The following is a 57,386-nucleotide window of genomic DNA, read 5'->3' on the forward strand; positions in this document are numbered from 1 at the left end:
GGGATCGCGAACTACGTGTTCACGGCGACGCTGTCGAACGTCTCGCACGGCGATACGGTCATCACGACCGACCAGGGCGCCATCACGATCCACGATGGCCAGACCACGGGCACGCTGACGATTGCGTCGGGCAATGGCGAGGACGTCTACCTTGACGCCAGCCAGCTGACGGCGACCATCAGCAATGCGACCGGGGGCAACTTCGAGAAGCTGGTGGTCGGCACCGCGGCGGCGACGGCGCATGTCAACGACACGCTCGATTCCGTTACAGCCACCTTGACGACCTCCACCGCCGGCATCTCCGAGTTCGGCGGCTCGGTCACCTACACGGTGACGCTGACGAGCGGGCTGACACCGTTCACTCCTAAGACCGATTTGGTGTTGACCCTGGCCAACGGTGAGCACGTCACGATCGTCGCCGGGCAGGCGAGCGGTTCGGTGACGACCAACTACACCGACGCGCAGATCACTAATCAGACGTCGATCGCCGATTCCATCACCGGAGTCTTCAGCGGTGGCAGCGAATACGAGCAGCTGCTGACGACCGGAACGACCTCGGTGCCAGTCGTGTACGCGCCGACCGTTGCGGTCGGCAGCAACGTCGCCGTGCCGGAAGACACCCAGGAGGTGTTCCAGTTCACGGCTACGCCCGTCAGCGCCGGCTCGCATGTCACCCAGGTCGTCGTGTCGGGCCTCACGGGCTGGAGCGTCGATACATCCACGGCCTCGGTCAACGGTGCGACTGTGACCGCAACCTTCGACTCCGGTGGCGGCGTGCTGACCTTCAGCATCAGCGGCGCCGCGGCCGGCACAGCCGAGACGGTCTCGGTGGCGATGACGCCGCCGCTGAACACCGATGTGGACGCGAGCATCTCGATGACGGCCACCGCCGCACAGGGGGCAACGACCGCCACCAGCGCGGCAACGCCGGGCACGATCTATGTCGACGCCGTCGCGGACATGCCGACCGTGGTCGCCGGCCAGACACACATGATCTTCGTGACCGACTCGCCGAGCGATTCCAATTCGGCCTTCAGCAACGGCGAAACCGGAGCGCTGCAAGTCAAGGCCATGTTCGGCGACGTTCACGACGGCTCGGAGAGCCACACGCTGGATATCCATCTCCAGAGCGGGTTCACGGCCGGCCTCTTGGCAAGCGGCACGATCGCTGGCACCTACAACGGTGCCCCCACGACGTTCAGCTACACCTACGCTTCGGCGACGGGTGACATCCATGTCATCGTCCCCCAGGATACAGGTCTCAATCCGAACGCCAACCAGACCGCCACGATCGACCTGACCTTTGCGGTGACCGCGCCGGCGACGGGCACGCTGCCAAGCACGCTGAACTTCACGGCCACGGCGACTGCAACCGAGACCACGCTGCATGGCGGTGGGGTCGGCGCGAGCAACGCCGATCTCACCACCGACAACGTGGCGGCCTTCACCGATACGACCGGTATCCCGGCTGCGCGGCTGCTGTCGGGCACAATCGTCACCAACTCGAACCAGTCCGCCCAGGACATGATCCTGACGTTCGTCGACCAGGAGCACCCGCTCGACGCCTACTCACAGCTGGTGATCACCAACGCGCAGGGCCAGCAGGGCAACGTCACCTCGGACGCCGGTTTCAACATCTCGGGAGCGGACCACTTCCTGGTCTCGCTCGATGCCCCGTTCGACACTTCAAAGATCGGTGTGACCAACTTCACACTCAACGGCACGCATATCGACGAGGCGTCTGGGCACCCTCAGATCGGGATCAGCGGCGGCAGCGTCAGTGCCGGTTTCACTGCGGTCATGACGACGAACAATGCCGCTGGCGTGACCGGCACGGATTCACATGACTCTCACACCAACGGCGACAGCATCTCGGATCCGTCAGCCAACACCAACACCTACAACATGACGTATGTGGATGGTAAGAACGCGACCGCGTCGGGCAGCAATGATGCCGACCTTCTGAATGCGGCGGGTTCTCCGGGTAACGTGGAGAGCGGCGGAGCTGGCAACGACATTCTCGTGTACCACCCGTCGACCACGATCGATGGCGGCAGCGGCTTCGACATTCTGCGCATCGATGACGGAGCGATCTATAACTCGTCGCTGGAGATCAGCAGTGCGTCGGCCAACGGCCTGTCATCTGGCAATGCCCACACGGTGGGAGGTGTCCATCTCTATGGAGTTGACCTGTCGGGTGCGAGCCTCACCAATCTGGAATCGATCCTGATCACCGACGATCCGCTCGCAAGTTCGCTCTACGGAACCGAGCTCAATGGACTATCGATCGCCAAGGTCACCGCCATCACTGAGGCGACCAACAGCGCTTCGACGACGGCGCATTCGCTCTTCATTGTCGGTTCTGCCGGTGACGATGTGCAGCTTGCGACGGGAGCCGGGGGGTGGACCGAGTCGGCCAACACCTTCACCTCCTCTGGCGGGCAGGTCTTCCATCAGTGGATTCCGACGGGCTCGACCGTGGCAACGGCGACGGCAAGCCTGTTCATCGACAACGATCTGCAGGTGAATCACGCCGCGCAGGCCTAGCAGTTGGGCTGACGCTGACGGTACCGGAAAGCGGCTCGATGAGAGCCGCTTTCTCTTTGTCTCACATTAGCAGCGGGAGTGGGCCGGGCCAGGCCGCGCCGGCAGCGACGTCCGCGTTGCCCCATTCCGTCGCTTCGTCGCTGGCAGCCGGCGTTGCTTCCGCGGGTCCGGATAGCTGGCGCTGAGCGTAGGGTGCGGCGAACAAGTGGACGCCGGCGTGGTCGATGGCGAACAGCGGGGCCAGGTTCGTCGCCCCCGAATCCTCGATCAGCTCGGAGCGCCGGTTGTCCAGCACGAGCCACTGCCCGTCGAGGCGCGCGGCGAGCACGGCGTGGTCCTGCCGCACGGCGCGGTCACGGACCAGCACGAGCCGGAGATCCTCGCGCGGAAATCCGGCTTCGCGCAGTGCGACGTATTTTGCGATCGCATAGTCTTCGCAATCACCCTTTGCGGTCGCGAAGGTCTCCAGCGGCGAGCTCCAGCGATCGGCCTCGCCATGCTGCGCATAGTCGCTCACGTAGCGGACGGCCATGTTGACCGCGCGGTTGGCCTCATCGAGCCTTGCGCGTCCCGATTTCGATCTGACGGCGCCGATTAATCGCAGGAACTGGGCGGCGTTGGAGGGGCAGTTGCCGGCGTCGGTCTGGCAGTCTCTCAGTGTCTCTGCATCCCTCGCCAGCCTGGTTTCGAGGCCCCGCCATTTCTGCCACAACAGGCCTTCGGGCGCGCGGAAGGTGAAGAGGCCAAACGGCTCGTCGCCTTTCGCCGGCGCGGGCCTCGGCTCAGGAGCCGCGTCGGTCGCGATGTTGGAAGGCGTCAGCGCCGCGAGGCGGACTGCATTCGGCCCGCGGCCGCGCATGGCATCGAGCTTCGCCAGCACGTCGTTGATGCGGAAGAACGTCGCCGGTGCTCGCGCTGCTGCGTCAATGCCGGGTGCGAGAGTTTCCTGAGCGTCCTGAGCCAAGACGTCCTGAGCCGAGGCGTCATCGGCCCGGACAGGCGATGTCACGCTGGCAACGATCAATGCAGCCAGCGCTGCGCCAAGCGCGCACAGGCCTTTCCGCTGCAGTTCCCAATGCAGTGTCATAGACGACGTCCCCTGCGCCGGGAGCGTCGTCAACGTCTATCGCGTCGATCCACGCCCCGATCCTGTTGTCGGATCGAGACTGAGGTCTGCGACGCTTAGACGAGGTTAAATCAGGGGGAGGGCGGCGGTCTTGTCGCAAAGGCGGTCAATCCCGCGCTTCGAGGGACCGGCAAATTGTCGCCGCGACCTTTGCGCTCCGTTAACCTTGGCGAAGCCTCAACGCTCGCGCAGGGCTTCGTCGCGAAGTGTGCGGGCCGGCCTCACCAGATAATCGAGAACCGACTTCTCGCCGGTCAGCACCTCGACCGTCGCGACCATGCCGGGAATGATCGGAAGCGGCTTCTGCTCCGTGCCCAGGTGGTTCTTCTCTGTCCGCACCATGACGCGGTAGAAGCTCTCCTGGCGCTCCGGCGTCTTCTCGGCCTTGTCGTCGACGATCGTGTCGGCGCTGATCCGCTCGACCTTGCCCTTCAGCGAGCCATAGACCGAGGAATCGTAGGCCGAGATCTTCACCACCGCGTCCTGGCCGGGCCGGATGAAGGCGATGTCCTGCGGCTTGATGCGACCTTCGACCAGCAGCGTGTCGTCGAGGGGAACGATGTCCATCACGTTGGCGCCGGGCTGCACGACCGCCCCCACCGTGGTCACGTTCAGCTTGTTGACGATGCCATGCACCGGCGCTTTCAGGTCGGTTCGCCGGACCCGGTCCTGCGCTGATTTGATATTTTCATCGAGCACGGCCAGATCGCCCTTGGACTTCGCAAGATCCTCGTCCGCCTGGGAGCGGAAGGAGGAGATCGTGCTCGCGATCTTGGATTGGGCCTCCGCGAGTTGTCCTCGCATCTCGGTCGCCTGGCGGTCGAGCCGCAACATCTCGATTTCCGGCACCACCTTTTGCTCGTACAGCTTGCGCGTCAACGCCAGCTCCCGATCCAGCAGTTTGAGTGTGCCGCCGAGCCGGGCCACCTGCTGGTTCAGGACGTCGACATCCTGCGCCAGTTTCTGCGCGCGCATCTTGAACACACTGCTTTCCGTGGCCACGGCCGACGGCACCACCTGGTCAAGCTGATCGGGAAAGATCAGTTCGCCCTTTCCTCTGGCTTCGGCCTCAAGTCTGGTGACACGGGCCGCCATCGCAGCCCGCCGTTCCCTGATCTCGCCGAATTCGGATGCAAACTTCGTATCGTCGATGCGCATCAGGGATTGGCCCTGCTGGACGATCGATCCCTCCTGGACGAGGATATCGCCGACGATCCCGCCTTCGAGCGACTGCACCACCTGCATCTGGCGCGCGGGTACAACGCGGCCATTTCCTCGCTTGACCTCGTCCAGCACGGCGAAATGAGCCCAGGTCAGGAACGTGGCGAGCATGGCAAGGGATGCGACAAGCAGCATGCGGGAGGTCCGCGGCGCGCGAAGCGCGGCGGCGGCCCGAACATCGTTGGCAAATGCGAAATCAGACGACATTGGTTCTGGCCATGGGTGAGGCGGGTTGCTCGGCAGCCGTCGGGTTCTGGCTCGGCGTCGATGGCGCCGGCTTGCCCTGCAGGAGCGCGAGAACCTTGTCGCGGGGGCCGTCGGCAATCAGCCGGCCGTTGTCGAACAGCAACAGGCGGTCGACCATATTCAGCAGTGAGAGGCGATGCGTCGAGATCAGAATGGTGATCTGCTCTTCGCGCAGCGCCCTCAGGCGCTCGAGAAATTCGGCTTCGCTGCGAATGTCGAAATGAGCGGTCGGTTCGTCCAGAAACAATATCCGCGGCTTCCTGATGAGCACCCGCGCAAGGCCGATCGCCTGCTTCTGGCCGCCTGAGAGGCTCCGGCCGCCTTCCGAAATGGGCATGTCGTAGCCCATGGGATGGCCCGCGATGAACGTCTCGACGCCCGCCAACCGTGCCGCGGCCAGGACTTCCTCGTCGGTGGCCTCGGGTTTGCCCAGCGCGATGTTGTCGCGCAGCTTTCCGAAGAACAGCTCGGTGTCCTGCATCGCAAAGCCAACCCCGGACCGCAGGTCGGACGGATCGTATTGCCGCGAATCGACACCATCGACGAGGATACGGCCCTCCTGCGCCTCATAGAAGCCGAGCAGAAGGCGCCCCACAGTCGTCTTGCCGGATCCGATGCGTCCGATGATGCCGACCTTCTCGCCGCCTTCGATCTTGAAGGATACCTTGTCGAGGGCCTTGCCGGGCGCATTGGGGTAAGTGAAGCTGACGCCGTCGAAAGCGATCGCGCCTTCACGGATTTGTCGCGAGACATAGGCACGCGTAGGGGATCGCTCGCGCTCCAGCGACATAATGCGATCGATGGCCTTCAACGAGCTCAGCGTCTGCGTTCCGCGCGTGATCACCGACGCGATCCCGGCGATCGGTGCCAGAACGCGCCCCGCCAGCATGTTTGCCGCCACCAGCGCTCCGACCGTGAGCTTGCCGTCGAGTATGAGGAATACGCCGACGACGATCAGGGCGAGGCTGGTGAGCTGTTGGGCCGTATTGGCGCTCGTCAGCGCGAGCGAGGCCCAGAAATGGACGTCTTCGCCCGAGCGGGCCGTTGCTGCGACGGATCGCTCCCAGGCCGTTTGCATGCGGGCTTCGGCGCCGGTCGCGCGTATCGTCTCGAGGCCGGAGAGCGATTCGACCAGCACGCCGTGACGTGCCGCAGCTTCAGCCTGCTGGCGTTTCATGGCCCGGTCCAGCGGGCGCTGCAGTGCCAAGCCGATCAGGAGCATCACCGGCAGCATCACCAGGGGTATCCAGGCCAGCGGCCCGGCGATCACAAAGAGGATCCCGACAAACAGCATGGCAAACAGCAGATCCGTCGCGGACACGACGCTGCCGGACGTGAAGAACTCGCGCACTGAATCGAAGTCGCGCAACTGATTGGCGAGGATGCCCACCGAAGAGGGGCGCTGCGCCATCTTCACGCCCATCACGTGCTCGAAAATGTTGGCAGCGAGGATGACGTCGATCGTCTTGCCGGTGACATCGATCATGCGGCTGCGAACCGTCCGGAAGATGAAGTCGAACGCAATCGCGAGCCCCATTCCGATCGACAGGGCAATCAACGAAGGAAGCGCGCCATTGGGAACGACGCGGTCGTAGACGCTCATGGTGAAGAGGGGCGTCGCCAACGCGAGCATATTTATCAGGAAGGCTGCAAGCGCGATGTGACCGTAGCTGCGCCAATGCAACTTGACCACCGACCAAAACCAATGGCTTTGCGGCAGATCGCCAGCAGCGACGGCGCGCGCGTTGCTCTCGACCGCCGCCCTGACGAAGAATGCGTATCCGGTGTAGTCGGCCGAGATGGCCTGGATCGCGTGAAGCTCAGGGAGACCGGCCGTCAGGGACGGATTGAGGACTTTGACATTGCTTCCGGATTTGTCGAACTCCAGCAGGATCAGCGTCGTCCCATTCTTCATGATAAGGACGGCCGGCAGCACCAGCGCGGGAATATCGGCAATGTCGCGCTTGACGGCTTCGGTCTGGAGGCCCGCGCGCTGAGCCGCACGGTCATAGAGGGGAACTGATAGCCGACCATCGAGGATCGGCAGGCCGCCTAGCAGTGCCTCGCGGCTAACGGCGCGGCCGTGATACGACGCCAGGTAAATGAGCGATGATGCAAGTGGGTCGTCGCTTTCGAGGCGACCTGTCGCTTGCTTCGGTTCAGACGCAACGGCTCGCTCCGCAATGGGGTGGCCATGCATGCGCGTTGACTCGGATGCTCGAAACAACAAATGCGAATGTCCAAAATGAAATGGTGCGGAGCGAAAAGCGAACCGTCATTCCAGCATAGCGGAAAACGCACGGAATCATTTGGTAAATCGGCAAAAGCACAACTAAAGGTTAATCTTCGAACCGCCTTTCGCCGATCACGGACCCGACTGTACTCGCGGAACTGGCACTATCTTTGAGCTGGCTCGAATGCCGTCGCCAGCCAGTGCGGCTTTCTATCGGCCGCGTACGCGGAAACGGGAGAGGTGTGCAGTATGACCGGATCGCCGGTGCTTCGCTGCTGCGTGATCCATTCGGATGCTCCCAGCAGGGTCGGCTGATTGGAACGCGACGGCCATCGATTCTTGAACGCCTCAGGCTCGGGCGCTTCGCTCGCGTAGCCCAGACGGGCGGTAACCCGTTCCGGTGCGGGCACCGGGACGTTCAGCGGCTCGGAACCGGTCTGGGGCAGCTTCACGCGGAGCGTCGGCGCCCTGTAGTCGGGCGTTGCGAAGATCCCAAGATCCATCGGCGCTGCATCAACGGGCGGCGGCGATTTCAAATATTCGAGCAACGTGCCCATCGCCGCCAAAAGTTGATAGTCGGCGAACACCACGACGCCGCGAGCCGAAGTCAACGAAACCAGCGTGTTAAAATACTGGTTCTGGGCATTCAAAAGGTCGATCAGCGAACGCTGGCCAAGCTCATATTCCTTCTGGAATGCCGCAATCGTCTTGCGATCAGCCTCGAGTTGCCGCGTCAGCGCGGCGATGCGTGTCGCGGTGACCGTCCGCGCTGCCCAGGCCTTGTCGATGGATTCGATTGCATCGCGCTGAAGGCGTGCATGCCGCGCAGTACTTTCGACGTAGCGCTCGGACATCTCCGACCGTCGCCAGACATCCTGACCGCCGCGGAAGACATCCCAGGACATGACAACCTTGCCGCTGTAGTCGTCGTGCGTAACGCCAAGATAGGGGTACGTATTGTCGTTGTGTGTTGCCCGGCCCTCGAGCGAGAAGGTCGGAACAAAAGCGCCGTCCGTCACGCGAAATGCATGCTTTGCCGCGTCGGCGTCGGCCTGCGCGGCCTGAATGGTCGGGTTGAACCGTACCGTGGTTGCAAGGGCCTCGTCGCGGGTCGTCGGCAAGCCGCCCAGCGGTCCCGGGAAGCGAAGATTGATGGGCTCAAGTCCGACGACCTTGCGGAACTTTGCGCGGGACTCTTCCAGGCTCCGGCGGAATTCGGCGAGCGTCGCGCGGGCATTTTCGACCCGTTCGCGGGCCTGTTCGAGATCGCCTTCACCGGCGCGTCCGCCGGAAAAGCGCGTGTTGACGTTGGCGAATATCTTCTCGTGGGTGACGACGTTCTGCTCGCTGAGCGTGACCAGTCGCAAATAGCGCACGACGTCGACATAGGCTTCCGCTGCGTCCAGAGCGATCAATTCGGTACGCTCGCGAACGCGGAAAGCCGCGGCGTTGACGCGCGCCGTCTGCCGCCAGATGTCGTGAATCGAGGCAAAGCCGTCGAACAAGACCTGCCGGACGACGACGGATTCCTGCGATCCGTTTCGCCATGAGCCGCTTCCGGCGACCGGGACGGGCAGGGCGGTGCTGGTTGACACGGCAGCGCTCTGGTCGAACTTTTCGGGACCCCAGCGCGCTTCTACGCGCACCTGCGGAAGCAGCGTGCTCTGGGTCTGGCGAAGCTCGCTCTCGGTTGCGCGGCGGTTGGCCGACGCTTCACCGACTCCGGGATTGGTGCGGACGGCCTGTTTCAACGCGTCATTGATCGAGAACGGTTCGGCGGACGCGCCGCCGCACGGAACCAGTGCAAATGCTGTGAAAACGAGAATGTGCTTGAGCAATTTTACCTCCGCCCGTTTCCGGAATTCGGTCGCGGGGTCCCCCATGAAATTGCTCGAAGTCTCGCAAGGACTGCACCGACAAGCTAGGCACAATGCGGGAAAATTGAGCAAATGTACGGGGTTGTCGCATTTATGCCACGTCGGAGGCATATACAGGTGCAATAATACCTCTCTTTTCGGATGGGGAGCGGCGCCGACCTCGGGCGCGGTCTGGTTTTCCCCCGTGCCGTTTTACCTCCCAGGTTGTTGTCGATCCACGATGCCGCATGAGGTGCTGTTCCGCCGACCGACGATTCTCTGTTGGGGAACGGAGTTGGGGAACAGAAGCCGGGCTTCGGGCTCAACCCATCGTCCGAATGAGCCCGCGGGCCGGCTTCCGCACTTGTCATCATAGCCATCGTTGCAAGCAGGTGGAGCCGAGCGTTAGCGCTGCTTCGTCCGTCGGTTCCGCGGGGCCCGTGGTGTGGCGGCAAGCGCCCATATGAGTGCCGACCACCGTCCGGCATCAGCCGTCCGGTTGAAACAGCGCTGTGCCCGCCGAGCTGCACGCTCCTGAGGGGAGGAATGCGCGCTTTTTGCTTGCGTCCGGCAAGGCACCTAGATGATTGTGACGGAAGCGTGAACGAATGTACGCAGGCGTGACGTGGCTATTTCATTCCATTTATATTCTTCGGATTTCCGATGCGTACTCTGCTTATTATTCTCGGCATTTGGCTGCTCATCAATGTTCTCTTCGTCGTGATCATGATCCCTCCGCGGAAGTCGCGGAGGCCGACTGGCGAGAGAGGACAGAGCGGGCTGTCACCCGCATTGATCAATCCGAATAGCCAGCTGGAAGAGGACGAGGGTTTTTCGCTTCGTCATGCAATCATTGCAATCGCGATCGGCACCTTCTTTTCTCTGAGCCCGCCGTTGCTGCAAGCTTACGATGCGATCGCGGCATTCATCAGAAAGCTCCGCCGAGGGAAGGGATCCAACGTGAAGACGTCGGACGACGAATAATTCCCGAATTCAATTCCATTCGAGGATCCGTGCCGAGCATGCGGAAATTCGGCAGATCCCTCCTCTGGCTAAATCTCAGAGTGCAGTCCGTCTCTCTCCCCCGACCGGCGTATGAGCGGGATGGTCCAGGACCTCCCGCCACGCCGCATGATCCCAACGGTCGCCCGATCGCCGTCGCTCGGGAGCAGCAAATGCCGTTTCCTTGGCGTCTCTTTGGCGTCGATCAAACGCCGGCAGAATCGCCGCACAATGACGAAACTTCAGAGCGGCGTGTTTGAATGGGGGAAGCGCTCGACGAAAACGGGAACGTCGCAACTTGTTGGAATTACGTATAAAAACAGGTACGGAGAATTGAACCGGAGCGCTTCACCCGCTCCAATCTCCATTGCGTCCCGTACGAGTTGACCGGGGCGGCCGTTCTGTCAAAGAAGGGCGTCACATCGACGGCCACGAACGCGCGGACCGCCCCGCCAATGGGTACCAGGAGATCGGGATAGCAATGACTGAGCGGATCGCTCTCATCACCGGCGTGACCGGCCAGGACGGCGCTTATCTCGCCGAATATCTGCTGTCGCTCGGCTATGTCGTGCACGGCATCAAGCGGCGCTCGTCTTCGTTCAACACCGCGCGGGTCGATCACCTCTATCAGGATCCGCATGTCGGCAACGTGCCGTTCCTGATGCATTACGGCGACATGACGGACTCGACCAATCTGATTCGCCTGGTGCAGCAGATCCGGCCGACCGAGATCTACAATCTCGCCGCCCAGAGCCACGTCGCCGTGAGCTTCGAGAGCCCGGAATACACCGCCAACGCCGACGCGATCGGCGTGCTGCGGCTGCTGGAAGCGATCCGCATCCTCGGCATGGAGAAGGAGACGCGGTTCTACCAGGCCTCGACCTCCGAGCTCTACGGCCTCGTGCAGGAGATCCCGCAAAAGGAGACGACGCCGTTCTATCCGCGCTCGCCTTACGGCGTCGCCAAGCTCTACGGCTACTGGATCACGGTGAACTACCGCGAGGCCTACGGCATGTTCGCCTCCAACGGCATCCTGTTCAACCACGAGAGCCCGATCCGCGGCGAGACTTTTGTCACCCGCAAGATCACGCGCGGCGTCGCCCGCATCGAGGTGGGATTGGAGGAGACGCTCTATCTCGGCAATCTCGAGGCCAAGCGCGACTGGGGGCATGCCAAGGACTATGTCGAGGGCATGCACAAGATCCTCCAGGCCGACAAGCCCGACGACTTCGTACTCGCCACCGGTGAGACGCGCTCGGTGCGGGAGATGGTCGAATTGTCGTTCGCGCAGGTCGGCCGGCGCATCGCATGGCGTGGCGCAGGCGTCGAGGAGACCGGTGTCGATGCCAAGAGCGGCAAGACGGTGGTGAAGATCGATCCGACCTATTTCCGTCCCACCGAGGTCGATCTCCTCATCGGCGATGCCAGCAAGGCGCGAGAGGTGCTCGGCTGGAAGCCGAAGCGGAGCTTTGCCCAGCTCGTCGAGGAGATGATGGCAAACGATCTGGCCGAGGCGAAGCGGGACGCAGCTCATGGCAAACGCTCTGTTTGAGCTGAAGGGCAAGAGCGTCTACGTCGCCGGCCATCGCGGCATGGTCGGCAGCGCGCTGGTGCGCCGGCTCGCAAGCGAGGATGTCAAGCTCGTCACGGTGGACCGTCGCGAGGTCGATCTCTGCAACCAGGCCGCCGTGTTCGACTGGTTCGCAAAGGTGCGGCCGCAGGTCGTGTTCCTCGCCGCGGCCAAGGTCGGCGGCATCGTCGCCAACGACACGCTGCGCGCAGAGTTCATCTACGACAACATCGCGATCGCGGCCAACGTGATCCACGCCGCGCATCAAAACGGCGCCGAGAAGCTGATGTTCCTCGGCTCCTCCTGCATCTATCCGAAGCTGGCGCCGCAGCCGCTGCGCGAGGATTCCGTACTCACCGGTCCGCTGGAGCCGACCAACGAGCCCTATGCGATCGCCAAGATCGCCGGCATCAAGATGGCGGAGGCCTATCGCAGCCAATATGGATGCGACTTCATCAACGTGATGCCGACCAATCTCTACGGCCCCGGCGACAATTATCACCCCGAAATGAGCCACGTCGTCGCCGCGCTGATCCGCCGCTTCCACGAGGCCAAGGTTGCGGGCGCCGGAAGCGTCGTCGTGTGGGGCACCGGCACGCCGCGGCGCGAGTTCCTCTATGTCGACGACATGGCGGATGCCTGCGTGCACCTGATGAAGACCTATTCGGCTGCCGAGCTGATCAACATCGGCAGCGGCGAGGACATCACCATCGCCGAATTCGCGCGCGTCGTTGCCGAGGTCGTCGGCTACCGCGGCGAGATCTCCTTCGACACCTCGCGGCCCGACGGCACGCCGCGCAAGCTGCTCGATGTCAGCCGCCTCACGAAACTCGGCTGGCGCGCGACGACCTCGCTTCACGATGGCTTGAAGCGCGCCTATGCGGCGTATCAGGCCGGCGCGCCGGTGACAGCGCAAGAGTAGGAACCTTCGCCGCAAGCACGAGTTGCCCGGTCGGGCAGGGCGAAAAGCCGGACGAGGCCGACCGTGCAGCAAGACCTGCGCGTGCGCACCACCGCGCAAATGGCGGGCCACCCGATTCATCCGATGCTGGTGCCGATCCCGATCGCGTGCTTCATCGGCGCGCTGCAGGACGTCGTCACCGGCTTCCTCGACAACCAGGTACGCGGCGCATCCGCAGCTCACGCAGCGATAGGTTTGCCGGCTGGAGATGATTTTTCAATGCCAGGGAGATTGACGATGGGTCTTGCTCAATATGCGATCGTACCGGTCAAGGACGAATGGGGCGTTCTGCACGACGGCAACATCAACGGCAAATATGCCACCAAGGAATCGGCATTCGAATCGGCGGTGGCGGCCGCCTCGCTGGCGCTGCGCCAGGGCCATGAGGTCCATGTCAGCGTCCCCGGCCGCGAAGCCGGCGAGAACGCGCTCGGCAGCTAAAGCATGATCCGGAAAAGTGCGAAGCGGTTTTCCGGGAAGATGATGGGTCAACGACAATCCAAAGCGCGATGACGACTCATCCAGATCTCATCGCGCCTTAGCTTCGTCACACGATCAGCCGGCCGCGCCGCGCGGCGATCCCGATCGTGACCTCGGCGCCCGCGTTGAAATCGAGGCGGGCGGCTTCCTCCGCGAACATGACTGAGGCAGACGCTCCGGCCTAGATAACATCATGTTAGGTTTATCGCTTAACTGGGTAATTGTGTTAGCCCGGTGAAGCTCTATTCTCGCATGCAATCAGACGTATCGGCAGTGACAAGCGCTCGCGAAACTCCGCAGAGCGCCCGGTAATTGCTGTCCGATTGTTCAACGAAGCCCGCCAACGGGACGTCATCAAACCAGGGAGGAATTTTGAAATGGTCACGACCCGCGCGATCCACGGCATGAGTCAGTCCAGGAAGGCTGCTGCGAGCGGCTGGATCGGGTCGGCTCTCGAATATTATGACTTCTTCATCTACGCGACCGCCGCGTCGCTGATCTTCCCGCAGATCTTCTTCCCGTCGGAGAATCCCACCGTCGCCATCGTCGCATCGCTGGCGACCTATGGTGTTGGATATGTGGCCCGGCCGATCGGCGCCTTTGTCCTCGGACATTGGGGCGACACCCATGGCCGCAAGACTGTTCTCATCGTCTGCATGTTCCTGATGGGCATCTCGACCATGGCCGTTGGCTTTCTGCCGACCTATCACCAGGTCGGCATCCTGGCGCCGATCCTGCTCGTCATCCTGCGCCTTGTGCAGGGATTTGCCGTGGCCGGTGAAATCTCCGGCGCGAGCTCGATGATCCTGGAGCACGCGCCGTTCGGTCGGCGGGGCTTCTACGCGAGCTTCGCCCTTCAGGGCGTGCAGGCCGGACAAATTCTCGCGGCCGCAGTCTTCCTGCCGCTGGCGGCCTATATGCCGACCGAGGCCTTCAACAGCTGGGGCTGGCGGATTCCCTTCCTGCTCAGCTTCTTCGTCATCGTCGCAGGCTACATCATTCGCCGCGAAGTCGACGAAACCCCTGCGTTCGCCCGCGAGGGCGAGCGGGGAGAAACGCCGCGGTCGCCCATTGTTCAGGCGATCAAGCTGAGCTGGCGCGACATGCTCAGGGTCATCTGCATGGCCCTGATGAACGTCATTCCCGTCGTTGCGACCATCTTCGGTGCGGCCTACGCGGTCCAGCCGGCCTATGGCATCGGTTTTGCCAAGGACGTCTATCTGTGGATCCCCGTCCTCGGAAACATGCTGGCCATATTCGTCATCCCCTTCGTCGGCAATCTCTCCGACAAGGTCGGCCGCAAGCCTCCGATCATCGTGGGCGCGCTTCTCTCCGGCTTGCTCGCCTTCGGCTATCTCTATGCCATCAGCATCAAGAACGTGCCGCTCGCGATCCTGCTGTCGCTCCTGATGTGGGGCGTCGTCTATCAGGGTTACAACGCGATCTTCCCGAGCTTTTACCCGGAGCTGTTTCCGACGCGCACCCGGGTGTCGGCGATGGCGATCTCGCAGAACATCGGAACGACCATCACCGCATTGCTTCCCGCCCTGTTTGCGACCGTGGCGCCTCCCGGCTCGGCCAACATTCCGTTGACGGTGGGGGCGATCGCCTTCGGCATCACGGTCATCGCGGCGCTGGCGGCGCTCACGGCCCGGGAGACCTATCGGATCAGCATTGACGATCTCGGTAATCCCGAGGCCGTTCCGATGGTGCGGGCAGACTATGAACGGAAGCGCGCGCAAGCGGTGAGCGGTGCATCCGCAATTCCGACCTGACGGGCACGCGAGGAAACCTGCCGCTGCGATCGATGATGTTTGCAGCGGCAGGGCTCCATGCGTTACGAGATTGTCGATTCGAATTTTGGGCGCGCGAGCGCGATCATCATGAGGTCTAGGGATGAACCCCGTTGTCGTTGCCGTCGCTATCACCGGCTCCGTTCCGCGCAAGAAGGACAATCCCGCCGTCCCCATCCTGCCGTCCGAACAGATCGAGTCGACGCACCAGGCCTTCGAGGCCGGCGCCACGCTTGCCCATATCCATGTTCGCAACGATGACGAGACGCCGTCCTCCGACCCGGAGCGCTTTGCCCTGGTGCAGGAGGGGATCAGGAAGCATTGTCCGGGGATGATCGTTCAATTCTCGACCGGCGGGCGGGGCCGCGATCCTTCGGCGCGGGGATCATCGCTCTATCTGAGGCCGGACATGGCTTCGCTGTCCACGGGATCGGTGAACTTTCCGACGATTGTCTACGAGAACAGCGCCGCCCTGGTCGAGACCCTCGCCACCAGCATGAAGGCGGGTCGGATTCGGCCGGAAATCGAGATCTTCGATCTGTCGCATCTGCATGGCGCCCGCCGCCTGATCGAGGCGGGGCTGATCGACCAGCGTCCGCACGTGCAGTTCGTCATGGGCGTCAAGAACGCGATGCCGGCCGACGAACATGTCCTCGACATCCTCCTGGGGGAGCTGAAGCGGCTGATCCCGCAAGCGACCTGGACCGCGGCCGGGATCGGACGCCATCAGGCCGAGGTCATGGGCTGGGCCCTCGCGCGCGGCGCGGACGCGGTTCGCACCGGGCTCGAGGACAATATCAGGATCGACAAGACGCGGCTGGCCGCCAGCAACGCGGAGCTCGTGACCGTCGCCTGTGAGGCTGTCACACGCCACAGCCGGCGCGTCGCGACCGCGGCCGAGGCGCGATCCCTGCTCGGGATCGCGCGGTAGGGGCTACTGCCTCCTCCTGACATGCTCCCGGCTGCCTTCTGCCATTCGGCGGCCGGCGTTCCCGTGCGCTGAGTCTCCGGGTAAGACGAGTGCCACAGGCGCGATCTGCGCCTGCCGGGCAGGCGACGTTTGGAATGCGGTTCTTGAAATCTGACGGCAGGCTCATCGGGGTCCTGCTGGTGCTTGCAATCACCCAGCTCATCGGATGGGGAACGATCGGCCTTCCGCCCATCGTCGGCCGCGACCTTGCGGCCGATCTCGGCATGAGCCTGCCGATGGTGTTTGCGGGCACCTCCACGCTTTATGTCACCATGGGGCTGTGCGCGCCCTGGCTCGCCAAGGCGTTTGCGCGGCACGGCGCACGCAAGGTGATGATGGTGGGCACCGTTGTGGCCGTGCCGGGCTACGTCGTTCTGTATTTCGCGCGCGAGCCGATGCTCTATTTCGTGGCCTGGGTCATTCTCGGCATGGGCGGCAGCGCCACGCTGTCGACCGGTGCCTATATCATGCTCAACGAGGTTGCCGGGCGCCAGGCCAAGAACGCCATCGGCGCGCTGATGCTGGTGACGGGCCTCTCCAGCAGCATCTTCTGGCCGACCACCTCGTTTCTCAGCGGCCATTTCGGCTGGCGGGGCACCTGCCTCGTCTACGCCGCCATGCTGATCCTGGTCTCGCTTCCGCTCTACGTCTTCGGCGCGCCGCGCCGGAATGGTGCGAAGGACGAAGGCGGCCCGGCTGCAAAACCCTCCGATGCGCCTGCGATTCCGCGCGGCACCTTCAATCTGGTCGTCATCGCGATCACGCTGAACGCCTTCGTGAATTTTGGTCTCGGCGCCGTGCTCATCGAGCTGCTGCGGGCGGAAGGGCTGGCGCCGGCCCAGGCCATCGCCTTCGGTTCGATGCTCGGCGTGATCCAGGTCAGCGCCCGCGGGCTGGACTTCCTCGGCGGGGGGCGGTGGGACGGAATCACGACCGGGCTTGTCGCCGGCACGGCGCTCCCCGTCGCCATGCTTCTGCTGATGCTGAGCGAGGGGGCGACCTGGGCGGTCGCGGTCTTCATCCTGCTCTATGGCGCCGGCAGCGGCGCGATGGCGGTGGCGCGGGCAACCATCCCGCTCGTGTTCTACGACCAGGCCGAGTTCGCCAAGGCGATGTCGATGATCGCGCTGCCGCTCAATCTGGCCTCCGCGATCTCGCCGCCGCTCCTTGCCGCTCTGCTCACCCAGTTCGGCGGCCGCGCCGCGCTGGGCCTGACCCTGGTGTTTTCCTGCGCGACCGTGCTGATCCTGGTTCTGCTCGGCCGTCGCCGGCCGCAGGTGGCTGCGGCTGCTGTAACCTGAGGCAATATTCACGGCGCGGAATTCGATCTCGATGGCCGATCCTGCCGCCGGGGCAGGGATGGCCGTATGCCCGGAGTGCAGTGCTCAGGCCGCCAAAATGGTGTATCCGCAGGGAGCGCGGCCGCGGCCGAACCTCAGCGCTCGGGCCGCCGCGCCAAGATCCAGTTCCCCGGAGGAAATCGACATGTCGGCCCTGCCGCTCTCAGGCATCAAGATCCTTGACCTCACCCGCGTGCTGGCCGGGCCCCTGTCGGCCCAGATGCTGGGCGATCTCGGCGCGGAGGTGATCAAGATCGAGCGGCCGGGCACCGGCGACGACGCGCGCGCCTTCGGCCCGCCTTATCTGACCGACCCCGACGGCAAGGCGAACAACAACAACTCGTTCTATCTCTGCGCCAACCGCAACAAGAAGTCGGTCACGGTCAACATCGCCAAGCCCGAGGGACAGGCGATCATCCGCGAGCTCGCCAAGGACGTCGACGTCTTCATGGAGAACTACAAGGTCGGCGATCTCAAGCGCTACGGCCTCGACTACGAGACCATCAAGGCAATCAACCCCGGCATCATCTATTGCTCCGTGACCGGCTTCGGCCAGACCGGACCTTACGCGCCGCGCGCCGGTTATGACGCCATCCTGCAGGCGATGGGCGGCCTGATGAGCGTCACCGGCCATATCGACGGCGAGCCGGGCGAGGGCCCGATGAAGGTCGGTCCCTCCATCGTCGATTACATGACCGGCATGAATTCCTCGATCGGCATTCTCTCGGCGCTCTACCATCGCGACGTCAATGGCGGCGTCGGACAGCATCTCGACGTCTGCCTGCTCGACACCGTGATTGCCTCGCTCAGCCACTGGCTCCAGATCTACCTCGTCAACGGCAAGACACCGCCGCGCCGCGGCACCTGGGGCAATGGCGGCATGCCGGCCGGCGTGTTCCGCTGCACCGACGGCGAGCTGATGCTGGTTGTCGGCAATGACGGCCAGTTCCAGCGCACCTGTGCGGTGCTCGGCGCGCCCGAGCTCGCCAGCGACAAGCGCTTCGTCAAGAACAACGACCGCGTCGTGCACGGCAAGGAGATCATGGCGATCTTCGCCGGCCTGTTCCTGAAGCAGCCGGTGGCCTACTGGCTGGACAAGCTGGAGGAGGCCGGCGTGCCGTCAGGTCCGATCAACAATTTCGAGCAGGTGTTTTCGGATCCCCACGTCCAGTCGCGCGGCATGCGGGTGAAGACCGAGCACAAGTTCGAGCCGGAGCTGTCGCTGATCCGCAACGCGCTGACCTTCTCGGAAACCCCGATCGAGAATTACCGCGCCCCGCCGCTGCTCGGCGAGCACACCCAGGAGGTGCTCGGCGGCAAGCTCGGCTATGATGCGGGGAAAATCGAGACGCTGAAGCAGCAGGGTATCATCTGACCTTTTTCCTTCTCGGCCTCTCCCCGCGTGCGGGGAGAGGCCGGAATTCAAGCGCTGCTTGAATTCCGGGTGAGGGGGAGCTTCCGCGAGTTCAATGAGACGCGCGCGCGGCCTTGCGTGAGGCTTGCGCACAATCCCCAGATAAACCCGGTCCGTACTCACACAGGCTTCCGCTTCGCGCCCGACTCTGATTCGATCTCCCTGCGAGTTCCGGGAGGGAAGTGCATGTCCTATACGATCGGGTTTCAGTCCAAGAACCAGAAATCAGTTCTGGCGACCGAGGCGGCAACCGCCAATCAGGCCGTCGCCATCATTGCCGCGCTGCGGCAAAGCGCCGACGAAATAAAGTTCATCCGCTCGCCGCAGGAAGGCGAGATGGGCATCGAGATGCTGCTGCTGCTCGCCAAGGAAGAGGCCGAGGAGATGCCGCAGCGGGCCTGACCCCGCGACGACCACACTTCGATCACAAGCGAAACATGCCGGCTGCAGTATGATGTAGCAAGGCGTCAGTCTCGCGCGAACCGAAGGTGGCCGCCATGAAACGCGAAGCGCTCCGCGTCGAACCGATCTCGTCCTATCTCGACCGCTGGAAGGCGCCGACCTCGCCGGTGACGCGCGCCGGCAACATGATCTTTGTCGCCGGTCTGCCGCCATTTGATCCCGCGACGGGCGAGCTCGCGGAAATGCCGATCGAGCGGCAGAGCGAGATCGTCATGGAGCAGATGAAGCTGTGCCTTCAGACGGCCGGCGCGAGCCTCGACAACGTCATGAAGTGCAACGTCTACTGCACGTCGACAAAACATTTCGCCGTGTTCAACGCGGTCTATGCCCGCTACTTCCCGGTCGACCCGCCGGCGCGGATCTTCGTCTGCACCCCGGAATGGTTCGGCCCCTTCGACGTCGAGATCGACTGCATCGCGATGATGTGAGGAGGGCGATCGACGCGAGAGCCGTTGGCCGCTCACCACGCCGGTCTTGCCGCCGCGCGGATGTCGGAGGGCGTGGCGCCGAAGTGGCGGCGGAAGGAGCGGTTGAAATAGGAGACGTCGCCGAACCCGCTTTCGTGCGCGATCTGGGTGATGTTGAGTTGAGCGTGGCGCCGGTCGATCAGCATGCGCCGTGCTTTCGCCAGCCGCTCGGCGAGCACGTAGGCGGAGAATGACGAGCCGCTCAGTTCAAACAGCTTTCTCACGTAGCGCGGCGAGATGCCGTGACGCGCGGCGATCATCTCGGTCGATAGATCGCTGCGGCTGAGCGCGTGGAGAATGTCCGATTTGATGCTGGCAAGCCGCGCCGCCGTGGCACTGCGCTGCCGCGCGAACTCGGCGTGGTCGCCACTCGCGCCGAGTGTGAGCGCCGCGAGATCGAGGATATGGTTGGCCACGGGTTGCATCAGCGCCGGCTCGCCGAGGGCGTCGTCGTTGCGGACGACGTCGACATAGCGGGTCAGGAGATTCAGGGCTGCACTGTTGGGCGGAATGCTGCCGAAGGACGCCGCATAGTTCGGGGCCAATGCGGCCAGGGCCGGCTGCTCAAATGCCAGCCTGATGAAGTTGCCCTCCGTGAGTAGCGTGGTCGTTGAAGGTGCCTGCATCGTGAGCGCCACGGCACCGCCGACACCGCCGGTCAATTCCTGGCCGAACTGGGTGAACGAAGCAGCGCCGCTGCGCAGTAGGGCGATCACTACGACATTCCCGGCGCGCGACGCCATCTCTTTCGAGAGGCGATAATGCGCTGGCGAATGTGAGCCGGCCGCGATGCTGATATTGGGCAACAGGTTGAAGGTCACGTTCGCATGGAAGGGCGCGTCGCCGATCGGCTCCATATCGGCATTGGTCACGCTGCGCCCGAAGATCTCGCGCCACCTGTCGATTCGCTTCTCTTCGGGAAAGTCACGGGTAGATATCTGCGCTCGAAATGATCCGGTATCCTGCATCTGTCCCCTGCGGAATGGTGGCCACCACCTCCTTAAGACGCAGGCTCTCGCCAGCGCGTTCAAATCGATCCGCCCGATATCGATATTAGCGATTCCGTGTCCGTAGATATCGCGGCGGCAGGTTCACAGCGCGCGACCGTTCGGCGGAACCTGTTCCGCATGGTCCTCCCGGCGTTCCGCCTGAGACAAGTGCGGTCCACGGGATGGTGGTGCAAGTGTCACAACCGGCCGAGAGACCACTGCTGTGCCGTATGGGCCGATGTCCCGTGCCGGCTGCGCCAAGACAGTTGCGCCTCGTCAGGCCAGTTTGCAAGCGACGGCTGCTTCGGCCGCAAGACTTGGGAATGACGGATGACATCGACGAATGGCGCGGCGCGGATGACGACTATGAACTTGCCGGTAGCCAGGGCGAAGGCGCGCCCCGAACGATCGTTGACGCTGGCCGCGCCATTCGTGCTGTCGCTGATCACGGTGGTTGCGATGCCGGCGGGGCCGGCGGTTGCCGCGTGCGTCCAATCCGGCAGCACCGTCACTTGCAGCGGTGCGACCAACACCGGCTTCGGCACGGGTGCGGAAAACAATCTGGCCGTCACCGTTCAATCGGGCGCGTCGATCGACGTCGGCAATGCGCAGAAGGCGATCGATGTCGACAGCGGCAACACCGCCATCAACAACGGCGCCATCGTTGTCGGCAACGGCGGCAAGGGCATGCAGGGGATCAACAACAACGTCTTCACCAACAACGGCACGATCACGCCCGGCACGGGGGGCATGGCCATGTACGTGGCCGGCAACAACAATATTCTAACCAACGCCGGGACGATCAGCTCGACGGCGGACGGCACGGCCGGCCTCGTCCCGATTGGCGCCGGCAACACGGCGATCAATTCCGGCACCATCAGCCTGACCGGCTTGGCCTACGGCATCTCAGCCATCGGCGCCACGATCCTGAATTCAGGCACCATCACGGTCGGGAGCAGCACCGGCACCATGGGCGCAGGCGTCTTCCTGTTGGACGGTAACACTCTCACCAACACCGGCACGATCACGGCAGCCAGCACTAACGGCGTGGGTGTCGATATCAGCGGCGACGGTAACACGGTGACCAACAGCGGCTTGATCGCTGCGACCGGCGCCGGCGGACTGGGGAGTGCTATCTCTGGCCAGAACAATACGGTGGTTAACAGCGGCACGATCAGGGGCGGTACGAACGGCTACTCGCTGTTCTCCTCTAATTTTCTCGCGAGCGGAAACAGCATCACCAACAACGGTACGCTGGACGGGCGGATCGCACTCATGGGGTCGGGCGACAGCCTGATCAATGCCGGGTTGATCACCATCACGGATCCGGGGACCGCGCTTGCGGTGAGTAACCTCGCCTTCGCCGGCACATTCACCCAGACCGCGCAGGGTACGCTGGCGCTACGGGTCGACAATGCGGGCAATCGTGACGTTCTGTCCGCAGTGCAGGCCAACCTCAACGGTACCTTGCGTGCGGTGCTGCAGCCGGGGCTCTATCAGTCGTCCACGACCTACACCGGGGTCGTGCAGACCACCGCCGCCATCACGGGCCAGTTTGCGAGCGTCGCCTCGTCGTCGGCCTTCTTCAACGCGACCGCGACCTACAATGCCAATTCGGTCGACCTGATATTGACGCGCCAGGGTTTTGGCGCCGTCGCGGGTGAGACCCAGAACCAGCGCGCGATCGGCAATGCGCTCGAGGCCGGCTATTCGACGGCGCTGACCGGCGCCACCGCGACCTTCTACGCGCAATTGCTGCAGGCGGGTTCGCTGCGCGTGCTCGACCAGCTCTCGGGCGAGGGCACCAGCGGCACCCAGAACACCGCGTTCAATTCGGGCGTGCTGTTCGGCCAGACCATGGAGGGCCAGATGGAAGCCTGGCGCGCCGGCAACCGCGGCGGCGTCGCCAGCGACGCTGCGCTTGGCTACGCTGCGGAGCAACCGCGCAGCCCGGCTGCGTCGGCGTTCGCGGCCCTGAAGGCGCCGGCGATGGCGCAGCCGCGATGGAACGCCTGGGCCGCCGGCTTCGGTGCCGGGCAGCAGCTCGCGGGCAATGCGAGCGTCGGCAGCGCGAGCCTCAGCAACCGCGCCGCCGGCGGCGCGATGGGGGTCGATTACCTCGTCAATCCCGATCTCCTGCTGGGCATGGCGGCCGGCGGCTCCAGCGCGACTTTCTCCGTCGATGATCGCGCGACGTCGGGCAGGCTCGAGGGTGGCCATGTCGGCGCCTATGCGATGCAGCGGTTCGGCGCCAACTATCTCTCGGCGCAGATCGCCCATAGCCATTTCCACAATACCACGACGCGGACCATCACTGGCGTCGGCACCACCGAAGCCGCGCAGGGGTCATTCGGGAGCGACCAGCTTGGCGGAAGGCTGGAGATCGGCCGCTCCTTCGACTTCGGCATCACTGCGGTGACGCCGTTCGCCGCGATCCAGGCCGCACGGCTGTGGCAGGGCGCCTACACCGAAGCCAGCACGGCCGGTGCTGCACCCGGCGTACTCGGATTGAGCTACGCCGCGCAGAGCGTCACGTCGCTGCCGACGTTCCTCGGCGCCAAGTTCGACGGTCGCGTCGCGTTCGGCAACGGCATGGTGTGGAGCCCATTCGTGCACGCCGCCTGGGTGCACGAATTTCGGCCCTCGCGCACCATCACGGCATCGTTGGTCACCGTGCCGGTATCGGCGTTCACGATCGCTGGCGCGAGTGCCGCCTCTGACTCGGCACGGCTCGATCTCGGCTCGCGCCTGGCGCTCAATCGCTGGTGGGAGGTGTCGGCGCGCGTCACCGGCGAATTCTCGGACCTCGGTCAGAGCTATTCCGGGATGGGGGCGCTGAAGGCGAGTTGGTGAGGACGCGGCGAAAGACTCGGTCGATCCAGCCCCCGATCGAGTCTTGCCGCCGTGCCGCCAGCTCGCCGGACGCTCTTCTTCGTCTGCACGTTCTCACAAATCCTGCCGTGTCAGCCGACCGTTCGCAGCCATCGGCCGGGCGGCCGGCTTGCTCGTGGCTTCGGCACCGGTCAGCGCCATCGTCGCCACGCTGACCACGCGCGCGACCACGTCCTCGACGTCGTCGAGGTCGCACTTGCCTTCCGACAGTTTCGTCAGCCGCTCGCTCTCGCGGATGGTGTGGTGCGCCATGGCGAGCGCGAAGTTGAGGCCCCAGTAGATATCGACGTCGCTGCGGTCGGGCAGGGACCTGCGCATCGCGCCGGCGAATTTGCGCAGATGGTCGATCTCGCGGTTCTTGATGCGGCGGATCGGCGGCACGGATTCGATCGAGGCGCGGATCATGAAGCGCGCCGCGGTCGAGCGCTGGTTCTCGGGGCCGAGGCAGCCGCGCAAGGTCGGGCCGACGAGGGCGCGCAGGATCACCTCGATCGGCGCGCGGCCGCCGCCTTCTTCTTCCGCCGCCTTCAATTCGCGCAGGCGCTCGCGGTTGGTGGCGATCGAGCGGGAGACGAACAGTTCCGCGATCAATTCGTCCTTCGAGCCGAAATGATAGTTCACCGCCGCGAGGTTGACATTGGCCTCCGCGACGATGTCGCGCAGCGTCACGTCGCCGAAGCCGCGATCGGCGTAAAGCCGTTCGGCGGCGGCGAGAATGGCAGACCTCGTATGATCGCTGGCCATGGCTCTCTATCCCGTCATTCCGGGGCGCGACATCGTCGCGAACCCGCGCTTCGCCTCGCCCCGGAATGACGAGGAGGGCGCGAAGTGCCGAGGGAGTTGCAATTCAAACAGTTGTATGAAACTATCGTTTGAAGGCCGGGAAAAGTCAATCCGCAATCGGGACTCGTTCGCAACTGCGATCAGGCCTGAAGCTTCGCAAGGCGCGCGCATTCATGCTTGCGGGCCGTGCGCGGCGGGAGGACAGTCCGGCGCAAAACCGGTTCAAAGAGAGAAAACGAGGAGCGTCCCATGGATTTCGATCTGTCCCCCAAGCAGAAGGAATGGCTCGACCGCGTGCGGTCCTTCATGGCCAAGCACGTGCGTCCGGCGGTGCCGGTCTATGACGAGCAGGATCGCACCGGCGAGCGCTGGAAGGTGATCCCGATCCTGGAGGACCTCAAGAAGAAGGCGAAGGCCGAAGGCCTCTGGAACATGTTCATGCCGCCGTCCGAGCATGAGGACGATGAATTCCGCGGCGCGGGATTGACCAATCTCGAATACGCGCTGCTGTCGGAAGAGATGGGTCGCATCACCTGGGCCTCCGAAGTGTTCAATTGTTCCGCGCCCGACACCGGCAACATGGAAGTGTTCATCCGCTACGCCACCAGGGAGCAGAAGCGCAAATGGCTGCGGCCGCTGATGGACGGCGAGATCCGCTCGGCCTTCCTGATGACGGAACCGGCAGTGGCCTCGTCCGATGCCACCAACATCGAGACCCGCATCGAGAAGGACGGCGATCACTACGTCATCAACGGCCGCAAATGGTGGTCGTCCGGCGTCGGCGATCCCCGCTGCAAGATCGCGATCCTGATGGGCAAGACCGATCCGAAGGCGGCCAAGCACCAGCAGCAGTCGCAGATCCTGGTTCCGCTCGACACATCAGGCATCAAGGTCGAGAAGATGCTCCCCGTCTTCGGCTTCGACGACGCGCCGCACGGCCATGCCCAGGTGCTGCTCGACAACGTGCGGGTGCCGAAGGAGAACATCCTGCTCGGCGAAGGCCGCGGCTTCGAGATCGCGCAGGGCCGCCTCGGTCCCGGCCGTATCCACCACTGCATGCGCACCATCGGCAAGGCCGAGGAGGCGCTGGAGAAGATGGTGAAGCGGCTCTCTTCGCGCACCGCGTTCGGCAAGAAGATCATCGAGCATTCGGTGTGGGAACAGCGCATCGGCGAGGCGCGCACCGACATCGAGATGAACCGTTTGCTGTGCCTCAAGGCCGCCGACATGATGGACAAGGTCGGCAACAAGGCGGCGCAGCTCGAGATCGCCATGATCAAGGTCGCAGGCCCCAACATGGCGCTGAAGATCATCGATCAGGCGATCCAGGCCTTTGGCGGCGCCGGTGTCTCCGACGAGGCCGGCCTTGCCAAGGACTACGCCCACATCCGCACGCTCCGTCTCGCCGACGGTCCGGACGAGGTGCATAACCGCGCCATTGCCAGACTTGAAGTTCGGAAGTATGCAAACTCTTCCAGTCATTAGAAACGGGAGAGAGCGCATGGCGCTCTCCACTTCGTCATTCCGGGATGGTCCGTAGGACCAGACCCGGAATCTCGAGATTCCGGGTTCGCCTCTTCGAGGCGCCCCGGAATGATGGACAAAAGAATTGAGGGAGCGTCATCGTGGCCGACGGCGTCAGGAAAGACGAGGAGTTCTCGGGCACCAAGCCGGTCGAGGAGCGGCATCGTTTCGACGAGCTGCGCCTCGAGGCGTGGATGCGCGACAACGTCGAAGGCTATGAGGGACCGCTGGTTGTCCTCCAGTTCAAGGGCGGCCAGTCCAACCCGACCTACCGGCTGAACACGCCGAAGCGTTCCTACGTGATGCGCAGAAAACCGTTCGGCAAATTGCTGCCCTCGGCGCACGCGGTCGATCGCGAATACCGCGTCATCGCAGCCCTTGGAAAGCAGGGTTTTCCGGTCGCGCGCGCCTACGCGCTGTGCCAGGACGACAGCATCATCGGCGCCGCCTTCTACATCATGTCGATGGAGGACGGCCGGGTGTTCTGGGATCCGACGCTGCCGAGCCAGACGCCGGAAGATCGCCGCAAGATCTTCACCAGCAAGATCGAGACGCTGGCAAAACTCCACATGTTCGATCCCGTCGCGATCGGCCTCGGCGATTTCGGCAAGCCCGGAAACTATTTCGCGCGCCAGATCGACCGCTGGACCAAGCAATATCGCGCCTCCGAAACCCAGCACATTCCGGAGTTCGAGAAGGTCGCCGAATGGCTGCCCAAGACCGTGCCGGAACAGGCGCGCGTCTCGATCGTCCACGGTGACTACCGGCTCGACAACATGATTTTCCACGCGACGGAACCGCGCGTGCAGGCTGTGCTCGACTGGGAGTTGTCGACGCTCGGCGATCCCATGGCCGACTTCACCTATCTGCTCATGCAGTGGATCATGCCGGGCCTGCAGGGCGCCGACCTCAAGGCGCTCAACATTCCGAGCGTGGAAGAGGCCGCGCAGATCTATTGCAACGTCACCAAGATGACGGTGCCTGATCTCAACTGGTATTTTGCTTACAACCTGTTCCGCCTCGCCGGCATCACCCAGGGAATCGCCGGCCGCGTCCGCGACGGCACCGCCGCCAACGCCAAGGCGCTCGAATCCGCCAAGCGCACCGTGCCGCTGTCGCAGGCGTCGTGGGAGTACGCGCAGAAGGCGGGCGCAGTGTAGGGACATGCGGCGGCGCGGCCATGTGGCCGCGCTTTTCTTTTGAGGCCCTCGCTGCTCCGACACGCTCCGCGTCATTGCCCGCGCAAGCGGGCAATCCAGTATTCCAGAGGCAGCAGTGCTTGAGCCGAGAAGCCGCGGCGTACTGGATGCCCCGGTCAAGCCGGGGCATGACAGCGAGGTTGCGGTGACGTAAGCTCGCTACATGATCGACCACACCACCCTCATCACCTACATCCTCATCGTGCTCGGCTTCGTCTTCATTCCCGGCCCGGCCACGCTGCTCACCATGGCGCGCGCCGCAAGCTCAGGAACGAAGGTGGGTATCGCGACGGGCGCGGGGATCGCTGCGGGTGACGTGATCCACACCAGCATGGCGATCGTCGGCCTCTCGGCGATCATCGCCACTTCGGCGCTCCTCTTCAGCATCGTCAAATATGCGGGGGCCGCGTTCCTGATCTATCTCGGCATTCGCGCCATGCTCGACAGGGCACCGATCGCTCTGAACGGCGGAGCGCCCACGATCAGTGCAGGCCGCGCATTCCGCGAGGCCGTGCTGACCGAGGTGCTCAATCCCAAGACGGCGCTGTTCTTCCTGGCGTTCCTGCCGCAGTTCGTGAGGCCGGAACACGGCGCGACCGCGCTGCAGCTTGCGATCCTCGGCATCGTCTTTGTGCTGCTCGGCTTGTTGAGCACCGTCGTGTTTGCTGTGGGTGCCGGTCGTCTCGGCAATTTCCTGCGCCGCCATCCGGCCGTCGTGAAGTGGCAGGGCAAGGTGGTCGGGACCATCTATTGTGCCGTCGGCGTGCGGCTGGCCTTGCAGGAGCGCTGAGGCAACCGGAGGCCCCTGTAGCCCGGGTGAGCGCAGCGATTCCCGGGACAGTGGTCCCGCATGTCGCTTCCGCCTTCGCTCTGCGAGCTACGGCGGACAAGTCGCTCACACGGGTTATGCGCCGTCCCTACATTCTCTGCGTCATTGCCCGCGAAGGCGGGCAATCCAGTATTCCAGAGGCTGCAGTGGTTGAGCCGAGGGGCCGCGGCGTACTGGATGCCCCGGTCAAGCCGGGGCATGACACCGATGATGAGGAGCGCTCGTTCGCTCCGTCATTGCGAGCGAAGCGAAGCAATCCAGAATCTTTCCGCGGTGGCAGACTGGATTGCTTCGTCGCACCAGCGCAAAATTGCTTCGCAATTTTGTCGCGGGCTCCTCGCAATGACGAGGATGGAGCTCGGAGTCCTCGCAATCGGTTCGCGCAAACTGGCGGGTTACGCCCTATGCATCAGCCCTTCGCGCAATGCGCGATCAGCTTCTCGACGAACCCCGCACATTTCAACAGCTCCGACATCTCCACGAACTCGTCCGGCGTGTGCGCCTGCGCGATCGCGCCGGGGCCGATCACCACCGAGGGGATGTCGGCCATGCTGGCGAACAGGCTCGCCTCGGTGCCGAAGGCGACCTTGGCGTGGTCGTTGCGGCCGGCGAGGCCCTTGGCCAGCGTGACGATTGGCGCGTCGGCGGCGGTGTCGAGCGCGGGATAGTCGAGGATTTCCTCGAAATCGATGCCGCACTCGGGATGCCGCGCCTTCATCGCCGGCTCGATCTCGGCCTTGGCCCAGGCGACGATCGCATCCGTCACCTCGCGCGACTCGGTGATGCCGATGCCGCGGCATTCGAAATCCACCGTGCAGGTATCGGGCACGATGTTCAGCGCGGCGCCACCATGCACGATGCTGGTGAGCAGCGTCGAGTGCGGAACGTCGTAGAGGCTGTCTGTCGATCTCTTGCCAGCGAGCAGCACGGCACGACGGCGGATCTCGACGATCAGCTCGGCGGCATATTCGATCGCGTTGACGCCGTCGGGCGCGATCGAGGAATGGCGTGCGAGTCCGCGAAACGTCGCGCGCACACCGTGCTTGCCCTTGTGGCCGATGATGACCTGCATCTGCGTCGGTTCGCCGATGAAAGCGCCGAGCGGCCTGACCGTTTTCCTGGCGACCTCGCCGAGCATCGGCCGCACGCCGACACAGCCGATCTCCTCGTCATAGGAAATCGCCAGATGAATCGGCGTCCTGAGCCTGGCCTCCAGCATCTCCGGCACCATGGCGAGACACACCGCGACAAAACCCTTCATGTCGGTGGTGCCGCGGCCGTAGAGCCTGCCGTCGCGCTCGACCAGCTTGAACGGATCGTGGCTCCAGTCCTGGCCCACGACCGGAACGACGTCGGTATGGCCCGACAGCACCAGGCCGGGGCGGTCCTCCGGCCCGATCGTGACCCACAGCGAAGCCTTCTGCCCGGTCTCGTCGACGATGCGCTCAAAGCCGACGCCGAGCGCGGCGAGGTAGCTTTCGATATGGGCGATCAGGGGCAGGTTGGTGCGGTCGCTGACGGTGTCGAAGCCGACGAGGTCGGCGAGGAGCTTGCGAATCCGGTCGGGTCTTGTGTCCAGCATTCTCGGGATCATGTGATGGGAGGGATCTTGGTCGGCTCTGCCGCCTGCACGAACCATACCAACGGAACGGCACGACGTGCAAACCCGTTGGCGGGCGGGCGAGCCGGGTCGGCCCTCCGAATGCGCTCAATTCTTCTGGGCCGCGTTCTTCTTGGCCGGAGCGGGCGCCGGCGCCGCGGCGGCTTCCGTCGCCGCTTGCGGTGTTGCGACCGAAATGCCGTAGGGCCGCCACTGGTTGGCGACGTTCTGGAAGGTGAGGTCGAAATTGATCTGGAGCGGGCGGGTCGGAAAGAATCCTGTCAGCCGCAGCATCTTGTTGGGATCGAGATAAGGCGGCGTCGAGAGCTGCGGTGCGGCAAGCGCCACCGAGAACAGGTCGAAGTTTCGCCGCCGCAGGTCGGTGAAGCCCAGCGCGAGATCGGCGGCGCTGTTCCTGGCCTGGAAGTCGGGCGCGGCGAGATCGCGCAGCACCGAATAGTTGCCGGAGCGGTTGGCATCGTTCAGCGTCAGCAGCGTCGAGCGGATCAGATACAGCGCCTGCTCGGCGTTGACGGGAAGCTGTTGCTGCCTGGCGGCGGCCTTGTCGTCCTCGGCCATGGTCGGGCTCATGACCGCCAGCGACGTGGCGACCACCACGCCCAAAGCGAGGGCGAGATATTTCCGCACGCATATAGCCAAATCCAGCCTCACCATCCGAGCCTGCCCCCGACACGCGCGCCGGGCAGGTTCTGCTTCATGCCTGCAAAAAACATGCATCGTCATTCCTCGAACAAACCGAGCTGGTGACATTAGCGGTTCGGCCGAACGGAATCTGTCACCGCCCGGCAACATCAGGCCAGGACCATTCCGCCCGAATGAGGCGGGCCGCTTGCGCCAACCTGTAGACCCGTAGCCCGGGTGAGCGAAGCGATACCCGGGGCCGGTGGCGAGAAAAACCCGGATATCGCTTCGCTCATCCGGGCTACGAGATGTTGCGTTACGCGTCGGGGCAAAACACCCAAGCCATCGGTCAATGCCCGATGACGGGAAGTTCCACTTTACCGAAATTCGGAATTGGCGGATAGTGCGCACACTCCGGCCCAAGGAAGAGGGGCGTATCGCCTCGGTGGTGCCGCGGCCGTAGAGCGTGGCGGTTCGGGCAAATCGCGATCGCGAAGGGTGCTTTCGGCGAACCTCAGCCGAGCGCGGAGAGGTCTTTCGGCAGCATTCGCTTGAACAGGTCGAGCGTACGCCGCGCCTCCGCCGGCGGCAAGGCAATGGCGTGACGAACCGCGGCTGCGATCTGGATCATCGCCAGTTGCGAAAAGGAGGTGAGGGCGGCGGCGGGCTGTTTCGGCGCGACACGCTTGAGTGCCTCGCGCAAGAGGCCGGCGAGAAAGGCCACATCCTCCTCGTCGATCTTCTGCAAGCGTCGGTCGGCCTGCGTCGCCTGCCAGATGTGATGCATCACAGGATGCTCGCGGAACATCCGGTTATAGCCGTCGGTGATGCGGCACAGCGCAGCGTGCAGGTCGGATAGCTTCTTCATCTCGGCGAGGTCGCGCTGGACGCATTCGCGGCCGATGGCATTGCAGCGCTCGGCGAGCGTCCCGATCACCGTGCTCTTGTCCGGAAAATACTGATAGAGCGAGCCGAAGGCGATGCCGGTGCGCTCGACGATGTCGCTCATCCGGAAGGCGTCGCTGCCTTTCTCGGTGAGGATCTCGGCCGCAGCCGTCAGGATGCGGTCGAAGCGTTCCCGGCTTCGCTCCTGCGTCGGCACCAGCGGCGTGCGTCGCGCGGCCGCGTGCGTCGTCTTGTCCGTCCTGCCTTTCCGTTCCGGCATGCTGATTCCCGCTACCCGCGCTTGACGTCAGAAATAAGAGAGTTTATCGCATTTATCAAATGCGAGAGTTTATCGTATTTGAGGGAGCTGCGGCATGCGGCAGGTTTTTACGACCGGCCTGCTCTGGTTTTCGGCGATTGGCTGCGGCCTCATGGCCGGAATCTATTTCGCCTTTTCGACCTTCATCATGACCGCGTTTGGCCGGCTCGGCCAGGCGGCCGGCATCGCGGCGATGAACGCGATCAATGTCGACATCGTACGCTCGCTGTTCATGCCGCTGTTTCTCGGCACGACCGTGGCAGGCGCGGCGCTGGTGGTGATGGGTTCGTTGCGCGTCAGCGAGCCGGGGGCAGTGAGCATGATCGCCGGCGGCGGCCTCTATGTCATCGGCATGTTCGTCGTGACGATGGTGTTCAACGTCCCGCTCAACAACGCGCTCGCCGCGGTGCAGCCATCCGCGCCGGAGGCTGGTGCCGTGTGGGCGGCGTATCTGAAGGACTGGACGTTCTGGAACCATGTGCGGACGGTTGCGTCGGTGGTGGGGTGTGCGCTCTTTGTCGCCGCGCTTGCTTCGTCGTCGTAGCCCGGGTGAGCGGAGCGATACCCGGGACCGGTGGTGATCGAGAATCCCGGATGTCGCTTCGCTCACCCAGGCTACAATCCCTTGCGTTGCCCGACGGGCAAGACACGCAAGATGCCGGTCAACGCGCGGCCGCAAAATATTCCACTTTACCGAAATTCGGAATTGGCGGATAGTGCGCGCACTCCGGCCCAAGGAAGAGGGGCGTATCGCGATCGTCACGAACGCGGGCCGGGCGGCGGTGGACGCAGGTCACATCGGCGCGAAAGGCATCGCAGGGCGGGCAACCGTGAGCGAAGGCATCGCGCGCACGACCGGTGTGATCGGCGTACGGCCAAATCGTGTCGTCCTGGCGCCCGGGGTCTGTGCGCCAAGTCTTGCGGTGATGGGTGNGGNCCGACCGGACCGCGCGCATCAGCCATCCGCANGGCGACGGGGGCAATAGTGCATCGCTCCCCGGGGAGAGCACGACATAAGCCGTTCCAACCATCCGCGCAGGGAAGGCCGGGATGCTCCGGTTGCCCTGTTTCCCCGCTGTGCATCGTAGCGCAATCCGCGTTTGGCATGGCGGCCAATGGGAGCCAACCGGCTCCCGGCCTTCCCTGCGCCCTCTTTCATCTGAGGGCAGGCGACGAAGCAAAGCTCGGGCGAAACAAGCCGCGAGGATGCGAAGGTGTGTCTGCGATGAGAATGCGAATTGAGCGACGCTGCTACCACATACTCCGTCATTGCGAGCGCAGCGAAGCAATCCAGGCTGTCACCGCGGAAAGATTCTGGATTGCTTCGCTGCGCTCGCAATGACGGTGTTGATACGTGGGCACACTACCTCCCCGATGTCGTCCCGGCGAAGGCCGGGACCCATAACCCCAGGGTGTAGTTTGGCGAAGATTGTTCGTTCGGTACTTCTGCCAACCGCGATCGATCGAATCCGCGGTATGGGTCCCGGCCTTCGCCGGGACGACACTGTGTGTTAAACCGGCTTGCCCGTATACGGCATCGACGCCGTCAGGCCGCCGTCCACCGGGAACGCCTGGCCGTTGACATACGAGGCTTCGTCGCTGGCCAGGAACAGTCCCATCGCCGCGAGCTCGTGCGGCTGGCCGGGGCGCTTCAGCGGATTGAGCTGGCCGATCTTGTCTTGGGTGCCGCGCTCCTTGGCGCGGTCGAAGATCGGTTTCGTCATGCCGGTTTCGATCAGGCCCGGGCAGACCGCGTTGATACGCACGCCGGTGCCGGTGAGCGAATAGGCGGTGGTCTGCACCAGGGAAATCACGCCGGCCTTGCTCGCCGCATACGGATGGCCGCTGGCGCCGGCCTTGAGGCCCGCGACGGACGCCGTCAGCACGATCGCGCCCGACTGCTGCTTCACCATGTGCGGCATCGCGTGCTTCACCGCGAGGAACGGTCCGATCAGATTGACGCGCAGCACCTCCTGCCAGTGCTCGACGGTTTGCTCGCCGAGCGGGACGAGCCCGCCGGAGACGCCGGCATTGGCCCAGATCACGTCGAGCCGGCCGTGCGTCTTCACCGCCTTGTCGATGACCGCGATCACATCCTTCTCGGAACCCGCATCCGCGACCATCGCTTCCGCGACACCGCCGGCCTTCTTCACCTCCTCGACGGTCTCCTTCACCGCCTCGGTGCGATCGACCGCGATCAGCCTGGCGCCCTCCCTGGTGAACAGCAGCGCAGCGGCGCGGCCGATGCCGCTGCCGGCGCCTGTGATGATGACGGATTTGTCTTGCAGACGACCCATGCGTTTCTCCCTTTGGCTCGCGCACGACGCTTGCCGCGCGACGGAATTTCAAACAAGATTTCAAACGGTAAAGTGTCTTGAGACACGTTCACACCTGACGTACAGCGACATTACACGGGATGGAAGGGTTTCGATGGCAGGCGCAGACAAGCCGAATGTGGTCACGACACGGTGGTGGTGGGTCCGTCACGCGCCTATGCGCAATGACGGCGGCAATATCTACGGACAGAGCGATATCGCCTGCGACACCAGCGACACCTATGTGTTCAATGCTGTTGCCAAGGTGCTGCCACGCAAGGCGGTCTGGTATTCGAGCAATCTGATGCGGACGCATCAAACGGCCGAAGCGATCTGGGCGGCCGGCTTTCCAAGGCCTGCATCGATGAAGTGGGAAGCGGACCTTGCCGAGCAGAATCTCGGCCGCTGGCAGGGCATGAACCGCGCCCAGTTCATCGCCAGCCGTCCCGTCGGCATGAGCTGGTTCGCCGACATCAACGAGCCCGCGCCCGGCGGCGAAAGCTTCATGGATCTCTACAACCGCACGCGCCGCACCATCGAGCGGATCAACACTGAGACGGCGGGGCAGGACATCATCGCGGTCGCGCATGGCGGCACCATCAAGGCCGCGCTGGGGCTCGCGCTCGATGGCCAGCCGGAGCGGGGCCTGTCGTTCGACATCGACAATTGCTCGGTGACGCGGCTCGACTATTTTGCGAGTCCCGAGCGCAAGGTCTGGCGGCTGCCGATGGTCAATCAGCAGCCGTGGATCGCGGATGATGCGCACGCGGCGATGCACCAGCTTGCGGGACCTGAAGTCAAGAAGCTCGCCTGAGCAATTGTCGGGTCGCGTGGACGCGGCATAGGCTTCAGGCCAATTCAAATCATAACTCTGGGAGAGAAACATGACCTTGTTCGACATGAAGGGGAAAGTTGCCGTCATCACCGGCTCGACGCGCGGCATCGGGCTTGCGATCGCCGAGCGCATGGCCGAGCACGGCGCCAAGGTCGTGATCTCGTCGCGCAAGGCCGACGTCTGCGACCAGGTCGCGAAGGGGATCAACGACAAGTTCGGCAAGGGCACCGCGGTCGCGATCGCCGCCAACATCTCCTCGAAGGAAAATCTGCAAAACCTGATTGACGAGAGCAACCGCGCCTTCGGCAAGATCGACGTGCTGGTGTGCAACGCCGCATCGAACCCGTATTACGGTCCGCTCGCCGGCATTTCCGACGATCAGTTCAGAAAGATCCTCGACAACAACATCGTCGCCAACAACTGGTTGATCTCGATGGTGGTGCCGCAGATGATCGAGCGCAAGGACGGCTCGATCATCATCGTCTCCTCGATCGGCGGCCTCAAGGGCTCGACCATCCTCGGCGCCTATGCGATCTCGAAGGCCGCCGACATGCAGCTCGCGCGCAACCTCGCCTGCGAATACGGCAAGCACAACATCCGCGTGAACTGCATCGCACCCGGCCTGATCAAGACCGATTTCGCCAAGGCGCTGTGGGACAATCCGGAGAACCTGAAGGCCTCGACCTCGCGTTCGCCGCTGCTCCGCATCGGAATCCCCGACGAGATCGCCGGCGCGGCCGTGTTCCTGGGCTCGAAGGCCGGCGACTTCATGACCGGCCAGACCATGGTGATCGACGGCGGCGCGACGATCAGCTGAGGCGATATAGCGTCATCCCGGGGCGCGCGTTAGCGCGAACCCGGGATCTCGAGATTCCCCGGTGCGCAATTGCGCACCATAGTTCGGTCCTGCGGACCGCTCCGGAATGACCCTTCGGGTCAATCCACCGCGGCGTACACCAGGTCCCGCACCAGCGTGCGCGTGTAATCGCGCTGGCCCGGACCCTGGCTCATGAACACCGCGAACAGATCCTCCTTCGGGTCGATCCAGAAGAACGTCCCCGCAATGCCGCTCCAGAAATACTGGCCGACACTGCCGGGGAAGGGCGCGATGCCGGCCTCGCTGCGCACGGCGAAGCCGAGGCCGAAGCCGTGACCGGGCGAGAGCAGGGTGCCGTTGGTCTTCACCTCGGGCCCGAGGTGGTCGGAGGCCATCAGCTCCAGCGTCTTGCGGCCGATGATCCTGTTGCCGTCGAGCGTGCCGCCATTGCGCAGCATCAGCGCGAAGCGGGCGTAGTCCATCGTGGTGGAGACGAGGCCGCCGCCGCCGGATTCCATCACCGGCTGTTCCAGCATGTTGAACAGCGCGACCTTGTCGCCGGTCCAGGGATCGGCCGCGAACGGCTCGGCGAGCCTGTTGGCATTGGCTTCGCTGGTCGCAAAGCCGGTCTCGGCCATCTGGAGCGGGGCCAGGACGCGCTCGGTCAAGAACGCGCCGAGCGGCTTGCCGCTGACGACTTCGATGATGCGGCCGAGGATGTCGGTGGAGCGGCTGTAGTTGAACTCCTCGCCGGGGTGGCAGACCAGCGGGAAGCTCGCCACCAGCGCCGCGTGCTCGGCATTGGTGATCTTGCGGCTGCGCACCCGCGAGTCCTGGTAGATCTTGTGCACGGGGCCGTCGCCCTGGTGCTCGTAGGTCAGGCCGGAGGTGTGGCGGAGCAGGTCCTGCACCGTCATCGGGCGCCTCGGGGGAACCAGGTCCAGCCTGCCGCCGCTGACCACGCCGACCTTCTGGTCGGCAAATTCCGGGATGAACTTGGCGACGGGATCGCCGAGCAGGAGGTGGCCGTCCTCGACCAGCGTCATGACGGCGACCGAGACGATCGGCTTGGTCATCGAGAAGATCCGGAAGATCGAATCAAGCGCCATCGGCGCCGATGCGGCCGGGCTCTGGCGTCCCAGCGCCTCGAACCAGCCGACCTGGCCGCGGCGGGCCACCAGCACGGTGATTCCGGGGACGGTGCCCTTGTCGATCTCGCGCTTGAAGGCGTCCGACATCGCCTGGAGGCGCGGCCGCGACAGGCCCAGCGTCTCGGGCTTGGCCTCAGGCAAAGGCGGTGTTTTCGGCGCGGTGGCGGGGCTAAGGGCGGCTGTCGCGGTCATGGTTACTCCCGGGGGCAGATTATTATCGGGAGCGAACTGTGGCCCAGAAGGCGCGGCACAAACAAGCGAAGGCAGCGCGCTTCTCCCTTGCAATCCGGCCGTCCCCTGTGCTTGAAAGCGGCCGTGATCCTAAGGCGACGCAGGGTCCGTAGGAGTGTAGCTCAATTGGTAGAGCACCGGTCTCCAAAACCGGGGGTCGCAGGTTCGAGCCCTGCCACTCCTGCCAGCGAAATCAACCATTTAGACTAGATATCGGCAGGATGGGGACAAGATCTCCCCGGCAGGCGCACGCGGTCGTTGCCCGCGATCGGGGCCCTCGGCCTGGGATCAGCGTGCGGGGGTCGGCCCGGCGTTGGCGGGAACCTGATCGAGATCGACATCCCGAATCGGAACGCGGCGGAGCAGCGAGACGATGGTCTCGACGAGCTCGAAATAGGTGCGCAGCCGCAGCGCACGCGATGACCCCTTCAGCTCCGCGTTCAGGCTCACGGGGACCTGGATGTGGGTGAGGCCGAGCTGGAGCAGCGAGATCAGCGCACAGATCTGATAGCCATAGCCGTCGGCCTTGACCGCGATCTGGCGTAGCCATTTCACGGGGTAGACGATCATGCTGTGGTAGTCCGACAGCCAGAAGCCGAACAGGCAGTTCAGGACGAAGCGCAGCGAGTGCGACTGGATCGAGCGGTTGACGGAGCGGTCCGACTGGTTGTCGCGATAGGTGATGACGATGTCGGCGGCGCCCGCCGCCTTGAACATCCTGGCGATGCCGTCGTTCTGAAAGGCGTGATCGCCTGGGATGAGGGTGATGGCATCGAATTTCGCGCGCGCCAGGGCGTATTCGAAGCCGGCGCCGACGCCCCGCCGTTCGGCGTTGTGATGCACGATGATCCGCGGCTCCCTGGCCGCGAACTCGTCCATGATCGCGCCGGTGGCATCGGTGCTGCCGTCGTCGATCAGGAAGATCTCGAAATCGTCCAGCAATTCGCGCGCGAGCGGCAGCACGCCGTCAATGGTGTCGGCGATCTTGTCCTGCTCATTCAGCGCAGGGATGACGATCGTAAGCCTTTTTGCCGCCCTGGAAGGTGTCATCGCATACCGCCGCTGCCGGCCACTCTTACTGTTGGACTGTTGGAACCCCATCCACAACCCTGGGTGATCAGGGTGCAGCCAACAATATCGGTCCCACAGGTCAGGTCAACGCCAGGGCGTTGCATTCGGGCAACTAGTCGGGGAAATCGTAAAGTCCGGTGTCGCCGATGCCGAAGGCATGGCGCAGCCGCCCGATCCGTTTTGCCATGATCTGCCCTGCCTCCGTCGCGGCAAAGCGCGAGTCGACCTGCTCGACCAGGCCGCCGTCGATCAAGATCTTGGTCCGCCCCTGGAACAGAGCTGGAACCTGCCGTTCCACGACATCCGACAGCGGAGCCTTCCGGCCGGGCCGGTCGACCAGACCAAGCAGGATGTCCAGTGAGACCGATTTGTAGACTGCTCCGAACGCGAAAACGTAACCCATGACGCCAAAGCCGAAGATCGATGCGGCGTCCCAATAGCGGAATTGCGGGAGGGTCAACACGCCGAGCAGCACGCCAAGAAGATGCGAAACGACCGCGGCGATCGCGAGCAGGATCACCGGTGCAAGCGACCAGCCCTGAACACGGGCGATGAACTGCATGGCGGGCGCCAGCAGGGCAAATACGACGGCAGCGATGAGACCGACAGCGAATGACATCGTGGCCGTTATCCAAGACCCGTTGAGAAGCGAACGAGTTTGACAAGATGCGCAACCGCGAGCCCCTTGGCCGTCGGGGCCAATTTGCCGTCGGCCGTCGTCACCATTCCCGAACCGATCAGGAGCTTCAATCGATTGTGCGCGAAGGTGCCGAGATCTCCCCCCTGCATGTAGGCCGCAGCCCATTGCTCCGAGGTGAGGGGACGTCCGGCCTGGACGAGCGCCGTGAGCAGCGTCAGAGTAAAGCCCCAGGCCAGCAGGCTGAACAGGACGTAGCAAAGCATCATCGCCGTCGCCAGGAGGAAGAGGCCGCTGACCAAATCGTCGAGATGTCGTGGACCTGGAATCGCGATGCAGGCGATCACGAAAAGCGCGATAACGCTGAGACAGCCCAGCCGAAAACGGCGGCCGGCTCCGCCAATGGCAGCGATACGCGCATAGCACAGCAACAGCAGCGGAAGCGCGACACTGAGACAGATCGCAGTGGTCTGCACCGGGCCCGGTAGGAAATTCATCGCGGATCGCCTTGGACGCCTCGGTGCTGCCCGACCTGTGCGGTGTCTATAGGAGGTCGCATTTTGGGGGTCAATGAGCAATTCGGAGCCCGCCATCCGGCTCTTGCGGCGGTCAGGTAGGCGTGCGAATTCTTGCCGCCGATGCCATCTCTTTCCCGTTTCAGCACATCCGCAACGCTGCGCGCGACAGTCGTTCTGTTGGCGATGCTGCTGGTCGCGCATGCGCCGATGCTGCTGAACGACGGCCTCTTCATGGACGACTGGCTGGTGCTCAAGCCGCGTCCGGACTTCATGATCGACATCGATTTTCTCCTGAGCGGCGCGGGCCATCCGATCTTCTTCAGCTACGACACCTTCGCCAACTGGACCGGCGCGCCGATCGTCGTGATGGTCTTGCTGGCGCTCGCCGGAATCTTCCTCGGCGCGATGTGCCTGGCGCTAACCGCAACGCGTCTCGGTCTGCTCGACCGTGCGGAGGCGGTCGGCTTCGCACTGATCGTTTGGACCTATCCCGGCTATCAGCTCTGGGCGGGCAAGGCGAACGCGGTCTACGTGTTCAGCTTTGGGTTGGTGTTCATCGGGGCATGGCTGCTCACGCTCGCCTTCAGCGCGCAAGGCATGCGGTGCGTGCTGCTCCGGTTGGCGTGTGCGCTCGTGTTCCTGCTGAGCTTTGCACTCAATTCGACGATCATGCTGTACGCATTCGTGCTTGCGGGCCTCTTCATTGCGGTATGGCGGAGCCGCGGCGAGGCGGAAGGCCTGATTCAGCGTACATGGCGCGCGGCCTGGTATTGCATGACCCGCTATCCGGAGCTGGCGGTGCTGCCCTTGGTCTATTGGGGCGCACTCAGCGTCTGGTTCAAACGTACCGGCGTCTATGCGCAGCACTACAACGCTCATCTGCCGACGTTCGGCGAATTGGCGAACGGATGGAAGACGTTCTTCGTCACCGCCTATTGGGACGTCGTGACCAACGCGCTCAAGATGACGATCGATGCACCCGCGCCACTCGTTGTGGCTGCGCTCCTCGTCGGCGCCGGCCTGTTCCTGCTGCGCTCCGAGACAGAGCCGACCGCAACCGGAAATGCGATTGCCGCGCCGCTCTCGCTCGCAGTGGTCTCGTTTCTGGCGTTATCGCTCCCTTATCTGGTCGCGGGATCGCGGCCCTCCAGCTCGCACTTCTACGAGAGCCGTCATCTGCTCATGTTCGGCCTGCCGTCGGCACTGACCCTTCTTGCTTTCAAACGATGGGTCGAACGAACGATCGGGCCAAAGGCAGCCTTCGTGGTCGTGTTCGGATCGGGGGCGGTGCTGTCGATCGGACTGCTGTGGAACGTCTACGTCTTTATGCAGGCGAGGACGCTGAAGCAGGAGTCTCTCGCGAACGACCTTGTCAGCCGGGCCCAGCCGGCAGCAACGGTGTTCGCGCTCGATGACGGATTTGTCGACTACCCGTCGCGCCACGTGCCGTTCGGCTTCGCCGAGGTCAGCGGCATGCTTCGCCTTGCCTGGGGCAATCAGCCCTTTGTCGGATTTACCTTGCGTGCCGAGAAGCCGACCGTGCTCCAGGAAGTCGAAGTGGCGCGGACGGCGCCGGGAAGTGCGTTCCATCATTTCGATCCGTCGGGGCCGCAGGCGACGATCTCGCTCCAGCCGGGCCCTGCGGCCGCGCCGAACCAGGCTCTGGTGCGCAAGTACTACGCATGCCGGCTGCTGTCGCGCTGCGACGTTTCACAGTTTCTGCGTGAACTGGCAGAGGTCACCATCAAGCCGGGGCCGATCGCGGGAATAACGCCGCTCGAACGTTCGAAGCCGGATGCGAGGCCTAGCCGCTGACGCGCCGCTTCCAGATCGCCTCGGCGAGAGCGATGTCGGCCACAGAATCTTCGCCGGAGGCCAGGGGCGTTCCTTGTTCGACGATATCGGCGACGAAGGCGTCGGCCTGACGCCGAAACGCCCAGCTCCCCTCGCGCACCAGCCGCGTGCGTTGTCCGCCCTGGTCGAGGATGACCTCTGCCTCCTGCTCGGCAAAGGGCGGGGGCAATTCGATGCTCACGGCGCCCCGCTCAAAATCGATCGTCAATCCCTCGCGCCAGGCACCTTCGGATCCATTCACGAGATCCAGCGTGCAAGCGACGCCGTCGAAGTCGAGGGTTATGCGCGCAGCTCCCGAGTTCTCGAGGGTGCTTTCGGCGACTGCCGGCGACGGTCCGAGCACGTAACGCGCAAGATTGATGATATGGCTGAACACGTTCAGAAAATTGTCGTAGCCGGGCCGCATCGCGCCCGGCATCCAGTCGGGACCATCCTGCCAGAGCTCGAGCCCGTCCGGACGGGTTTCGCCGGTCATGACGAAATTGTCGTGCGATCGGCCGGTGTCGCCGCCGAAGCACCAGCCTCTTGCTCCGACCAGGCGTCCGAGCGAGCCGTCGGTGCGCAGACGCCTCAGTTCGGCCAGCGCGCGCGCCACGCCGGCGTCGTGACGCTTCATGTAGCCGATGCTGTAGACGAGGCGCTGTCGCCGCGCGGCTTCGGCCAGCGACGCAGCCTGAACCGTCGTGTAGGCCATCGGCTTCTCCGACAGCACGTGCCGGCCGCTGTTCAACGCATCCAGCACGATCGGGCCGGTGGCGCGACGCTTGGTCACGACGACGACGGCGGATACCGCGCTGTCCGCGAGCAGCTCCCGGTGCGTGCCGTAGGTCCGCGGGATGCCGAATTTCTTCGCCGCGGCGGCCGCCAGGTCAGGCCGGAGATCGGCGATCGCAACGACGCGACAGGCGGGATTGGCGGCGAAATTGGCGAGGTGGCACATCTGGCCGACCATGCCCGTTCCGATGATGCCAATGCCTGGCCTCACTGGCTACGATCCTTCGAAGCGCTTCCGGACGACGAGGAAATGCGCCGGCTGTCCCCAGGTGCCGATGAACGCCGGATCCGACTGGGTGAGGGCGGCAACCGCGGACGCATCCCGTCGCCCGATCGCGCTGAAGATGCGATGGAAACTGTCGAGCGTTGCCGTGATGGCTTCGATGTCGGAAGCATCGTCGGCGAGAATATCCGTCGTCAGGATCGTCTCGCGTAACGAGGCGAGGCTCGCGATCACGCGGGGCAGGCTGTCGCCGAAGGGCTCGTCGATCATTCGGTCCACATCGAGCACCAGCGCTTCGATCGAAGCCGAGATCGCGCTCACCGCGTCGGCCTGGCCGACCAGATAGAGCTTCCGTCCCCCGAGGAAGCTCAGGCGGCTGCGGTCGAGATGGCGTGCGGCGCGACGCAGCTTCTCGTCCGCCGACAGGACCTTCTTGTGCCAGTAGACATCCAGGCTGTCGCGATAGGCGGGCCATGCCGAATGGATGTCGAATCCCTGCTCGTGCGCCGCCGTACAGAGGGCCTCCGCATCGAGGAAGTAGCGGTGCCGGACGAACGGATTCTCGAGCACGTCCATCAGCCAGGATTCGAAGCTGCGGGTGTGCGGAATGCTGTTCCACTTCGGCTCGAACAGCAGCTTCGCCGTCTCCAGCGCGGGGCGGCCCGTCAGGGCCTTGCCGGCGGCATGGATCGCCTTGAGCGCGAGCTCGAAGAAGCCGCCATAACGTTCGTAATAGGAAACGACGGCGTAACCGTCCGGATTGAGCAGCCGGTGGAAGATGCCGAGCCATTTTTCGCTCGGCTGCACCGTGTAGATGAACCCTTCGGCGTCGATGATGTCGAAACGGCGGTCGCTGCGAAACCCCTCGACGTCGGACAATGCGAGTTCGCGAAGACGTTCGGCCAGGCCGAAATGCGCGAAGTAGGCCTGGATCTTCGGGTGCGCATGCCGGTTCGGTTCGGCGAGCGTCATGTTCGCGCCCCAGCCGGCAAACACCAGCGCGTTCTCACCGGAATCAGGACCGAATTCGAGGACCTCGGCATCGCGGAACAGCCGCGGAGGCAGCACCAGCTTGTCAGCAAAGAGTTCGCGCCGCTGGCCCGCATAGGCCGCGAGTTCGGCGGCCGACTTGAAATTCCCGAACGTCGGCAGCACGTCCTGACGTTCGTAGTAGTTGAAGAGCTTGTCCTCAGCCATGCCGCGACCCTGCGGCCGCCTCGAGGCGGTCGAGCTCGCTCCAGATATCGGAGGGCGCGAAGATCGAGACGATGTGCAGCGGGCGCTTCACGTTTTCGCGCAGCCGGCTGCTGACCTTCTCTTCGTTCTCCTGGTTCACGGCCAGAAGACAGACCAGCGGACCGGACTTCGTTGCGAGGTCCTCCGGCGAGCGGATCGGAATCCCGGTGCCGGGCAGGAACAGGCCCTGACGCTCCTTCTGGTCGTCGACCGAGAGATCGACGAGATCCGCCAGCTCATGCGCATTGGTGAAGGTGCAGGCGCGGCAGCCAGCGCCATAGATGGCGATCTCGGTGCCATTGGCGCGAGCCTTGGCGAGGATCGGGCGCAGGCGTTCGCCATACTCCCGCGCGCGCTGACCAAATCTCTCGCCGACGCCGGCCGGCGCGGGCGGCGCCGTCACCGGGCCTGCGGCACGGCGGGCGGCGATCGCGAGACTGCCACCACTGAAATTGTATTTCTTCACGGACACCGTCTCGAAGCCGTGGCGCGCGAGCAGCGCGACCAGCGTAGGCTCGGTGAAGTAGCTGACGTGCTCCTCCCAGAGCACCGAGAGATCGCCTGCCGTCGAACCGGGTGCGAAATCGGGCACGTCGATGAACAGCAGCCCGTCCTCCTTCAGCGCGATCTTCACGCAAGCGAAGAAGTTCTCGAAATCGACGATGTGCTCGAGCACCTGGCGCGATATGACGAGGTCGAACTTGCCGGACTGAGCGACCGCGTCGTGGGCCATCTCCGGGCTGAGCATGTCGGCATAGACCTTGATGCCGCGCTCGCGGGCGATCTTGCCCGACACAGGATTGGGCTCGACGCCGACCATGACCTTGGTGCCGCGCTCGCGCAGCCTGTCCATGAACAGGCCGTCGTTGCAGCCGATCTCGAACACGGACTGATGCTTCGAGAATTTCGCGATGGTATCGAGCTCGTCGACCTGGTGCGGCTCAGGCTTCCAGCTGCTGAAATTGTAGTTGAACTGGCGATAGAGGATGTCGGGATCGATCGGCTTGACGATCTGCGGCAGACCGCAATCGCCACAGGCGAGCACCTCGAACGGATACCGTTCCTCCTGCTCGTTCCGGCTGTGCCGAAGTCGATGCGCAATCGGCATCTGTCCGAGGTCGATGACCGGTCGCAGGTTGGTCGAATGGCAAAGGCGGCAATGGTCGGTCACTGGTTTGGCTCTGCGCAGGAATCATACGGAAATCGGCACCCTTGAGGGGTACCCAGCTTACTCAAGCCTATATAGCGGCACAGGCCGTGCCACAATTCTTAAGTTGCCCCGGGAGGGCTGTTCACAGGCCCCCTGGTCCCCTGAAGCGGTACTCGCAGCCTTTTGTGGGCCGAATCCTCCGCCGGCTGCATTTGGCCTGCGGCGAGAGCTCGAGGTTGCGAATCGCCGTGTCGCCGAACATGCGCGGAACCGGGGCGATCGCGGTAGCGCATGTCCTATTGGCAGGTGGAGAGCTGAGCGAGAGCCGCGATGTCTCCTCGCTTGCCGGCAAGGGTCGAGCGGTGCTTCACCACCTCGAACGGCTCGGTGCCATAGGCCTCCCGGTAGATGTCCTTCGATCTCGTCCGCAACGCTGAAATGCCGGCCTCGACCTGCGGGCTCAAGGTTTGATCGCCGTCTTTCCACGTCAACAGCCAATAGTGCGGGGTCTCGCTATGAACAGCGAATCGCCTCTCCAGCTCGGCCTTTTGAAACAGGTCGGAGAAGCCGTTGAGCCAGAAGTCGCAATTCTGCTTCTGGACATAGAACAGTTTCACGCCAAGCGATCGGAGGGTAGCTTCTGCCGTATCGGCGGTCCCAAGTGCGATCTTCCCGAAGTCGCGCGCGACGTCGCTCTGATAGGTGTGGATGACCTTGCCCCGCGTGAGCAGCGACGAAAAATAGCAGGGCACCATTGCCCGGTAGCCGTTCAGGGCGAGAATGCGATCGGAGCCCGTCGATTGCAGTTCGTCGCACCGGCGCCAGTCGGCGCTGACACGGGGCATTTGATCGAGCGGGCGCCCCTTTACGAAAAGCATGGCGCCGTCGGCGTTGAAGCTGCGCCAGGGATATGCGCGGATTGCCCAGGCGCAAACCAGGAAGAGCGTCAGGACCGCGATGTGCGGAGCGAGGCGTCCGGTAAAACAGCTGGGAGCCAATCGCGATGCGACTGTCAGTCCCCCGAAAGCGACAGCGACGCTTGCGACGGGGATCAGCGCCTTCACATGGAACGACAATCTCATCAGGCTCGGAATCTGCAGTGTCGCATCGAGGAGCCGGACACTGACGAGGTAGGCGACAAGGATGAAGAGTCCTGCGGCCATGCCCGACGACGGCGTCCTGAGGGCCGAGGATCGACCGGGCAGAAGCTTCGAGTCGGCGAACGAAACAACGCAAAATATCATCACGAGGAAAGCAGCGGCCTCGAAGACGGTTTTTACCTGTCGGGTCGCTGCCATCAGTCCCGATCCAATGGAAAAATCGCTCACTCCAACGGACTGCGCCAGCACGAAATAGTCGAGGATGTCGAGGCTTCCGAATTGCGAAAACCGGTCTATCGACACGACATGCCGGAAGATCGAGTAGGGATTGGTTGCCGGAATTCCGAGATAGACATAGTTGCTTGCAAAAGCGACGATGCACCCGCCGGCCGCGCCCAATCCTAGCGTCAGGCCCATGGCGATGCCCGATCGATCGCGTTGGAGCGCCTTGGCAAGCACGCCCAATCCGGCGATCAAGAATGCGAAAACTGCATAAAGCGGATAAGTCAACGCGAAAGCAAAGGCGCAAATCCCGGCGGCAAGCCTGTCTCTGCCTTTGCAAGATCGCATGACGACCAGCAGGAAATAGAAGCAGAATGCTGCCGTCTGGAGATGGTACTTCCCAAATTCCATGACATGGAGACCGGAGTCCCACGCCAGCCCGAGGATCGCGACGCCGAGCGCTATTGGTATTGCCGCTTGATCCCATCCGGGTCCGAACGCCCGTAGCGGCATGAGCGTGCGGATGAGCTCGAAGATAACTGCGCCGATTCCGACGAAGTAGAGAAACGAAATGATCTGGGCGACATGGGGCGGGAGAAACGTCGCCAGCAGCAGATGTAGCCCGTTGCCGTGGCCGATCTCGAAGTCGGAGAAGATGGGATTGTCAGCCGCAAGCCAGACGCTGTGATTTCTCGCAACCTCTGCAAGATAGGGTGCGTAGAGCTGCTGAACGTCGGTCGAAATGACGTCAGGTATGACGGCGCGATCGAGGAAGACCGCTCCCAGAAGCCAGACGCCGAGCAGCAACATCGCGAGTGCAGCGTAGTTTATCTCGATCCGGCGTGGCGTTCTGAGGCTGCGTGTGTCCCACAGCAAGACCGCGGCCATCAGTCCGAGAACGAGCTGCGGGTACAGGATGGACATTGCGCCGAGTCCCAATCCGATCAGGATCAGCACAGCTGCCCCAAGGAAGAACTCATCGACGCGCCGGGCGGCTTCGTGCCTGATCAGTGCGTACGTCAGGCGCCCGGTGGCGATCACGACCCAGCCGAGATACGGTGTAAGAACGAGCCAAGAGACGACATACGTCTGTGCGATCCAGCCACCATCGAATATCAACGCACGGTAGGTGCCGCTGCGATTCAGGCACGAGATGGAAAGCGCGGCCGGCGCAAGAATCAGGATCCGCCACCACCACGTCTCGACGATGGTGCGCAAGCGCACTGCCATCGCCTGATCTGATCTGCCGCTGACCATTGCTAGATCGACGCGGCGTCGGCCTGCTCGGCGATCGCGCGGCTCTTGTCAGGGGTGAAATTGGCCCGCTCCGGAGCAAGCAGCCATACCAAACCGCCGAACAGTCCCACGGTCAGGGCGCCGAGACCCAGCAAGACCGATATCGCGAGCGCCTTGTCGGAGGAAATTCCCGCCAGGCTGAGCGCGCCAACCATCGCCCCCTCGCGAACGCCCCATCCTCCGATCGAGATCGGGACCGCGGACGACAGAATGACAAGTGGGACGAGAACGAACGCGTCGCGCGCGGAAAGTTGCGCCTCCATTCCGATCGCGAGGAAATAACAGGCTGCGACCGTGATCAGATGGATGAGGACGGCGGATACGATCAGCGTTCCGCGCCCCTCGCTCGCCAGCAACGGAGCCCTGACGAGCATCGCGAATTGTACGATCTTGGCCGGCAGCGCCGCGATCATGCGAGATGGCCACCAATCCAGCGTGGCCAGGGCGATCGTGCCGAGGCATGCAAAGACGAGAACGATAACGATCGCGGAAAGGAGCGAGTTGTCGCTGATCCGTGGCAGCAGGAACGGCAATCCTGCCAATAAGACGGCGCCAAGCGCCAGCAGCCCGACGAAGCGATCGGCGACGATGCTGCCGATCGTTTGTGACCATTGCACGCCATTCCGCCGCAACATCCAGATCCGGACCGCGTCACCGCCGGCGGGCAGCACTTGATTGAAAAAGGTGCTGACGATGAGAATACGCCAGCCCGCCAGCCAATCCAGCGGCACGCCCATCGCGCGGAGGATCAGCATCCACCGGTGACAGAGCACGAAAGTCTGGGCGAACAGCAGCAACACCGCGAGCGCCAGCATCTCCAGTTTGACGGCGAGAAGATCGGCCTTCAGGGATGACAGGTCCTGGCCACGCAAGAGCCATGCGAGGATTCCGATCGAGACAGCGAACTTGATGAGGGTCACCAATGCTTTTGCAGGCTGCTTCATCGGCTGGTTTCGTCCTCGATCATTCACGGCGGGATAGCCGAGCAGCGACAGCGGGTCGAAGTCTATTTGCGAGCCAGATGCTCCGCGGCGAGCGCGCCAGTCTTTGTGACATAGTCCTGGACCGTGACGGCTTCGCTGCCATCCGGCGCCCAGTCGGGAAATGCCGTACGGGTGGGGTCGAAGGGACCGGCGGTGGTCTCGTGAAACACCAGCCATTCCGAGGTGATCAGGATCGAGTGGAAGACCTGTTCGGGCATCCGGTAATAGCAGCGCTTGCCCTGGCCGTATGGTGCCATCTCGAGCACGTCGCGAATGCGGCCGTCATCTTCGAAGATCACGACCTGCGCCGTGCCCTCGATCACGTGAAACGATTCCGGTTTGCCAAAATGCTTGTGGGGCCGCACATACGCCTCGCGATGATGCACGATCAGCATCTCGTGCAGGCCCGACGAGGGATCGGGATGCGTGCACAGCCGGCTGCGCAGGCGCGGGTTGCCGGCGGCGATGCGCTTCAGCTCGGCGATCGTGGCATCGTCCGCCGTGACGATGGCGTCGTCCGAATAGTACACTTCCGGATTCTGCGCGCGCAGCGAGGTTGGCCGGCCCAGGCCGGCCGTCTCATTCGAAGAAGATGAACCCATGGTCGCCTCGATACCCGCATTTGTCGTAGATCCAGGCCCATGTTTCCGGACCGTGGAAGCTCAGGCAGGTGAGTTGCCAGTAGAGGAGATTTGCCTTCTCGCGCTCGTTGCGAAACGATTCCACCATCAGATATTTTGAGGCGCCGCGTCCGACACGCTCGATCTCCGACACCGCGCGGAAGACGTCCTCGAGCGGAAGGTTGTGCAGCACGCCGAGCGACACCACGAGATCGAAGCTGTGATCGGGGTAGGGCAGCTCGACGGCGCTGCCAACCTTCAGGTGCGGCCGCACCTCCTCCTTGGCGTTGGCGATGCCATATTCGGAGACGTCGATGCCCGCGATCGTGAGGTCGGGGACGAGCTGGGTGAACTCGTAGAGCAGATAGCCCTTGCCGCAACCGACATCGAGCACGCTCATGCCCGGCTTGATGCCGTAGCGGTCGATCAGGGTCTGGGCGAGCGGGCGCCACCTTCCGTCGTAGCGATAGCCGCCATAGCCGTAACGGCGGTCGCCGTCCCAGTAGTCGCGCCCCCATTGCCGCGCCACGGTGGCGGATTCGGCCTTGTCATGCTCGACCACGCGCTGAACGTAGTTCCGCTTGGTCGATGCGTGCATCGGCTGGAGCAGATTGATCTCGGTCATGATCGTCGACCGGTCCGCGACATCGTCACAGGATGGTCGCGAATCTATTGACGAGCAGGATGTCCTCGACGGCCTGAATGCCGTCCCGCGACGAAAGCGTGATCTCCTCGACGGCTGCGTGAAGATCGCAGCCCTCGCGCAGCACGCGGTCGTAGATCTCCCGTCGCCGCGCCTCGTCGGGCGGCAGCATGAAGATGCTGTAGAGGATCAGGCCGTTCAAGCGGGGCAGCTCGTCCAGGATGTCCTCGAGCACCATGTAGCTGCCGGGCATGATGTGCTCGACGGCGCTGAGCAGGTATTGCAGGTTCTTCCGCCGCGCGTAGTCGCGGATCACGATGTTCTGGACGTGCTGTGGGGAGCGGCTGCCGTTCAGTGGCCGGGCGCCAATGTAGCCGCGATGGCCGGCTCGCTCAGCCATGGAAGCCTCCCGGTAGCTTGTATTGCATGCCGACCCGTGTCGCCGGGCGCAGCAGGATCGGCTCGAAGAACTCGCCGAAGCGCTTGTCCGCGTAGGGCGACATGATGCTCTTGAACCGGCAGTTCATGCTCCAGCGCGTGCCGGGCTCCTCGTTGATGCGATTACCGTGCATCAGGGTCTGGTTGAACAGCATCACGTGACCGTAGGGAATCTCGATGAAGGTCGCGTGCGGCTTGATCGTCTTGTACAGCTCCTCGGCGCTGCGCAGGCTCGCCATCCGATCCTGCATGTCGCCGTTCAGGGACGGGGGCAGCAGATACATCGCTTTAGTGCGGTGGACGTCCACCAGCGGCACCCACACCACGACCTCGAACGGCGAGTCGCCCGACCAGACATCGGAGTGCGTGGCGAGCAGCGAGGAATCGTCGCCGGGCATCTGGATGCTGAGGTTGACGCGGCGCTGCATGCAGAGCTCGTTGCCGACGATGGTTTCGATCGTCGAGCGGGCGAGACGGAAATAGGTCGGCCGGAACCAGGGCTCGGCGTTGAGGCCGTTGAAGACGTGCAGCCGCAGGCCGTTGAGATCGTCGACGCTCACGCGCGTATGGATGCCGTCGAGCATCGCATAGGGATCATTGCTGTGCGGCAGCTTCAGATAGTCCGCGGCAAGTTCAGCAGCGCGCCGCTGGATCCGGTCGAGCCCGGCGCGGTCGTCGGCCGGCGTCGTGACGAAGCCGTTGTCGATGAAGCGCTGCGCCAGCGCCTGCTCGTCGGCCTGGAGAAAGTCCGTATCCGTCATGCAAAATACTCCCGGGCGGTCGCGCAAATATAGCTGATATCGTCGGCCGAGAGGAACTGATTGATCGGGAGCGTGAGGATCTGATCCGCTTGCCGCTCGGTCACCGGAAACGCGCCGCGCCCCAGACCAAGATGCGCTGCCGCCGGCTGAAGGTGGATCGGCACCGGATAGTGGATCGCGGTCTCGATGCCCTTGTCGGCAAGATATTTCTGGAAGTCGTTGCGGCGGTCAGTCTGCACCACGAAGGTGTGGAACGTATTGAACTCGATGTTGCGGCAGGGCGGAATGAACAGGGGCAGGCCTGCGAGCTCGGCGCGGTATTGCGCGGCGTTGCGCCGCCGGCGCTCGATCACCGACGGCAGGTTGCGCAGGCGAATGCGAAGCAGCTCGGCCTGCAGCGTGTCGAGCCGTGACACGATGCCCCATTCCTGGACGTCGCTGCGGTTGATCAGACCGTGATTGCGCAGGCGGCGAATTCGCGCGGCAAGCTCGGCGTCGGCGGTGACGAGGAAGCCGGCATCGCCCGCGGCATTGAGATTCTTCAGGGGATGTGCGGAGAAACAGCCGAACGTTCCGATGGTGCCGCTCATCCGCCCGTCATAGGTCGAGCCGACGGCCTGGGCGCTGTCCTCGATCACGGCGAGAGCGTGCTTGTCGGCGATCGCCATCAGCGGGTTCATGTCGGCCATGCGCCCGGTCAGGTGCACCGGCATGATCGCCTTGGTCCGCGGCGTGAGGGCGGCCTCGACCGCGGCCGGATCGATGTTCTGGTCCGGCAGCACGTCCGCAAAGACCGGCGAGGCGCCGACTGCGATGATCGCGGCGGTCGATGCCACGAACGAGTTCGGCGGGGTGATGACCTCGTCGCCGGGACCGATGTTGAGCGCCCTCATCGCGAGGATCAGCGCATCGGTGCCGGAATTCAGGGTCACGACATGCGGCGAGCCGAGATAGGCGGACAGTTCCTCTTCGAGCTTTCCGACCGCCGCTCCGCCGATGAAATCGCCACGCTGGAAGACGCCCTCGACCGCCTGCATGATCTCGGCGCGCTCTTCCTCGAATTGCGCCGGAAGATTGACGTAACCGATGCGGCGGCGGCCGGTGTCAGCGTCCATGGCAGAACTTCCTGACAGTCTCGATGACGCGATCCTGCTGCGCGCGTGTCAGGTGCTGGTCCACCGGGAAGCTGATGACTTCCTTGGCATGGCGGTCGGTGACCGGGAACGTTCCCGGGGCGTAACCGAGATGCTTGAGGCCTTCCTGCTGATACAGCGGGATCGGATAGTGGATCTTGGCTTCGATGCCGTTGTCCAGGCAGTACTGATAGAGCTCGTCGCGACGCTCGGCGAACACCATGTAGAGGTGATAGACGTGCTTCACGTTGGGCCGGCGCGGCGGGACGCGCAGGCCGGGCAGGCCGGCAAGGCCGGCGTCGTAATAGGCTGCGTTCTCGATCCGGCGCCGCGTGATCTCGCTGGTCTGGCCGATCAGCCAGTTTCCGACCACCGCCTGGAGGGAATCGAGCCGCGAGTTGCAGCCGAGGATCGCGATCTCGTCGCGGTTCTTCATGCCGTGGTTGCGGATGAGGCGGAGCTTCTCGTTCATGCCGTCGTCATTGGTGACGACGACGCCGGCATCGCCCCAGACGTTGAGGTTCTTGAGCGGATGCAGCGAGAAGCCGGCGGCGATGCCGTGGGTGCCGGAGCGCTTGCCCGCGAACTCCGAGAGGATGCCCTGGCAGGCGTCCTCGACGACGGGAAGGTTGTGGCGCTGCGCAATCGGCATCAGCTTGCCCATGTCGGTGACCTCGCCGGTCAGCTGAACCGGCATGATCGCCTTGGTCTTCTTCGTGATCGCGGCCTCGACCTGGTCGACGTTCATGCAGAAGGAATCGTCGCAATCGACCAGCACGGGCGTCGCGCCGGTCTCGGCGATGGCGCCGACGGTGGCGATGAAGGTGTTGGCGGCGGTGATGACCTCGTCGCCATGGCCAATGCCGAGCGCCTTGAGCGGCAGCTTGAGCGCGTCGGTGCCCGATCCGACGCCGATGGCGTGACGCACGCCGATCAGCTCGGCGAAGCGCTTCTCGAATTCAGCGACAGGCTTGCCAAGGGTGAAGTCCCCGGTCGCCACGAGACGGCCGATCTCGGCCAGGATCGGGGCGGGGTCGGAGAATTGCTCGAGCAGATAGGAGTATCGAACGTCGTACATGTGACCCGTCAGGTGGAATGGAGTTGAGGGGAGGAGGTGTGCGAGGCGGCAAGTGCGCGCTCGATCGAGGTGGCAATGGCGCCGGCGGAAAGCCCGTGCTTCTTGAGCAGGGAGTCCTGCGAGCCGTAATTGTGCATGAAGCGGTCCGGCAGCGACAGCCGCAGCATCGCCGGCAGGCCTGATCCGAGCCTGTCGATCAGCGTCTCCGCGACCGCGCTGCCGAGGCCGCCGGACGGGACATGCTCCTCGAGAGTCGCCACGAGCCTGGTGCCGCGGATCGCTTGCAGCAGCGCCTCGGTGTCGAGCGGCTTGACGGTATGCATGTGCAGGATGCCCGCGCGGACGCCTTGTGCGGCCAGCAGGTCGGCTGCGGCCAGCGCTCGCTGAAGCATGATCCCGGTGGTCACCATGAGGACGTCACCCGGCGGGCGCATCAGGATGGCCTTGCCGATCTCAAAGCCATGCTCGGCCTTCGAGACGATGGCGTCGCCGCCTTTTCCCAGGCGGATGTAGATCGGTCCGGTCCAGTCGAGGGTCTGCTCCATCAGCCGCGCGGCTTCGTCGGCATCGCACGGGCAGACCACCGTCATGTTGGGCAGCGCCCGCATGATGGCGATGTCCTCGATCGCCTGGTGGGTGGGACCGAGCGGCGCATAGACGAGCCCGCCGCCGTTGGCGATCAGCCGCACCGGCAGGTTGTGCAGGCAGAGGTCGACGGCCACCTGCTCGTAGCAACGGCGGGTGAGGAATGTCGCGATGGTGTTGACGTAGGGCACGAAGCCCTCCATCGCGAGGCCGGCCGACATGCCGATGATGTGCGCTTCCGAGATCCCTTCGATCAGATGGCGCTTCGGAAACTCCTTGCTCATCGCGCGCAAGGTGCCTGCGCCGGGATCGGAGCCGATGTAAAGCACACGCTCGTCGCGAGCGGCGAGCTTGTGGACCATGTTCATGGCGGTGTTGCGCATGGGATGCCGATCAAAAATCGCCGACGGCGACGCGAATCGCGTCGAGCTCGCTGTCGGTCAGCTTGTTCTTGTGATGCCAATCGGCGTTGGATTCTGCGGCCGGCAGACCCTTGCCCTTGACGGTATGGCAGATGATCGCGGTGGGTTTGCCCGCAACCGGCGGGACCTGCTTCAGGACGGTGCGCAGGGCGCCGACGTCGTGGCCGTTGAGCTCCTGCACGGCAAAGCCGAAGCTGCGCCACTTGTCCGCGAGGGGCTCCAGCGGCAGGACGTAGTCGGTGGGCCCGTAGCTCTGGAGCTTGTTGTAGTCGATCAGCGCGACCAGGTTGTCGAGCCCGTGCTTGGCCGCGCCCATGGCAGCCTCCCACACCGATCCCTCGTTGATCTCGCCGTCGCCGAGCAGGACGAAGGTGCGGTAGGTGCGCTCGCGCATGCGCGCGGCGAGCGCGAGGCCGACACCGATCGACAGGCCATGTCCAAGCGCGCCGGTCGAGGCCTCGACCCCCGGCACCATTCCGTATTCGGGATGTCCGCCCAGAATACTGTCCGGGCCGCAAAAGCCCTCCAGCTCCGACAGGGGGAAGAAGCCGCGGTCGGCCAACAGCGCATAGAGCGCGAGGCAACCGTGTCCCTTGCTGAGAATCGCGCGGTCGCGGCCCGGATCGCGCGGGTTGTTCGGATCGATCCGCAGCACGTCGTCGTAGAGCACGCGGACCATCTCGATCAGCGACAGGGCAGGACCGACATGTCCGCGTCCGGCGGAACGGACGGAACCGAGGACCAGACGACGCAGGTAGAGACTGCGCTCGTCCAGCGTGCAGGTGAGGGCGGCTTCAGCGTGGGGTGAGATCTGGATCACGTTGGCAAATCGTTTGATGGAGCCGGCGGGCTTTGTCGAGCTGACCGGCAAGGCGGACCGTCAGATCGCCTCCTTGCGCAGCCAGAGCGCGCCGGGAGCGGCTTTCCGGCAAATAAGCATTCAGGACAATCAGGCACCAAATCGCCCCGAATAGAGGATACAGTACGTCTCGGCGGACCGCAAACGCGTCATCCCTAGCCGAGAAGGCTTGCGTGAGGCGTTCGATCAGGCGATTCGCGCTTGTCGCAGGCAGATCGCTGCCGGGGTGGATCGCGGTGTCGGACAGCAGCTTGACCGGATCGTCCCAGCCGAAATATTCGAAGTCGATGAAGCGCAGGCGGCCGTCCTCGCCGCGGAGCGCGTTGTGCAGTCCGAAGTCGGACGGGCTGAGCGCGCGATGCGCCAGCGCAAGATCCGCTGCGGGATCCCGCCCCAGTTCCGCGTAGCGCCGGCGGAGCTGCCGGATCGCGATGTCGGTGCTCGGAACCAGGCTGGCGTCCATGAATGCACGCAGTTCGGGTTCGTCATCCGACGCCCGCCGCAATCCGTCCAGGCGCAACTGGTACTGAGTGACCGCTTCCTCGGGCGAAAAGATGCTGGCTGAGGCGTTCCTCAGAAGCTGCGCGCCTTCGGCGTCGCGCAGCTTCTGCAGCGCGATCAGGAAATCGGCGAGCTGATCGGCATCGTCGACTTGCGGGCGCAGCACTGCGGCCTCGCCGTCGAACCATTGATACAGCGCGCAGTTCGCATCGACGTCCTTCGCGATCGGCCGCGGTGTCGACGTGATGCCGTGGCGCGACAGAAACGACAGCGCGTCATATTCCTGTCCCAGGCGATCGCGTCCGTCGGAAGGATAATGCTTGAGGGCAAGGGGCGGCCCCTCGGCCATCTCCAGCCGAAACACCCTGTTATTGCTGCCGGACCGTGCCGGCTGGGCGGCCGCGACCCGCGCCCCGGTCAGGCGGCTGCCGATCGCCATTGCATCGGGTGCGCTGATGTCGGGCTCGCTCATTCCGCAAACACCTCGTGGCGGATGCCGGCCCATGTCGCGATCGGCTTGCAATGTTCGGGGTGGGGCGGCTGCGATCGCGTGAACAGGATCGATCGCGTGGCCTTCGGAAAATGCGGTTGCTCGAAGACCTCGACGAGATCGTCGATGAAGACATCGAGCTCCAGGCTCGCAAGTCTCTCGACCTTGCCGGCCAGTGTGTCCTCGAAATAGACATCGCCGACGGCCAGTGCCGCGTCCGCGGCGTCGATCAGGCCAGCCCCCCGCAGCCAGCCGCGCGCGGCGTCACGCAGGTCGGTGTGGTCGGGGTCCTGGTGGCCGAACCGGGTCTTGTGGCTGACGATGTAGACCTTCGAGCCGGCTTGCCTGCACGTTGCCAGGAATTCCCGCACCCCCGGATAGATTTCGGCGCCGCCAATGCCCTTGCCGTAGACGAAGCCTTGCAGCCCTTGCCAGGCAAGCTCGCCGCCCGCACGGGATCGCAGATGATCCCGTACCTCGGTCTTCAGCCCCTCCCAGCCCTCCGGCACCAGCCCACGCTGACGCGCGACGGCGGCAAAGACCTTGTCGTAGCAGATGATCGTGTTGTCGAAATCGATGCCGATCCGCACGCCGCTCACTTCAGGCTGATGTTCTGCATCATCTTGATGTTGAAATACCTGGGGTCGTTGAGCGAGTTCGGCAGGCGGCCGGCCTTGAAGGCATCCACAAGGCCGGACACGGCCTGCTCGATGGTGTGCGTCGGCGCAAATCCGAGCTCGCGGCGGATCTTCTCCGATGAGACATGGTACGAGCGCAGATCGTCGGTCGGCTCGACGACCACGTCGACATTGCTGCCGACCACCGACTTGACGATGTCGGCGATCTTCATCAGCGAGTGGTTTTCGTAGCCGATATTGTAGGTCTTTCCGTCGATCTTCGCGTCGTCCTGATGAAGCAGGAACAGATAGGCCGCGGACATGTCCTCGATGTGCAGGTTGGGCCGGCGCTGCGTTCCGCCGAACACGCGGATGCGGCCGGTGTTGACCGCGAGATTGGTCAGGATGTTGACGACGACGTCGAGCCGCTGCCGCGGTGCGTAGCCGCAGACGGTCGCGGGACGAACGGTGCAGGCGACGAACCCGGACGCGGCCTCGTCGGCAAGGTCGGTCTCGCACATCGCCTTGAACTTCGAGTAGTCCGTGAGCGGCTCGCAGGACAGCTCCTCGGTCACCTCGGCCTCGTCCTTGATGCCGTAGACGCTCGAGGAGGAGGCGTAGATGAAGCGCTTGATGCCGGCCTTCTTCGCGGCGCGCACCATCGGACGGAAGCAGTCGTAGTTGATGGACTTGCCGAGCCCAGGGTCCAGCTCGAACGAGGGGTCGTTGGAGATGCAGGCGAGGTGGATCACCGCGTTGTTGCCGCGCAGGGCCTCGTTGATCGCGGCCTCATCGCGGATGTCGCCCTTGATCAGGCGAAGGTTCGGATTGTTGCGAACCGCGTCGAAGACCGATTCGCCATACATGAACAGGTCGAGCACGGTGACCTTGTGGCCCGCTGCAAGCAACTGGGGAACCAGCACGCTGCCGACATAGCCGGCGCCACCGGTGACCATCACGTTCCATTTCTGATCAATCACTGTCGTTCTCCAGAATTCTTCCTGTGCGCTATTTCAGCAACGCGGTGACAAACTTGACCAGCGGAGCCTTTTCGACCGAGTTGCGGTGACCGACGATGCCGACCTTGATCGCGCCTGCGGCGTTGCCGATGAAGGCGACGTCCTCGATATTGCCGCCGGCGGCAACCAGCGGCGCCGTGATCGTCAGGAAGGCATCGCCGGCGCCGACGGTGTCGACGACGGTCTTGGTGAAAGCGGGCACGCGCGCGACGCCGGTCTTCGACGAGAAGGGGTAGCAGCCGAAGGAGCCGTGCGTGATGATCATGTTATCGCAGTCGATCTTGCCGTGCAGGCTGGTCTCGATCACCGACGCGATGTCGCTGAACTTGTCGGTGGCGGCCAGCCGCGCTTCCGGCGCGTCGATGCAGATGTAGTCCGCCCGCGGATACTTCGTGATCAGATTGTAGCCGTGGTTTCCGCTGTTGCTCTGGGCGTTGATCGCCAGGAACTTGGAGTT

Annotated in this window: 50 protein-coding genes, 1 tRNA gene and 1 pseudogene (1 of these 52 only partly in view); 21 read left to right on the forward strand and 31 right to left on the reverse strand. The window is 63.9% G+C overall.

The window, feature by feature from the left end; genetic code table 11:
• The coding region (locus A3M7_RS0141185) for an immunoglobulin-like domain-containing protein (RefSeq protein WP_027549135.1) at window positions 1–2,547 on the forward strand (2,547 nt) is incomplete at its 5' end.
• 61 nt (window positions 2,548–2,608) lie between these two features.
• Here A3M7_RS0141185 and A3M7_RS0141190 read toward each other — a convergent pair.
• The 4 genes from A3M7_RS0141190 to A3M7_RS0141205 all read right to left on the reverse strand — a co-directional run bounded on the left by A3M7_RS0141190 (window position 2,609) and on the right by A3M7_RS0141205 (window position 9,256).
• A complete protein-coding gene (locus A3M7_RS0141190; RefSeq protein WP_027549136.1) occupies window positions 2,609–3,634 on the reverse strand; it encodes a transglutaminase-like cysteine peptidase in 1,026 nt (341 codons plus the stop codon).
• A 216-nt stretch (window positions 3,635–3,850) separates the two neighbouring features.
• Window positions 3,851–5,101 carry an HlyD family type I secretion periplasmic adaptor subunit gene (locus tag A3M7_RS0141195; protein WP_027549137.1) on the reverse strand — a complete coding sequence of 417 codons (1,251 nt, stop codon included), beginning with the start codon at window positions 5,099–5,101 and terminating at the stop codon, window positions 3,851–3,853.
• Complete coding sequence (locus A3M7_RS0141200) at window positions 5,091–7,340, reverse strand: type I secretion system permease/ATPase (protein WP_027549138.1); 2,250 nt, start codon at window positions 7,338–7,340, stop codon at window positions 5,091–5,093. The genes A3M7_RS0141195 and A3M7_RS0141200 overlap by 11 nt, the downstream gene beginning before the upstream one ends.
• Before the next feature lie 197 nt (window positions 7,341–7,537).
• A complete protein-coding gene (locus A3M7_RS0141205; RefSeq protein ID WP_027549139.1) occupies window positions 7,538–9,256 on the reverse strand; it encodes a TolC family outer membrane protein in 1,719 nt (572 codons plus the stop codon).
• 636 nt (window positions 9,257–9,892) lie between these two features.
• On the opposite strand from A3M7_RS0141205, the gene A3M7_RS45735 reads away from it, so the two are divergent.
• From A3M7_RS45735 to A3M7_RS0141260, 11 genes and pseudogenes are all read left to right on the forward strand, one after another.
• Window positions 9,893–10,213 carry a hypothetical protein gene (locus A3M7_RS45735; protein ID WP_049824016.1) on the forward strand — a complete coding sequence of 107 codons (321 nt, stop codon included), beginning with the start codon at window positions 9,893–9,895 and terminating at the stop codon, window positions 10,211–10,213.
• Between the two features lie 499 nt (window positions 10,214–10,712).
• Window positions 10,713–11,783: a GDP-mannose 4,6-dehydratase gene (gene gmd, locus A3M7_RS0141215; protein WP_027549140.1), complete on the forward strand. Its 1,071-nt coding sequence runs from the start codon at window positions 10,713–10,715 to the stop codon at window positions 11,781–11,783.
• Window positions 11,764–12,723 (forward strand): GDP-L-fucose synthase, encoded by a 960-nt coding sequence (locus tag A3M7_RS0141220; RefSeq protein WP_027549141.1) that lies wholly within the window; start codon window positions 11,764–11,766, stop codon window positions 12,721–12,723. Before gmd ends, A3M7_RS0141220 begins: the two co-directional genes overlap by 20 nt.
• A 99-nt stretch (window positions 12,724–12,822) precedes the next feature.
• A pseudogene (locus tag A3M7_RS51480) lies at window positions 12,823–12,892 on the forward strand (DUF2231 domain-containing protein); the annotation flags it as partial.
• A 107-nt stretch (window positions 12,893–12,999) separates the two neighbouring features.
• A complete protein-coding gene (locus A3M7_RS0141225; RefSeq protein ID WP_027549142.1) occupies window positions 13,000–13,203 on the forward strand; it encodes a hypothetical protein in 204 nt (67 codons plus the stop codon).
• A gap of 416 nt (window positions 13,204–13,619) precedes the next feature.
• Complete coding sequence (locus A3M7_RS0141235) at window positions 13,620–15,017, forward strand: MFS transporter (RefSeq protein ID WP_027549143.1); 1,398 nt, start codon at window positions 13,620–13,622, stop codon at window positions 15,015–15,017.
• 121 nt (window positions 15,018–15,138) lie between these two features.
• On the forward strand, window positions 15,139–15,966 hold the full coding sequence (locus A3M7_RS0141240) for a 3-keto-5-aminohexanoate cleavage protein (protein WP_027549144.1): 828 nt from the start codon (window positions 15,139–15,141) through the stop codon (window positions 15,964–15,966).
• 134 nt (window positions 15,967–16,100) lie between these two features.
• Window positions 16,101–17,306 (forward strand): MFS transporter, encoded by a 1,206-nt coding sequence (locus tag A3M7_RS0141245; RefSeq protein WP_027549145.1) that lies wholly within the window; start codon window positions 16,101–16,103, stop codon window positions 17,304–17,306.
• A gap of 184 nt (window positions 17,307–17,490) precedes the next feature.
• On the forward strand, window positions 17,491–18,720 hold the full coding sequence (locus tag A3M7_RS0141250) for a CaiB/BaiF CoA-transferase family protein (protein ID WP_027549146.1): 1,230 nt from the start codon (window positions 17,491–17,493) through the stop codon (window positions 18,718–18,720).
• A gap of 225 nt (window positions 18,721–18,945) precedes the next feature.
• A complete protein-coding gene (locus tag A3M7_RS0141255; protein WP_027549147.1) occupies window positions 18,946–19,161 on the forward strand; it encodes a hypothetical protein in 216 nt (71 codons plus the stop codon).
• 95 nt (window positions 19,162–19,256) lie between these two features.
• Window positions 19,257–19,649, forward strand: coding sequence for a RidA family protein (locus A3M7_RS0141260; protein WP_027549148.1), 393 nt, complete (start codon window positions 19,257–19,259; stop codon window positions 19,647–19,649).
• Window positions 19,650–19,681: 32 nt separating this feature from the next.
• Here the strand turns inward: A3M7_RS0141260 and A3M7_RS0141265 are convergent, their stop codons facing one another.
• Entirely contained in the window at window positions 19,682–20,719 is a 1,038-nt protein-coding gene (locus A3M7_RS0141265; RefSeq protein ID WP_156937127.1) for a helix-turn-helix domain-containing protein, read from the reverse strand.
• 288 nt (window positions 20,720–21,007) lie between these two features.
• On the opposite strand from A3M7_RS0141265, the gene A3M7_RS0141270 reads away from it, so the two are divergent.
• A complete protein-coding gene (locus A3M7_RS0141270; protein ID WP_084302985.1) occupies window positions 21,008–23,530 on the forward strand; it encodes an autotransporter domain-containing protein in 2,523 nt (840 codons plus the stop codon).
• Window positions 23,531–23,623: 93 nt separating this feature from the next.
• Here the strand turns inward: A3M7_RS0141270 and A3M7_RS0141275 are convergent, their stop codons facing one another.
• Complete coding sequence (locus A3M7_RS0141275) at window positions 23,624–24,313, reverse strand: TetR/AcrR family transcriptional regulator (RefSeq protein ID WP_027549151.1); 690 nt, start codon at window positions 24,311–24,313, stop codon at window positions 23,624–23,626.
• A gap of 288 nt (window positions 24,314–24,601) precedes the next feature.
• On the opposite strand from A3M7_RS0141275, the gene A3M7_RS0141280 reads away from it, so the two are divergent.
• From A3M7_RS0141280 to A3M7_RS0141290, 3 genes are all read left to right on the forward strand, one after another.
• Window positions 24,602–25,837, forward strand: coding sequence for an acyl-CoA dehydrogenase family protein (locus A3M7_RS0141280; protein WP_027549152.1), 1,236 nt, complete (start codon window positions 24,602–24,604; stop codon window positions 25,835–25,837).
• A gap of 140 nt (window positions 25,838–25,977) precedes the next feature.
• Window positions 25,978–27,036, forward strand: a complete 1,059-nt coding sequence (locus tag A3M7_RS0141285; RefSeq protein WP_027549153.1) for a phosphotransferase family protein — start codon at window positions 25,978–25,980, stop codon at window positions 27,034–27,036.
• Window positions 27,037–27,238: 202 nt separating this feature from the next.
• Window positions 27,239–27,865, forward strand: a complete 627-nt coding sequence (locus tag A3M7_RS0141290) for a LysE family translocator (protein WP_027549154.1) — start codon at window positions 27,239–27,241, stop codon at window positions 27,863–27,865.
• A gap of 448 nt (window positions 27,866–28,313) precedes the next feature.
• Here the strand turns inward: A3M7_RS0141290 and argE are convergent, their stop codons facing one another.
• The 3 genes from argE to A3M7_RS0141305 form a co-directional block, all read right to left on the reverse strand.
• Window positions 28,314–29,486, reverse strand: a complete 1,173-nt coding sequence (argE, locus tag A3M7_RS0141295; protein ID WP_027549155.1) for an acetylornithine deacetylase — start codon at window positions 29,484–29,486, stop codon at window positions 28,314–28,316.
• 126 nt (window positions 29,487–29,612) lie between these two features.
• Complete coding sequence (locus A3M7_RS0141300; RefSeq protein WP_245284447.1) at window positions 29,613–30,152, reverse strand: hypothetical protein; 540 nt, start codon at window positions 30,150–30,152, stop codon at window positions 29,613–29,615.
• A gap of 508 nt (window positions 30,153–30,660) precedes the next feature.
• On the reverse strand, window positions 30,661–31,311 hold the full coding sequence (locus tag A3M7_RS0141305) for a TetR family transcriptional regulator (protein WP_049824017.1): 651 nt from the start codon (window positions 31,309–31,311) through the stop codon (window positions 30,661–30,663).
• Window positions 31,312–31,405: 94 nt separating this feature from the next.
• Between A3M7_RS0141305 and A3M7_RS0141310 the strand changes: the two genes are divergently transcribed.
• On the forward strand, window positions 31,406–31,894 hold the full coding sequence (locus A3M7_RS0141310) for a DUF1772 domain-containing protein (protein ID WP_027549158.1): 489 nt from the start codon (window positions 31,406–31,408) through the stop codon (window positions 31,892–31,894).
• 967 nt (window positions 31,895–32,861) lie between these two features.
• On the opposite strand, the gene A3M7_RS0141315 is transcribed toward A3M7_RS0141310, so the two are convergent.
• Window positions 32,862–33,647 (reverse strand): SDR family NAD(P)-dependent oxidoreductase, encoded by a 786-nt coding sequence (locus A3M7_RS0141315; protein ID WP_027549159.1) that lies wholly within the window; start codon window positions 33,645–33,647, stop codon window positions 32,862–32,864.
• 133 nt (window positions 33,648–33,780) lie between these two features.
• On the opposite strand from A3M7_RS0141315, the gene A3M7_RS0141320 reads away from it, so the two are divergent.
• On the forward strand, window positions 33,781–34,479 hold the full coding sequence (locus tag A3M7_RS0141320) for a histidine phosphatase family protein (protein WP_027549160.1): 699 nt from the start codon (window positions 33,781–33,783) through the stop codon (window positions 34,477–34,479).
• A gap of 70 nt (window positions 34,480–34,549) precedes the next feature.
• The gene (locus A3M7_RS0141325) at window positions 34,550–35,317 is read left to right on the forward strand and encodes an SDR family NAD(P)-dependent oxidoreductase (RefSeq protein WP_014494484.1); all 768 of its coding nucleotides are present in this window, start codon (window positions 34,550–34,552) and stop codon (window positions 35,315–35,317) included.
• Window positions 35,318–35,436: 119 nt separating this feature from the next.
• On the opposite strand, the gene A3M7_RS0141330 is transcribed toward A3M7_RS0141325, so the two are convergent.
• Window positions 35,437–36,660: a serine hydrolase gene (locus A3M7_RS0141330; RefSeq protein WP_027549161.1), complete on the reverse strand. Its 1,224-nt coding sequence runs from the start codon at window positions 36,658–36,660 to the stop codon at window positions 35,437–35,439.
• Window positions 36,661–36,810: 150 nt separating this feature from the next.
• Here A3M7_RS0141330 and A3M7_RS0141335 point away from each other — a divergent pair.
• Window positions 36,811–36,886, forward strand: a tRNA-Trp gene (locus A3M7_RS0141335).
• A 101-nt stretch (window positions 36,887–36,987) separates the two neighbouring features.
• Here the strand turns inward: A3M7_RS0141335 and A3M7_RS0141340 are convergent.
• From A3M7_RS0141340 to A3M7_RS0141350, 3 genes are all read right to left on the reverse strand, one after another.
• Window positions 36,988–37,749 (reverse strand): glycosyltransferase family 2 protein, encoded by a 762-nt coding sequence (locus tag A3M7_RS0141340; RefSeq protein WP_027549162.1) that lies wholly within the window; start codon window positions 37,747–37,749, stop codon window positions 36,988–36,990.
• Between the two features lie 133 nt (window positions 37,750–37,882).
• Window positions 37,883–38,389, reverse strand: coding sequence for a hypothetical protein (locus A3M7_RS0141345; protein WP_027549163.1), 507 nt, complete (start codon window positions 38,387–38,389; stop codon window positions 37,883–37,885).
• 8 nt (window positions 38,390–38,397) lie between these two features.
• Window positions 38,398–38,904, reverse strand: a complete 507-nt coding sequence (locus A3M7_RS0141350; protein WP_027549164.1) for a hypothetical protein — start codon at window positions 38,902–38,904, stop codon at window positions 38,398–38,400.
• Between the two features lie 141 nt (window positions 38,905–39,045).
• Between A3M7_RS0141350 and A3M7_RS0141355 the strand changes: the two genes are divergently transcribed.
• Complete coding sequence (locus tag A3M7_RS0141355; RefSeq protein WP_027549165.1) at window positions 39,046–40,740, forward strand: hypothetical protein; 1,695 nt, start codon at window positions 39,046–39,048, stop codon at window positions 40,738–40,740.
• On the opposite strand, the gene A3M7_RS0141360 is transcribed toward A3M7_RS0141355, so the two are convergent.
• The 17 genes from A3M7_RS0141360 to A3M7_RS0141440 all read right to left on the reverse strand — a co-directional run.
• Window positions 40,730–41,764, reverse strand: a complete 1,035-nt coding sequence (locus A3M7_RS0141360) for a Gfo/Idh/MocA family protein (RefSeq protein ID WP_027549166.1) — start codon at window positions 41,762–41,764, stop codon at window positions 40,730–40,732. The genes A3M7_RS0141355 and A3M7_RS0141360 overlap by 11 nt on opposite strands.
• 3 nt (window positions 41,765–41,767) lie before the next feature.
• Window positions 41,768–42,973, reverse strand: coding sequence for a class I SAM-dependent methyltransferase (locus A3M7_RS0141365; protein WP_027549167.1), 1,206 nt, complete (start codon window positions 42,971–42,973; stop codon window positions 41,768–41,770).
• Complete coding sequence (locus tag A3M7_RS0141370; protein ID WP_027549168.1) at window positions 42,966–44,183, reverse strand: class I SAM-dependent methyltransferase; 1,218 nt, start codon at window positions 44,181–44,183, stop codon at window positions 42,966–42,968. The genes A3M7_RS0141365 and A3M7_RS0141370 overlap by 8 nt, the downstream gene beginning before the upstream one ends.
• A gap of 275 nt (window positions 44,184–44,458) precedes the next feature.
• The gene (locus tag A3M7_RS0141375; RefSeq protein WP_245284448.1) at window positions 44,459–46,714 is read right to left on the reverse strand and encodes a hypothetical protein; all 2,256 of its coding nucleotides are present in this window, start codon (window positions 46,712–46,714) and stop codon (window positions 44,459–44,461) included.
• 29 nt (window positions 46,715–46,743) lie between these two features.
• A complete protein-coding gene (locus A3M7_RS0141380; protein ID WP_027549170.1) occupies window positions 46,744–47,724 on the reverse strand; it encodes a lysylphosphatidylglycerol synthase transmembrane domain-containing protein in 981 nt (326 codons plus the stop codon).
• 62 nt (window positions 47,725–47,786) lie between these two features.
• Window positions 47,787–48,365 carry a WbuC family cupin fold metalloprotein gene (locus A3M7_RS0141385; protein ID WP_049824018.1) on the reverse strand — a complete coding sequence of 193 codons (579 nt, stop codon included), beginning with the start codon at window positions 48,363–48,365 and terminating at the stop codon, window positions 47,787–47,789.
• A complete protein-coding gene (locus tag A3M7_RS0141390) occupies window positions 48,343–49,008 on the reverse strand; it encodes a class I SAM-dependent methyltransferase (protein WP_027549172.1) in 666 nt (221 codons plus the stop codon). The genes A3M7_RS0141385 and A3M7_RS0141390 overlap by 23 nt, the downstream gene beginning before the upstream one ends.
• A 25-nt stretch (window positions 49,009–49,033) precedes the next feature.
• Window positions 49,034–49,426 (reverse strand): LIC12192 family sporadic carbohydrate cluster protein, encoded by a 393-nt coding sequence (locus A3M7_RS0141395; RefSeq protein WP_027549173.1) that lies wholly within the window; start codon window positions 49,424–49,426, stop codon window positions 49,034–49,036.
• Window positions 49,419–50,225, reverse strand: coding sequence for a sporadic carbohydrate cluster 2OG-Fe(II) oxygenase (locus A3M7_RS0141400; protein WP_027549174.1), 807 nt, complete (start codon window positions 50,223–50,225; stop codon window positions 49,419–49,421). Before A3M7_RS0141400 ends, A3M7_RS0141395 begins: the two co-directional genes overlap by 8 nt.
• Window positions 50,222–51,340 (reverse strand): DegT/DnrJ/EryC1/StrS aminotransferase family protein, encoded by a 1,119-nt coding sequence (locus tag A3M7_RS0141405; protein ID WP_027549175.1) that lies wholly within the window; start codon window positions 51,338–51,340, stop codon window positions 50,222–50,224. The genes A3M7_RS0141400 and A3M7_RS0141405 overlap by 4 nt, the downstream gene beginning before the upstream one ends.
• Window positions 51,330–52,436 (reverse strand): DegT/DnrJ/EryC1/StrS aminotransferase family protein, encoded by a 1,107-nt coding sequence (locus A3M7_RS0141410; protein ID WP_027549176.1) that lies wholly within the window; start codon window positions 52,434–52,436, stop codon window positions 51,330–51,332. The genes A3M7_RS0141405 and A3M7_RS0141410 overlap by 11 nt, the downstream gene beginning before the upstream one ends.
• 8 nt (window positions 52,437–52,444) lie before the next feature.
• Window positions 52,445–53,404: a transketolase family protein gene (locus tag A3M7_RS0141415; protein ID WP_027549177.1), complete on the reverse strand. Its 960-nt coding sequence runs from the start codon at window positions 53,402–53,404 to the stop codon at window positions 52,445–52,447.
• Window positions 53,405–53,414: 10 nt separating this feature from the next.
• Entirely contained in the window at window positions 53,415–54,263 is an 849-nt protein-coding gene (locus A3M7_RS0141420) for a transketolase (RefSeq protein WP_084302989.1), read from the reverse strand.
• A complete protein-coding gene (locus A3M7_RS0141425) occupies window positions 54,238–55,275 on the reverse strand; it encodes an aminoglycoside phosphotransferase family protein (RefSeq protein ID WP_049824019.1) in 1,038 nt (345 codons plus the stop codon). The genes A3M7_RS0141420 and A3M7_RS0141425 overlap by 26 nt, the downstream gene beginning before the upstream one ends.
• On the reverse strand, window positions 55,272–55,883 hold the full coding sequence (locus tag A3M7_RS0141430; RefSeq protein WP_245284449.1) for a hypothetical protein: 612 nt from the start codon (window positions 55,881–55,883) through the stop codon (window positions 55,272–55,274). Before A3M7_RS0141430 ends, A3M7_RS0141425 begins: the two co-directional genes overlap by 4 nt.
• Before the next feature lie 5 nt (window positions 55,884–55,888).
• Window positions 55,889–56,890, reverse strand: a complete 1,002-nt coding sequence (locus A3M7_RS0141435; RefSeq protein ID WP_027549181.1) for an NAD(P)-dependent oxidoreductase — start codon at window positions 56,888–56,890, stop codon at window positions 55,889–55,891.
• 28 nt (window positions 56,891–56,918) lie between these two features.
• Window positions 56,919–57,386: the end of a PfkB family carbohydrate kinase gene (locus A3M7_RS0141440; RefSeq protein ID WP_245284450.1), read on the reverse strand. 1,236 nt of this gene lie beyond the right edge of the window; 468 of the gene's 1,704 nt are visible here — the last part of the coding sequence; its start codon lies off the right edge, out of view; the stop codon is at window positions 56,919–56,921.

This window comes from Bradyrhizobium sp. WSM2254 (assembly GCF_000472645.1).
GTDB lineage: Bacteria > Pseudomonadota > Alphaproteobacteria > Rhizobiales > Xanthobacteraceae > Bradyrhizobium > Bradyrhizobium niftali.

Bases quoted from the DNA above. Each gene is read 5' to 3' on its own strand.
- A3M7_RS0141190 (WP_027549136.1), bottom strand. From the start codon at position 3,634: ATGACACTGCATTGGGAACTGCAGCGGAAAGGCCTGTGCGCGCTTGGC.
- A3M7_RS0141195 (WP_027549137.1), bottom strand. From the start codon at position 5,101: ATGTCGTCTGATTTCGCATTTGCCAACGATGTTCGGGCCGCCGCCGCG.
- A3M7_RS0141200 (WP_027549138.1), bottom strand. From the start codon at position 7,340: ATGCATGGCCACCCCATTGCGGAGCGAGCCGTTGCGTCTGAACCGAAG.
- A3M7_RS0141205 (WP_027549139.1), bottom strand. From the start codon at position 9,256: ATGGGGGACCCCGCGACCGAATTCCGGAAACGGGCGGAGGTAAAATTG.
- A3M7_RS45735 (WP_049824016.1), top strand. From the start codon at position 9,893: ATGCGTACTCTGCTTATTATTCTCGGCATTTGGCTGCTCATCAATGTT.
- gmd (WP_027549140.1), top strand. From the start codon at position 10,713: ATGACTGAGCGGATCGCTCTCATCACCGGCGTGACCGGCCAGGACGGC.
- A3M7_RS0141220 (WP_027549141.1), top strand. From the start codon at position 11,764: ATGGCAAACGCTCTGTTTGAGCTGAAGGGCAAGAGCGTCTACGTCGCC.
- A3M7_RS0141225 (WP_027549142.1), top strand. From the start codon at position 13,000: ATGGGTCTTGCTCAATATGCGATCGTACCGGTCAAGGACGAATGGGGC.
- A3M7_RS0141235 (WP_027549143.1), top strand. From the start codon at position 13,620: ATGGTCACGACCCGCGCGATCCACGGCATGAGTCAGTCCAGGAAGGCT.
- A3M7_RS0141240 (WP_027549144.1), top strand. From the start codon at position 15,139: ATGAACCCCGTTGTCGTTGCCGTCGCTATCACCGGCTCCGTTCCGCGC.
- A3M7_RS0141245 (WP_027549145.1), top strand. From the start codon at position 16,101: ATGCGGTTCTTGAAATCTGACGGCAGGCTCATCGGGGTCCTGCTGGTG.
- A3M7_RS0141250 (WP_027549146.1), top strand. From the start codon at position 17,491: ATGTCGGCCCTGCCGCTCTCAGGCATCAAGATCCTTGACCTCACCCGC.
- A3M7_RS0141255 (WP_027549147.1), top strand. From the start codon at position 18,946: ATGTCCTATACGATCGGGTTTCAGTCCAAGAACCAGAAATCAGTTCTG.
- A3M7_RS0141260 (WP_027549148.1), top strand. From the start codon at position 19,257: ATGAAACGCGAAGCGCTCCGCGTCGAACCGATCTCGTCCTATCTCGAC.
- A3M7_RS0141270 (WP_084302985.1), top strand. From the start codon at position 21,008: ATGACATCGACGAATGGCGCGGCGCGGATGACGACTATGAACTTGCCG.
- A3M7_RS0141275 (WP_027549151.1), bottom strand. From the start codon at position 24,313: ATGGCCAGCGATCATACGAGGTCTGCCATTCTCGCCGCCGCCGAACGG.
- A3M7_RS0141280 (WP_027549152.1), top strand. From the start codon at position 24,602: ATGGATTTCGATCTGTCCCCCAAGCAGAAGGAATGGCTCGACCGCGTG.
- A3M7_RS0141290 (WP_027549154.1), top strand. From the start codon at position 27,239: ATGATCGACCACACCACCCTCATCACCTACATCCTCATCGTGCTCGGC.
- argE (WP_027549155.1), bottom strand. From the start codon at position 29,486: ATGCTGGACACAAGACCCGACCGGATTCGCAAGCTCCTCGCCGACCTC.
- A3M7_RS0141305 (WP_049824017.1), bottom strand. From the start codon at position 31,311: ATGCCGGAACGGAAAGGCAGGACGGACAAGACGACGCACGCGGCCGCG.
- A3M7_RS0141310 (WP_027549158.1), top strand. From the start codon at position 31,406: ATGCGGCAGGTTTTTACGACCGGCCTGCTCTGGTTTTCGGCGATTGGC.
- A3M7_RS0141315 (WP_027549159.1), bottom strand. From the start codon at position 33,647: ATGGGTCGTCTGCAAGACAAATCCGTCATCATCACAGGCGCCGGCAGC.
- A3M7_RS0141320 (WP_027549160.1), top strand. From the start codon at position 33,781: ATGGCAGGCGCAGACAAGCCGAATGTGGTCACGACACGGTGGTGGTGG.
- A3M7_RS0141325 (WP_014494484.1), top strand. From the start codon at position 34,550: ATGACCTTGTTCGACATGAAGGGGAAAGTTGCCGTCATCACCGGCTCG.
- A3M7_RS0141330 (WP_027549161.1), bottom strand. From the start codon at position 36,660: ATGACCGCGACAGCCGCCCTTAGCCCCGCCACCGCGCCGAAAACACCG.
- A3M7_RS0141340 (WP_027549162.1), bottom strand. From the start codon at position 37,749: ATGACACCTTCCAGGGCGGCAAAAAGGCTTACGATCGTCATCCCTGCG.
- A3M7_RS0141345 (WP_027549163.1), bottom strand. From the start codon at position 38,389: ATGTCATTCGCTGTCGGTCTCATCGCTGCCGTCGTATTTGCCCTGCTG.
- A3M7_RS0141350 (WP_027549164.1), bottom strand. From the start codon at position 38,904: ATGAATTTCCTACCGGGCCCGGTGCAGACCACTGCGATCTGTCTCAGT.
- A3M7_RS0141355 (WP_027549165.1), top strand. From the start codon at position 39,046: ATGCCATCTCTTTCCCGTTTCAGCACATCCGCAACGCTGCGCGCGACA.
- A3M7_RS0141365 (WP_027549167.1), bottom strand. From the start codon at position 42,973: ATGGCTGAGGACAAGCTCTTCAACTACTACGAACGTCAGGACGTGCTG.
- A3M7_RS0141375 (WP_245284448.1), bottom strand. From the start codon at position 46,714: ATGGCAGTGCGCTTGCGCACCATCGTCGAGACGTGGTGGTGGCGGATC.
- A3M7_RS0141380 (WP_027549170.1), bottom strand. From the start codon at position 47,724: ATGAAGCAGCCTGCAAAAGCATTGGTGACCCTCATCAAGTTCGCTGTC.
- A3M7_RS0141385 (WP_049824018.1), bottom strand. From the start codon at position 48,365: ATGGGTTCATCTTCTTCGAATGAGACGGCCGGCCTGGGCCGGCCAACC.
- A3M7_RS0141390 (WP_027549172.1), bottom strand. From the start codon at position 49,008: ATGACCGAGATCAATCTGCTCCAGCCGATGCACGCATCGACCAAGCGG.
- A3M7_RS0141395 (WP_027549173.1), bottom strand. From the start codon at position 49,426: ATGGCTGAGCGAGCCGGCCATCGCGGCTACATTGGCGCCCGGCCACTG.
- A3M7_RS0141400 (WP_027549174.1), bottom strand. From the start codon at position 50,225: ATGACGGATACGGACTTTCTCCAGGCCGACGAGCAGGCGCTGGCGCAG.
- A3M7_RS0141405 (WP_027549175.1), bottom strand. From the start codon at position 51,340: ATGGACGCTGACACCGGCCGCCGCCGCATCGGTTACGTCAATCTTCCG.
- A3M7_RS0141410 (WP_027549176.1), bottom strand. From the start codon at position 52,436: ATGTACGACGTTCGATACTCCTATCTGCTCGAGCAATTCTCCGACCCC.
- A3M7_RS0141415 (WP_027549177.1), bottom strand. From the start codon at position 53,404: ATGCGCAACACCGCCATGAACATGGTCCACAAGCTCGCCGCTCGCGAC.
- A3M7_RS0141425 (WP_049824019.1), bottom strand. From the start codon at position 55,275: ATGAGCGAGCCCGACATCAGCGCACCCGATGCAATGGCGATCGGCAGC.